This window comes from Nonomuraea sp. NPDC048892 (assembly GCF_040649735.1).
In the GTDB taxonomy this organism is placed as follows: Bacteria; Actinomycetota; Actinomycetes; order Streptosporangiales; family Streptosporangiaceae; genus Nonomuraea; species Nonomuraea maheshkhaliensis.
In genome coordinates, this window is record NZ_JBEZFZ010000003.1 from 170110 (window position 1) to 227622 (window position 57513).

General features: G+C 71.8%; 44 protein-coding genes (2 of these 44 cut by a window edge). 16 read left to right on the plus strand and 28 right to left on the minus strand.

Features of this window, described 5'->3' with window-relative positions:
• Positions 1-3203, plus strand: the 3' portion of a protein-coding gene (locus AB0C28_RS10530) for a chromosome partitioning protein ParA (protein WP_358073675.1). Its footprint begins 115 nt before the window's first position; only the last 3203 of its 3318 coding nucleotides appear in the window; the start codon falls outside the window, past its left edge; it ends in the stop codon at positions 3201-3203.
• 139 nt (positions 3204-3342) lie between these two features.
• Here the strand turns inward: AB0C28_RS10530 and AB0C28_RS10535 are convergent, their stop codons facing one another.
• Complete coding sequence (locus AB0C28_RS10535; RefSeq protein ID WP_357844828.1) at positions 3343-4698, minus strand: citrate synthase; 1356 nt, start codon at positions 4696-4698, stop codon at positions 3343-3345.
• A gap of 68 nt (positions 4699-4766) precedes the next feature.
• Between AB0C28_RS10535 and AB0C28_RS10540 the strand changes: the two genes are divergently transcribed.
• Positions 4767-5978 (plus strand): hypothetical protein, encoded by a 1212-nt coding sequence (locus AB0C28_RS10540; RefSeq protein WP_357844825.1) that lies wholly within the window; start codon positions 4767-4769, stop codon positions 5976-5978.
• A 110-nt stretch (positions 5979-6088) separates the two neighbouring features.
• Here AB0C28_RS10540 and AB0C28_RS10545 read toward each other — a convergent pair whose 3' ends face one another.
• Positions 6089-7378 carry an MFS transporter gene (locus AB0C28_RS10545; protein ID WP_358073676.1) on the minus strand — a complete coding sequence of 430 codons (1290 nt, stop codon included), beginning with the start codon at positions 7376-7378 and terminating at the stop codon, positions 6089-6091.
• Between the two features lie 105 nt (positions 7379-7483).
• Here AB0C28_RS10545 and AB0C28_RS10550 point away from each other — a divergent pair, with 105 nt between their 5' ends.
• Positions 7484-8116: an HAD family hydrolase gene (locus AB0C28_RS10550; protein ID WP_357844819.1), complete on the plus strand. Its 633-nt coding sequence runs from the start codon at positions 7484-7486 to the stop codon at positions 8114-8116.
• Between the two features lie 137 nt (positions 8117-8253).
• Here the strand turns inward: AB0C28_RS10550 and AB0C28_RS10555 are convergent, their stop codons facing one another.
• From AB0C28_RS10555 to AB0C28_RS10565, 3 genes are all read right to left on the minus strand, one after another.
• The gene (locus tag AB0C28_RS10555; protein WP_357844816.1) at positions 8254-9141 is read right to left on the minus strand and encodes an NAD(P)-dependent oxidoreductase; all 888 of its coding nucleotides are present in this window, start codon (positions 9139-9141) and stop codon (positions 8254-8256) included.
• Positions 9142-9321: 180 nt separating this feature from the next.
• Positions 9322-13539, minus strand: a complete 4218-nt coding sequence (locus tag AB0C28_RS10560; RefSeq protein ID WP_358073677.1) for an AAA family ATPase — start codon at positions 13537-13539, stop codon at positions 9322-9324.
• On the minus strand, positions 13540-14649 hold the full coding sequence (locus AB0C28_RS10565) for an exonuclease SbcCD subunit D (RefSeq protein WP_358073678.1): 1110 nt from the start codon (positions 14647-14649) through the stop codon (positions 13540-13542).
• Between the two features lie 105 nt (positions 14650-14754).
• Between AB0C28_RS10565 and AB0C28_RS10570 the strand changes: the two genes are divergently transcribed.
• The gene (locus tag AB0C28_RS10570; protein WP_358073679.1) at positions 14755-16248 is read left to right on the plus strand and encodes a prolyl oligopeptidase family serine peptidase; all 1494 of its coding nucleotides are present in this window, start codon (positions 14755-14757) and stop codon (positions 16246-16248) included.
• On the opposite strand, the gene AB0C28_RS10575 is transcribed toward AB0C28_RS10570, so the two are convergent.
• On the minus strand, positions 16221-17180 hold the full coding sequence (locus tag AB0C28_RS10575; protein WP_357844804.1) for an alpha/beta hydrolase: 960 nt from the start codon (positions 17178-17180) through the stop codon (positions 16221-16223). The genes AB0C28_RS10570 and AB0C28_RS10575 overlap by 28 nt on opposite strands.
• Before the next feature lies 1 nt (position 17181).
• On the minus strand, positions 17182-18162 hold the full coding sequence (locus AB0C28_RS10580; RefSeq protein ID WP_358073680.1) for an enoyl-CoA hydratase-related protein: 981 nt from the start codon (positions 18160-18162) through the stop codon (positions 17182-17184).
• A 191-nt stretch (positions 18163-18353) separates the two neighbouring features.
• On the opposite strand from AB0C28_RS10580, the gene AB0C28_RS10585 reads away from it, so the two are divergent.
• Positions 18354-19808: an LCP family protein gene (locus AB0C28_RS10585; protein ID WP_358073681.1), complete on the plus strand. Its 1455-nt coding sequence runs from the start codon at positions 18354-18356 to the stop codon at positions 19806-19808.
• Here the strand turns inward: AB0C28_RS10585 and AB0C28_RS10590 are convergent.
• Genes AB0C28_RS10590 through AB0C28_RS10600 form a run of 3 tightly spaced genes read right to left on the minus strand, consistent with a single transcriptional unit; the run spans position 19771 to position 22141 of the window.
• The gene (locus tag AB0C28_RS10590; protein ID WP_358073682.1) at positions 19771-20595 is read right to left on the minus strand and encodes an amino acid ABC transporter permease; all 825 of its coding nucleotides are present in this window, start codon (positions 20593-20595) and stop codon (positions 19771-19773) included. The two genes, AB0C28_RS10585 and AB0C28_RS10590, sit on opposite strands and share 38 nt — an antisense overlap.
• The gene (locus tag AB0C28_RS10595; RefSeq protein WP_357844794.1) at positions 20592-21236 is read right to left on the minus strand and encodes an amino acid ABC transporter permease; all 645 of its coding nucleotides are present in this window, start codon (positions 21234-21236) and stop codon (positions 20592-20594) included. The genes AB0C28_RS10590 and AB0C28_RS10595 overlap by 4 nt, the downstream gene beginning before the upstream one ends.
• On the minus strand, positions 21236-22141 hold the full coding sequence (locus AB0C28_RS10600; RefSeq protein WP_358073683.1) for a glutamate ABC transporter substrate-binding protein: 906 nt from the start codon (positions 22139-22141) through the stop codon (positions 21236-21238). The genes AB0C28_RS10595 and AB0C28_RS10600 overlap by 1 nt, the downstream gene beginning before the upstream one ends.
• A gap of 107 nt (positions 22142-22248) precedes the next feature.
• On the opposite strand from AB0C28_RS10600, the gene AB0C28_RS10605 reads away from it, so the two are divergent.
• Together AB0C28_RS10605 and AB0C28_RS10610 are read left to right on the plus strand one after the other, a co-directional pair.
• Entirely contained in the window at positions 22249-23388 is a 1140-nt protein-coding gene (locus tag AB0C28_RS10605; RefSeq protein WP_358073684.1) for an ROK family protein, read from the plus strand.
• A gap of 58 nt (positions 23389-23446) precedes the next feature.
• A complete protein-coding gene (locus AB0C28_RS10610; RefSeq protein ID WP_358073685.1) occupies positions 23447-24019 on the plus strand; it encodes an ankyrin repeat domain-containing protein in 573 nt (190 codons plus the stop codon).
• A gap of 93 nt (positions 24020-24112) precedes the next feature.
• On the opposite strand, the gene AB0C28_RS10615 is transcribed toward AB0C28_RS10610, so the two are convergent.
• Positions 24113-25201 (minus strand): mandelate racemase/muconate lactonizing enzyme family protein, encoded by a 1089-nt coding sequence (locus AB0C28_RS10615; protein WP_358073686.1) that lies wholly within the window; start codon positions 25199-25201, stop codon positions 24113-24115.
• Positions 25198-25887: a GntR family transcriptional regulator gene (locus tag AB0C28_RS10620; protein WP_357844779.1), complete on the minus strand. Its 690-nt coding sequence runs from the start codon at positions 25885-25887 to the stop codon at positions 25198-25200. The genes AB0C28_RS10615 and AB0C28_RS10620 overlap by 4 nt, the downstream gene beginning before the upstream one ends.
• Before the next feature lie 89 nt (positions 25888-25976).
• Between AB0C28_RS10620 and AB0C28_RS10625 the strand changes: the two genes are divergently transcribed.
• Positions 25977-27287 (plus strand): MFS transporter, encoded by a 1311-nt coding sequence (locus tag AB0C28_RS10625; RefSeq protein WP_357844776.1) that lies wholly within the window; start codon positions 25977-25979, stop codon positions 27285-27287.
• 6 nt (positions 27288-27293) lie between these two features.
• On the opposite strand, the gene AB0C28_RS10630 is transcribed toward AB0C28_RS10625, so the two are convergent.
• The 4 genes from AB0C28_RS10630 to AB0C28_RS10645 form a co-directional block, all read right to left on the minus strand.
• Positions 27294-29285: a class I SAM-dependent methyltransferase gene (locus AB0C28_RS10630; protein ID WP_358073687.1), complete on the minus strand. Its 1992-nt coding sequence runs from the start codon at positions 29283-29285 to the stop codon at positions 27294-27296.
• Between the two features lie 62 nt (positions 29286-29347).
• Complete coding sequence (locus AB0C28_RS10635) at positions 29348-30352, minus strand: enolase C-terminal domain-like protein (protein WP_358073688.1); 1005 nt, start codon at positions 30350-30352, stop codon at positions 29348-29350.
• Positions 30353-30365: 13 nt separating this feature from the next.
• Positions 30366-31745 carry an MFS transporter gene (locus AB0C28_RS10640; protein ID WP_358073689.1) on the minus strand — a complete coding sequence of 460 codons (1380 nt, stop codon included), beginning with the start codon at positions 31743-31745 and terminating at the stop codon, positions 30366-30368.
• A gap of 90 nt (positions 31746-31835) precedes the next feature.
• Positions 31836-32585 carry a TetR/AcrR family transcriptional regulator C-terminal domain-containing protein gene (locus AB0C28_RS10645; protein ID WP_358073690.1) on the minus strand — a complete coding sequence of 250 codons (750 nt, stop codon included), beginning with the start codon at positions 32583-32585 and terminating at the stop codon, positions 31836-31838.
• 111 nt (positions 32586-32696) lie between these two features.
• On the opposite strand from AB0C28_RS10645, the gene AB0C28_RS10650 reads away from it, so the two are divergent.
• Positions 32697-34145 carry a DHA2 family efflux MFS transporter permease subunit gene (locus tag AB0C28_RS10650; RefSeq protein WP_358073691.1) on the plus strand — a complete coding sequence of 483 codons (1449 nt, stop codon included), beginning with the start codon at positions 32697-32699 and terminating at the stop codon, positions 34143-34145.
• 57 nt (positions 34146-34202) lie between these two features.
• Here the strand turns inward: AB0C28_RS10650 and AB0C28_RS10655 are convergent, their stop codons facing one another.
• From AB0C28_RS10655 to AB0C28_RS10675, 5 genes are all read right to left on the minus strand, one after another.
• Positions 34203-35369: a VWA domain-containing protein gene (locus AB0C28_RS10655; RefSeq protein WP_357845290.1), complete on the minus strand. Its 1167-nt coding sequence runs from the start codon at positions 35367-35369 to the stop codon at positions 34203-34205.
• An 80-nt stretch (positions 35370-35449) separates the two neighbouring features.
• Positions 35450-37783 carry a DUF5682 family protein gene (locus AB0C28_RS10660; RefSeq protein ID WP_358073692.1) on the minus strand — a complete coding sequence of 778 codons (2334 nt, stop codon included), beginning with the start codon at positions 37781-37783 and terminating at the stop codon, positions 35450-35452.
• Positions 37780-38844 (minus strand): AAA family ATPase, encoded by a 1065-nt coding sequence (locus AB0C28_RS10665; RefSeq protein ID WP_358073693.1) that lies wholly within the window; start codon positions 38842-38844, stop codon positions 37780-37782. The genes AB0C28_RS10660 and AB0C28_RS10665 overlap by 4 nt, the downstream gene beginning before the upstream one ends.
• Entirely contained in the window at positions 38841-40196 is a 1356-nt protein-coding gene (locus AB0C28_RS10670) for a DUF5691 domain-containing protein (RefSeq protein WP_357844753.1), read from the minus strand. The genes AB0C28_RS10665 and AB0C28_RS10670 overlap by 4 nt, the downstream gene beginning before the upstream one ends.
• Positions 40193-41695 (minus strand): SWIM zinc finger family protein, encoded by a 1503-nt coding sequence (locus AB0C28_RS10675; RefSeq protein WP_358074411.1) that lies wholly within the window; start codon positions 41693-41695, stop codon positions 40193-40195. Before AB0C28_RS10675 ends, AB0C28_RS10670 begins: the two co-directional genes overlap by 4 nt.
• A 240-nt stretch (positions 41696-41935) precedes the next feature.
• Between AB0C28_RS10675 and AB0C28_RS10680 the strand changes: the two genes are divergently transcribed.
• The 3 genes from AB0C28_RS10680 to AB0C28_RS10690 are packed head-to-tail and all read left to right on the plus strand — an operon-like array spanning position 41936 to position 44979.
• Positions 41936-42481, plus strand: a complete 546-nt coding sequence (locus AB0C28_RS10680) for a cupin domain-containing protein (protein ID WP_357844750.1) — start codon at positions 41936-41938, stop codon at positions 42479-42481.
• 56 nt (positions 42482-42537) lie between these two features.
• Positions 42538-43407 (plus strand): UTP--glucose-1-phosphate uridylyltransferase, encoded by an 870-nt coding sequence (locus AB0C28_RS10685; protein ID WP_357844747.1) that lies wholly within the window; start codon positions 42538-42540, stop codon positions 43405-43407.
• Positions 43408-43440: 33 nt separating this feature from the next.
• Positions 43441-44979 carry an aldehyde dehydrogenase family protein gene (locus AB0C28_RS10690; RefSeq protein WP_357844744.1) on the plus strand — a complete coding sequence of 513 codons (1539 nt, stop codon included), beginning with the start codon at positions 43441-43443 and terminating at the stop codon, positions 44977-44979.
• Positions 44980-45026: 47 nt separating this feature from the next.
• Here the strand turns inward: AB0C28_RS10690 and glnII are convergent, their stop codons facing one another.
• Both glnII and AB0C28_RS10700 read right to left on the minus strand, forming a co-directional pair.
• Positions 45027-46046 (minus strand): glutamine synthetase, encoded by a 1020-nt coding sequence (gene glnII, locus AB0C28_RS10695; protein WP_357844741.1) that lies wholly within the window; start codon positions 46044-46046, stop codon positions 45027-45029.
• A gap of 88 nt (positions 46047-46134) precedes the next feature.
• Positions 46135-46626, minus strand: a complete 492-nt coding sequence (locus AB0C28_RS10700) for a hypothetical protein (protein WP_358073694.1) — start codon at positions 46624-46626, stop codon at positions 46135-46137.
• A 214-nt stretch (positions 46627-46840) separates the two neighbouring features.
• Here AB0C28_RS10700 and AB0C28_RS10705 point away from each other — a divergent pair, with 214 nt between their 5' ends.
• A complete protein-coding gene (locus AB0C28_RS10705) occupies positions 46841-48013 on the plus strand; it encodes a TerC family protein (RefSeq protein WP_358073695.1) in 1173 nt (390 codons plus the stop codon).
• Positions 48014-48147: 134 nt separating this feature from the next.
• Here the strand turns inward: AB0C28_RS10705 and AB0C28_RS10710 are convergent, their stop codons facing one another.
• Both AB0C28_RS10710 and AB0C28_RS10715 read right to left on the minus strand, forming a co-directional pair.
• A complete protein-coding gene (locus tag AB0C28_RS10710) occupies positions 48148-51270 on the minus strand; it encodes an AAA family ATPase (protein WP_358073696.1) in 3123 nt (1040 codons plus the stop codon).
• A 76-nt stretch (positions 51271-51346) separates the two neighbouring features.
• Complete coding sequence (locus tag AB0C28_RS10715; RefSeq protein ID WP_357844730.1) at positions 51347-51994, minus strand: hypothetical protein; 648 nt, start codon at positions 51992-51994, stop codon at positions 51347-51349.
• Positions 51995-52272: 278 nt separating this feature from the next.
• On the opposite strand from AB0C28_RS10715, the gene AB0C28_RS10720 reads away from it, so the two are divergent.
• Positions 52273-52608, plus strand: coding sequence for a carboxymuconolactone decarboxylase family protein (locus tag AB0C28_RS10720; RefSeq protein WP_357844727.1), 336 nt, complete (start codon positions 52273-52275; stop codon positions 52606-52608).
• Here the strand turns inward: AB0C28_RS10720 and AB0C28_RS10725 are convergent.
• Positions 52568-53752: a PQQ-dependent sugar dehydrogenase gene (locus AB0C28_RS10725; RefSeq protein WP_357844724.1), complete on the minus strand. Its 1185-nt coding sequence runs from the start codon at positions 53750-53752 to the stop codon at positions 52568-52570. The two genes, AB0C28_RS10720 and AB0C28_RS10725, sit on opposite strands and share 41 nt — an antisense overlap.
• 46 nt (positions 53753-53798) lie before the next feature.
• Here AB0C28_RS10725 and AB0C28_RS10730 point away from each other — a divergent pair, with 46 nt between their 5' ends.
• Entirely contained in the window at positions 53799-54548 is a 750-nt protein-coding gene (locus AB0C28_RS10730; protein ID WP_357844722.1) for an SDR family oxidoreductase, read from the plus strand.
• 114 nt (positions 54549-54662) lie between these two features.
• Here AB0C28_RS10730 and ugpC read toward each other — a convergent pair whose 3' ends face one another.
• The gene (ugpC, locus tag AB0C28_RS10735) at positions 54663-55877 is read right to left on the minus strand and encodes a sn-glycerol-3-phosphate ABC transporter ATP-binding protein UgpC (RefSeq protein ID WP_357844719.1); all 1215 of its coding nucleotides are present in this window, start codon (positions 55875-55877) and stop codon (positions 54663-54665) included.
• Positions 55878-56056: 179 nt separating this feature from the next.
• On the opposite strand from ugpC, the gene AB0C28_RS10740 reads away from it, so the two are divergent.
• Positions 56057-57127: a LacI family DNA-binding transcriptional regulator gene (locus AB0C28_RS10740; protein WP_357844716.1), complete on the plus strand. Its 1071-nt coding sequence runs from the start codon at positions 56057-56059 to the stop codon at positions 57125-57127.
• Positions 57128-57226: 99 nt separating this feature from the next.
• Here the strand turns inward: AB0C28_RS10740 and AB0C28_RS10745 are convergent, their stop codons facing one another.
• Positions 57227-57513: the 3' end of a hypothetical protein gene (locus AB0C28_RS10745; protein WP_357844713.1), read on the minus strand. It continues 841 nt past the right edge of the window; 287 of the gene's 1128 nt are visible here — the last part of the coding sequence; its start codon lies off the right edge, out of view — the gene reads right to left on this strand; its stop codon occupies positions 57227-57229.

Below are 57513 nucleotides of genomic sequence, written 5' to 3' on the forward strand. Positions count from 1 at the left end.
CGGGGCCGAAGGACTCCAACGGGGCGGGCAAGTCGTCGTTCATCGCCTCGATCACGGCGCTGCTGGGTGACGAGCAGTGGCGCTTCGCCTCCGGCGCCAAGGCGGTGTCGGAGCTGCTCTTCAACGCCGAGCTGGCCAGCGGCGCCGGGGCCCGGCAGTGGGCCAGCGCCGACCACGGATACATCGTGGGCGTCTTCGGGCCGCCCGGCATGGAGGGCTTCGGTGACGCGCCCCAGGAGGACGCCTCTCCCCCGAGCTCGGCTTCTTCCGCGGCCGGCAGCGGCTCGGATGCTTCCTCGGACGCGGGCGGCTCGGGCGACGGAGAGCTGTTCGAGGAGGCCGATTCGGGTGACGGAGAGCTGTTCGAGGTGCCCGACACCTCCGGCGGGGCCTTGACCGTCTGGCTGAAGGTCAACCAGGAGGCGCCGCACCTGGAGATCCGCTGGCGGGAGGGGGTGCACCTGGCGGCGTCGCCGTCCGAGGCCGAGCGGGTGGCGCGGGCCGACGAGATCTGGGCGTCACTGCCGAAGTCGGCCGGGCGGCGCGACGTCGTGGCCCGCGACCTGACCAAGGTGCTCTACGGCGACCGGGTCAGGTGCGTGTCGTTCCTGTCCACGTCCGTACGCAGCAAGGTCGCCACCAACCTGCTCTCCCAGCCGCTCAACGAGATCTCGCCCGAGCGCGTCTTCGAGGCCATCGCCGCCCTCACCGGCCTGGACGCCGAGCTGGAGCAGGAGCGTGAGGCCCGCCGCGACGAGCACGCCAAGCGGGTGCGGGCGGCGCAGGCGGCCGAGCGGCTGGCGGAGTTCGAGGCGGAGTCGAAGGCGCTGCTGTCCACGTTCGACCGCAGAGACCAGGCCAGGGTCCGGCTGGCAGACGCGCTGAGGTGCTGGCGCGGGCGGCAGGCACGCCGGCTGGCCGACGCGGCCGGCAAGGACGAGGCGCTGGCCGCCGACCTCGACCGGCACCGCGCGGCGGGTGAGGCGGCCGCCGAGTCGATCGCCATGGTCAAGGCCGAGATCGCCACCCTGCGCGAAGACACCCTCGACCGGCAGGTGTCGCAGGCCCGCAAGGAGCTGGCGGCGATGCAGGCGCGGGCGGCCAAGCTCGAAGCCGACCGCGCCGTGGCGGAGAACTCCGCCGACGAGCTGCGCGGGCTGATCCCGGCCCTGGAGGAGACGCGCCGCTTCGCCGACGGGCGTGATGTGCCGGCGGCCGAGCGGGAGCTGGGCGAGGTACGGCTGCGGCTCAACGAGGCGCTCAAGGCGCTCGGCGTGGCCGACCGTGAGGTGTCCTCGGCCCAGGCCGCGCTCGACGACGCCGAGGGCGGCCCGGCGGCGGCCCAGCTCAACGCGCTGGCGGCGGCCGGCATCGGCGCCACCGGCCTGCTCGACGCCCTCGACGTGGCCGAACAGGCCCGCGACGCCGCCCACACCCCGCAGGGAGCCGGCCTCACCGGTCGTGGCCTCGCCGGTAGCGGTGTGGGCGCCCTCGCAGATGGTGGCGCGGGCGCTGATGCCGGTGCCGGTACCGATGGCGATGCCGGCGGCGGTGCTGCTGGTGCCGATGGCGGGGCCGGTGAGGGGCAGGCGCTCGGGGAGGCGCTCAAGGCGCGTTACGGCAAATCGCAGGGGCAGGCCGGGACCGGAACTGGGACCACGACCATGACCGGGGCGCTGGGCGAGTTGCGTGGCTGGCCCAACGAGCACGCCGTGATCGTGGACGCCGCCCAGCTCGACGCCGCCGCTGCCGCCCTGGCCGCGCTGCCCGGGTCCGTGCTGGTCAGCGCGGCCGGGGTGAGCGTCGTCGGGGCGTTCGACGGGGTCGCGACCGGGCGCGAGGCCCGGATCAAGGCTGCCGAGCAGCGGCTCAACCGGGCCAGAGACGTACAGGAGAGCGCCGCCCAGGCCGTGCACGACGGGGAGGAGTCGGTCGCGCGGGCGCAGCGGCGGCTGGAGGGCGCCAGAGCCGGGGTGCGGCTGGCCGAGCTGGAGGCGAAGCTCGCCGAGCGGCGGGCCAGGCTGGGCGAGCTCAACGCGGCCATCGAGGAGCTGGCGCCGAAGGTGGCCGAGTTCGAACGGCAGGCGGGCTCGCTCGACTTCCGCGCCCGTACCAGGGACATGGAGATCGAGCGGCTGGAGGGCCGCAGGCAGCGGCACGAGGCCGAGCGGGCGCAGGCGCGCGGGCTGGAGGCGAAGGTCGGCGCGGAGCGGGAGGCGCTCAAGCTGGCGGCGCTGGCCGCCGACTGGGGAGGCACGATCGAGACCGCCCGCGAGTGGCTGGCGGCGCTGCCCGAGGAGGAGCGGCCGCGTGCCGCCGAGGAGTGGTGGCGGGTCGCCGAACGCCACCTCGACCAGGCGTTGCGCGACACGTTCCCCGAGGAGGAGGCGGAGATCCCTGAGGAGCTGCGGTTCCTGCTGAGCGAGCGGGAGGGCAGCACGGCACGCGAGCAGGCGACGTTCGCGGGCGTGTGCGGGGCGCTGGCGTCCTATCTGCGGGGGCAGGAGGAGTACGAACGCCACCAGCGCCGCCAGATCGAGGCGCAGGTCGGCTCCCGCCAGCGCGACCTGGCGGCGGCGGCCAGGGGCGCGGAGGAGGCGGCCCAGTCGACCGCCGTGCACCGGGCGGCACTGACGGCGGCGATCAAGGCGCGGCTCACGCGGGTGGCCGAGGAGTTCGACAAGCTCGACACCTCCTACGGCGGCTACGGGGCGACCTTGGAGTTCCCGGTCCCGCCGGCTCCGGCCGATCCCGAGCAGCGCTGGCAGTGGCGGGTGACGCCGAAGTGGCGGCGGGGCGAGGGGCAGGGGTTCGTCCCGTACAACCGGCGGGCCAACACGGCGCTCATGGACGAGAAGGCCGTCAAGTTGGTGTGCGCGGCGGCCATCGCCTCGTCCGGGGGCGGCCACCTGTGCCTCGTCCTCGACGAACTGGGCCGCAACCTGGGCAAGGAGCACCGGAGGGAGGCGGTGGCGCTGTTCAGGCGAATCGGCGAGACGTACGGGATCACGGTGATCGGGGCGCTGCAGGACGACATGGAGCCGTACGCGATCGATGCCTGCGGGCAGTACATCAAGTTGCGGCGCTCGTCGGACGCGATGCCGTACAACGAGCCCCCGGTGATCGTCGGCCACGACCACCACGCCGAACGCGTCCGGGCTCTCTCGTCATACGTGGACCGAAGCGCTCCCGCCCTGGCATAGCCACGCGTGTCGCCCCTGCCTCGGGTCACGAAGCGACCGAGGCAGGTCCCGTGCGCGGCGCTGCGGGAGCCCAGCGCTTCGGGACCGAGGCGCTTCAGGTGCCCGGCGCAGCACTGCAGGGGCGCGGTGCTGCGGGCGTTTACTTGGTTGGGGGGCCGGTGTAGGAGGCGCGGAGGCGGAGGAGGGAGCCGCGGGTGTATTCCTCCATTGCGTGGGCCAGCCAGCCTGCCGCCCTGGCTACCGCGAAGATCGCCTCGCCTGCGCCGCTCACCATGCCGGCTACCGCGGTGAGGACGGCGAGGGCGAAGTCGATGTTGCGGTCCGGGAGGCGGCGACGGCGCATCTCCGCCAGCAGGGCGTCACCGGCGGCGACGCGCCCATGATCGGGGGCAGCGGTTCTGACCAGGTCGAGCAGCAGAGCGCCGCGGGCGTCGCCGTTCTTGTAGACGCTGTGGCCGAAGCCGGGGATGCGTTCGCCGCGCCGTACCCGGTCGGTGACGGCGCGGGCGGCCAGGTGCGGTTCGGCGATCTCGGCCAGCAGGCGTTCGGCGCCGTACGACGCGCCCCCGTGCAGCGGGCCGCCCAGGACGCCGAGGCCGGTCAGCACCACGGCGTACGGGTCGGCCTTGGCGGAGGCGGCGACCCTGGCGGCGAGTGTGGAGGCGGCCAGTTCGTGGTCGGCTAGCAGGACCAGGGCGCCTTCGAGGGCGGTGAGCAGGGCGGGCGTGGCGGGTGACGGGCACAGGCGCGACCACAGGCGCTCGGCGATCGAGTCGCCGCTGGGCTCGCTGAGCTGGGGCAGCGCGTCCACCAGGCCGGCGATCATGCGGCGGCCGGTGGCGGCGACGGAGGCGGGGTCGAGCTGGTGGCGGAGGGAGTCGGACGCACCGAGGACCGTGGTGATCACCTGGAGCCGGTCGAGCGGCAGAAGGTCGGCGGGCAGCCCGCCCTGAGCGGCGACGGCCGCCTCCAGCGCCTCGGGCTCACACCGCCACGCCTCGGATGACGGCCCACCTGATGAGACGACCGGGATGCCCGGATCGTCGGTGGAAGTGCCCGAGCCACCGGTGGCGACGGCCGGGGCCGCCGGGGCCTTCGCGGTGGCTGAGATGTCCGGGACGGCGGTAGAAGCGTGCAGATCGTCCACGGGAGTCGCCCGGGTGGTGGGCCAGACGGTGCGGTCGCCGGTCCAGAGCCATTCCGCGACCGTCTCGAACGGGGCCGTTCCCGCCAGGCCGAGCACGTCGAGGCCACGGTAGTAGGGCCGGTCGACCCCGAGTGCCGTGATAGCCGACTCGATGACCAGCTCCGGCTGCTGGTTGCGCGGGCGGCCGCGGCGGGCCAGGCGTTCGACCTCCTCGGCGGAGAAGAGGCTGCGCCGCCCGTCCTCGCCGTGCCGCCGCTGCAGCACACCCCTGCTCACGTACGCGTACAGCGTCGCGGTTTTGACGCCCAGCCGTTCCGACGCCGTGGCCGCGTCGATCCACTCCGCCACCCGACAGCCTCCATAGTTGACGAAAGTCAATATTGATCCATCTTGAACCGGCATGTCAACGTGGGGGCATGCCTAACGTTCACTTCCTCGATGTGACCAACCGGGACGGCGTGCAGACCGCGCGCACCGGGCTGTCGAAGTTCGGCAAGACCATGGTCAACTTCTATCTGGCCAAGCTCGGGGTCGCGCAGTCCGAGATCGGGTTCCCGTTCCTCTTCCACGAGGCGCCTTACGTCAGGGCGCAGGTGGCGCTGGCCGAGGCGGGTGTGTTCGGGGAGCTGCGGTTGTCGGGGTGGTGCCGTGGCGTGCCGCAGGATGTGGAGCAGGCGGCGCCGCTCGGGCTGAAGCACTACAACCTGTCCATCTCGACGTCCGACTACATGATCCAGAACAAGTTCCGCGGCCGGCTGGGCCGGGAGGAGATCATCAGAGAGATGACCGCCGCCGTCCGCGTGGCCAAGGACGCGGGGGCGCTGACGGTCGGGGTGAACGCCGAGGACGGTTCGCGGACCGACGACGGGTTCCTGCTGGAGTTCGCGCTGGCGGCGAAGGAGGCAGGCGCCGACCGCGTACGCTACTGCGACACCATCGGCGGCGACTCACCCGGACGGATCCGTGAGCGCTTCGCCAGGCTGGCCTCGGGCGCGGCGATGCCGGTCGAGACGCACTGCCACAACGACCTGGGCATGGCGGTGGCCAACTCGGTGTCGGGCGCGCTCGGCGACCTCGACGCCGGGCAGGACGCGTGGATCAACACCTGCGTCAACGGCGTCGGCGAGCGCTCGGGCAACGCCGATCTGCTGTCCACCGTGCTGGCGTTCCGGCACGCGTTCGGCCTCGACGCGAAGATCGGCGACCCGCTGGATCTGTCGTGGGCGCGCCGGTTCGCGTTGTGGGCGAGCTACGCGCTGGGGCAGCCGCTGCCGTACAACCAGGTGGGGGTGGGGCGCAACGCGTTCGCGCACGAGTCGGGCATCCACGCCGACGGCGCGCTGAAGGATCACGGCAACTACGAGCTGTACGACGAGGCGTCGCTGGGCCCGTTCCCCGAAGACCGGCACGCGCGAGCGGGCCGGGTGGTGCTGACCGGCGAGTACGGCGGCAAGGCAGGCTTCCGGCACGTCATGGACGGGCTCGGCGCCGAGGTGGCCGATGAGGACCTGTCGTTCCGCCTGGTTCAGCTCTGTAATGCGATGACGGGGAGGCCGCTCACCGATGACGAGCTACGCCTGATCGCGGCCCACCCGCGCGAGTTGTCCCTGTTGTTCCCCGGTTACTGAGGCCCGGCGGCCGGCGCGAAGTGCCGCTGCCGTCACTCGGCCCTTGAGCCCTGTCAACGCGAAGTGCCGTGGCCGTTGAGCCCGGTCAGCGCGGGCTCGACGGCTGCCGGTCAGCGCAGGGTGCTGTCACCGGTTTCGGGCAGGGCGAGCAGGCAGAGCAGGCTCAGCACGGCCATCGCGGCGACGTACCCGCCGACCGCCATCGCCCCCAGCCCGCCCGCCTGCATGCCGGTGGCGACCAGCGGCGGCACCGCGCCGCCGAGCACGCCGCCAAGGCTGTAGGCGGTGGAGGCGCCGCTGTAGCGGTATTCGGTCCTGAACAATTCGGGCAGGTACGCGCCCATCGGCCCGAAGACCAGCCCCATGATCGCGAGCGCCCCGGCCAGCGCCAGCCCGACCAGGAACACCGAGCGCGTCTCCATCAGCGGGAACATCACCAGTCCCCACACCACGGCCGCGACCGTGCCCGTGATCAGCGTGCGGCGGCGGCCCACCCGGTCGGACACCACGGCCGAGACGACCGTGCCGGCCGCCATGAACACCACCCCGATCATGGTCAGCGCGAGCATCGTGGTTCTGGGGATCTGCAGCGTGCCGGTGCCGTAAGCGAGGCAGTAGGTGGTGGCGGTGTAGAAGAGCGTGTACGCGATCGTCATGGCGCCGGCGCCGAGCAGCACGCGCCGCCACTGGTGCCGCATGAGGCCGGCGAAGGGCACCTTGGCGATCCGGCGCTCGTCCATGGCCTGCTGGAAGACGGGCGTCTCGGAGATCTTCAGCCGTACGTACAGGCCGACGATCACCAGCAGCAGGCTCGCCACGAACGGCAGCCGCCAGCCCCAGCTGTCGAACTGCCCCTCGCTCAGCGTCTCCCCGAGGATGAGGAACAGCCCGTTCGCCACGATGAACCCGGCCGACGGGCCGAGCTGCGGGAACATCGCGTAGAGCCCGCGCTTGCCCGGCGGCGCGTGCTCGGTGGCCAGCAGCGCCGCGCCGCCCCACTCGCCGCCGAGGCCGATGCCCTGCGTGAAGCGCAGCAGCACCAGCAGCACGGGCGCGAGCACGCCGATCGAGGCGTAGCCGGGCAGCAGCCCGATCACCACCGTCGAGAATCCCATCACCAGCAGCGACACGACCAGCATGGACTTGCGGCCGATCCGGTCGCCCCAGTGGCCGAACACGGCCGAGCCGAGCGGCCGCGAGATGAACGCCACCGCGAACGTCGAGAACGCCGCGAGGTTGCCCGCCACCTGGTCCATCTCGGGGAAGAAGGCGGTGTTGAGCACCAGGGCCGCGGCGGTGCCGTAAATGTAGAAATCATAGAATTCGATCGCGGTGCCGATCAGGCTGGCGGTCGCGATCCTCGACCGGCTCGGCGCCGACGTCTGGGGGGATGTCGTCATCGTGTCTCACCATGCGGACTAGCGTCTTGTTCAGTGACACGCGAACGCTATCACCTGCGCAATGTTACGTTTCAAGCACTGCTGACTCGGGGAAAGGAACACAGTTTGGCTGTCGAGCTGGTCATCTTCGACTGCGACGGGACACTGGTGGACAGCGAGCCGATCTCCGTACGCGTGGGCACCGCCGCACTGCGGCGCCTGGGCTGGACGATCGACGAGAACGAGTACGCCGAACGCTTCGTCGGCTGCACCAACGAGTACTGGCTTGAGCAGATCGGCCGGACCCCTCCCGGCTGGCGCGAGCAGCTCAACGCCGACTACGTGGCCGCCGTCAAGGCCGAGCTGCGCACGATCGAGGGCATCGAGGAGGCGCTCGACCGGCTCACCATCCCCTGCTGCGTGGCCTCCAACGGCCGCCACGCCACCATTCGCCGCAGCCTCGAACTGACCGGCCTGGCCGCCCGGTTCGCCGGGAACGTGTTCAGCGTCGAGGACGTGACCAGGGGCAAACCGGCGCCCGACCTGTTCCTGCACGCCGCGGCCGTGATGGGGGCCGAGCCCGAGCGGTGCGTGGTGGTGGAGGACAGCCCGTTCGGGGTGGCGGCGGCGATGAGCGCGGGCATGCGCTGCCTGGCCTTCGCCGGCGGCATCACGCCGGTGTCCCGGCTGGAGGGGCTGGGGGCGACCCTCTTCCACGAACCCGCCAAGCTCCCTGACCTGATCGCCGCCCTCGATTGACGCCACGCTCGCACTCAGGGCCCTCGCCCTGTCCGTCCCCGGCCGCCGGTGATCGCGGCCGGGGACACGCCGCTCCGGCGAAGCCGCGACCGTAGGTAAGGGGACGGCCTGTCAGTACGGCCGTGCGGGACGGCCTGTCACATGTCCTTACGGGTGTGGCCGTTCTCGTCGAGGTAGTCGCGCCACGACCGCTTCGGGGTCCAGCCCAGCAGCCTGTGGGCCTTGGCGCAGGAGATGCCCGACGCGTCCGGACGGGCCAGCGCCCGCAGCTCGATCCGGTCACCGTGATACCGCAGCAGCGAGGCCGCGAAGTCGTGCCCGCCCGCGTTGTCCGGCGAGGCGATGTAGAACACCTCGTGCCCGGGCAATTCGGACTCGGCGGCCAGCACGATCGCGTCCGCGAGGTCGTACACGTCGATGTAGCTCCACAGGCCCGCCCCCACCACGGAGGCGTCGCGCACCTGCGGCCCGAGGTTGCGCTCGTAGTTGCCCTCGTGCTGCACCCAGCTCGGCCGCAGCGAGATGCACCTGATGTCCGACCGGCGCACCGCCGCGTCCATGAGCTGCTCGCCGAAGTGCTTGGCCAGCGCGTACGGGTCCTGCGGCCGGATCGGGTGCTCCTCGTCCACCGGCGCGTAGTCGGGCAGGAACGGCCGCTCGGGGAAGAAGAACCCGGGCACGGTCTCGCTGGAGATGTTCACGAACCGCGGCACGCCGAACCGCACCGCCGCCTCGATCATGTTGAACGTGGACATCAGGTTGTTCTGGAACACCACCTGCGCCGGGTTGGAGGTGGGATCCGGGATCGCCGCCGCGTGCACGACCGCCTCGGCCCCGTGCGTCACGGCGAACGCCTGCCCGGCGTCGGTCAGGTCGGCCTGCACGTAGCGGGGGGTGCCCGGGTCGTGGCGTTCCCAGACCGGGCGGGTGAGGTCGGTGGCGGTCACCTCGTGACCCGCCTCGGCCAGGGCCTTGACGGCCGCTCTGCCCACCTTGCCGTGGGCTCCCGTGACGACGACGCGCATGATGACCGCTCCCTTGCTCTCTCGGCCGGTCCAGCGTAGTGCGCGCCCGGCACGAAGGTCATCTCCCCCGAACGGCCTCGTGGCGCGCTCCGCTGGAGCCCCTACGCGACCAGCGCAGGCACCGCCCCGAGAGCAGAGCCCTCAGCGCCATCTCACCCGGCCGCGTCCGAGGTGCGAAGGTCAGCTCAGGCCCACCGCCCGCAGCGTGGAGCCCGTGCGGGCCTTGGTGACCTTGAGTTGGGCGGGGATCCGGGAGCGTAGCTCGGCCACGTGGCTGACGATGCCCACCGCCCGCCCGCCGTCACGCAGCCCGTCGAGGATGTCGAGGACGCTGTCGAGCGTGTCCTCGTCGAGCGTGCCGAACCCCTCGTCCACGAACAGGGTGCCCAGCTCCGCACCGCCCGCCTCGGCCGTGACGACGTCGGCCAGCCCCAGCGCCAGGGCCAGGGAGGTGATGAAGCTCTCGCCGCCGGACAAAGTGGCAGGATCGCGGTCGACGCCGGTCCAGCCGTCGGCCACGCGCAGCCCCAGCCCGCCGCCGGCGCGGGTGCGGGAGCCGGCCGTCTTCCGCAGGTCGTGCCGCAGCAGGTAGCGGCCGCCCGACATGTGGTCGAGCCGCTCGTTCGCGGCGTCCACGACCTGGCGCAGCCGTTCGCCGAGCACGTAGGAGGACAGGCTCATGCTCCACTGATTGTCGCCGGAGATGCCGCTGGCCAGGGCCGCCATCCGCTCGGCCAGCCGGTGCCGCTCGGCCGCCGGCCGCCAGTGCTCGATGCGTTCGGACAGCTCGGCGTGCAGTTCCTCCAGCCGTCGCGCCCTGGCCCGCGCCCGGTCGAGTGCGCTCGACAGCCTGGTGTACGCCGCCTCCAGCTCGTCGCGCTCGGCCTCGATCGCGGCCAGGTCCGGCGCGGGCTCGGCCGCCGCCGCCACCAGCTCGGGATCGGCCAGCACGCCACTCACGGCGGCATGCTCGTCGTCCAGCCGCCGCAGCAGCTCCGCCTTGCCCTCCCGCTCCGCCGGGCTCCGGTACGCGGCCTCCGCCTCCCCCACGTCCCCGAACCCCGCTTCGCGTGCCGCCTCCTCGGCCGCCCGCCGGGCCGCGTCACGCTCGGCGCGGGCCGCCACCGCCGCCTGCGTGGCCTCCAGCGCCTCGCGCAGCAGCTCGGCCTCGTCGTTGAGCCGGGACAGGCGGGCGGAGAGGGTGGCGTCGCCGCCGCGCGCCGCGTCCAGCCGCGCGCTCAACCGACCGGCGTCGCCGCTCAGCTCCTCGTGCCTGGTACGGCATGCGGCCAGCCGCGCGGCCACCCGGCGCCCGCGTTCCTCCTGCTCCAACCGCTCACGGTTGAGCTTCTCCGCCTCCTGCGCCAGCGCGGCCTCCTGAGCCGCCGACATCTCCAGCCTGCGCAACTCCCGCTCGGCGGCAGCAAGCACCGCGACCCCGTCGGCCGCGTTGTCACCTGACGCGACTGACGCACCGGCCTCGAACGGCGTGGCCCCGGCGTCGCCTTGGCCGCCCGCCGCAGCGGCTGCGGCCCTCGCGACCATGGTGCCGTCTGACACGTCCGTCGCAGCGACGGCGGGTCTTTCCGTCGCAGTGTCGTTCACGCCACCGGCCGAGATCCGCTCGGATCCGGTGTCGCCGCCGGATGCGGTCTCCTGGGGCCGGATGTGTGACGAACCAGCGTTGGGCCAGGCGTTCGGCGGACCAGCGTCCGACCGCGTGTGCAGCGGCCCAGCGTCCGCGCGGGTGTTCGGGGAAGCAGCGTTCGCGCCCGCCCCAGGTCCGATGTTCGCCGTGGTCTGGGCGAGTTGGGTCTGGACGCGGATCCGTTCGGCGGTCAGTTGTTTGCGGTGGGCGCGGTGGGCGGCGAGGGCTTCGGCGATCTCTCTGGCCTGGTCGCGGACGCGTTCGCGTTCGGTCTCGATGCGTTCGAGCGTGGCGGCCAGGGCGGGTTCGCGGTCGGCCACCGATCGCAGGCGGTCGAGCTCCTGCGTGGCCTGTTCCACCTGTTCGGCGGCCGTGTCGACGTCGAGGCCGGCGGTGGCCTCGACGGCGTCGGCGTGGCGGGACCCGATGGCGGCGAGGGTGCGCTCGGCCTCCTCCCGGTCGGCGAGAGCCGCCTCGTGGGCGGACTCGGCCTCGTGCTCGTCGTCGGCCGAAGGTGCGCTCTCGGCGGGCGAGGCCGGGTGGGGGTGGTGCTCAGAGCCGCAGACCGCGCACGGCCGTCCGTCGGCCAGGTCGCGCGCCAGCTCGGCCGCCATGCCGTCGATGCGGGCCTGCCGCAGGTCGAGCCACCGTTCGCGCAGGGCTTGAGCCTGGTCGACGAGCACCTGATGCCTGGCGGCGGCGGCCTCCAGCTCGCCCGCCAGGGCTTCGCGGCGGTGGATGGCCTCCAGTGCCGCCCTGGCCGCGTCGAGCGCCGCGTTCGCCGCCGGTACGGCCGCCGCCTGCGCCCGTACGTCCGCCAGGGCCGCGTTCGCGTCGGCGAGCCGTTCGGGCAGCTCGGCCTCCGCGGCGGCCACCTCGGCCTCGCGCTGCGCCAGCGTGTCGAGCTCCGCCGCCAGTCTGGACAGCTCGCGGTCGATCTCGATCAGATGGGCGGCGGCATCGCGTACGGCACGCGCGGCGGGCACTCTGGCGGCGTCGACCCGGGCCTCGGCGAGTCTGGCCTCCGCCCGTTCGATGAGCTCGGGGAGCCTGGCCAGCCGGGCTGCCACGTCCTCGTCGGCCCTGATCAGACCGGCCAGCTCTTCTTCCACGCGCAGCAGGTCGCGGCGGACCACCGACAGCCTGGCCTCTTCGGTGAGGAGCTCCTGGAGGCGGGCGATCTCGTCCTGCCGCCGCCGTTCCAGCGCCGCCAGCTCGGCCACGGACGGCGAACCCGCCGCCGCCTCAGCAACGTCCGAAGCGTCCGAGAGCGCCGAGGATTGGCCCTGCTGCGCGAGAGACTGGCCCCGGTGTGTGCCGGTATGCCCCTGGTAGGAGGGGATCTGATCTGCGGCGGTATGGCCCTGGTAGGTGGGGGTCTGGCTCTGGTGCGCGATGGCTCCGGCGGCGGCGAGCAGGGGGCGGGCTCGGGCGAGGGCGTCGGCGGCCATCGTGCGGGCCTTGGTGACGGCCTCGGCGCGCTGCCCGGCGACGGTGATGAGCGGGCGCACCCGATCCGCCCTGGCCGCGTCGTCGAGGATGGCCTGCAGATCGGCGCGCTCGTCGGCGCGCTCGTCGAGGGTACGGCGCAGTGTGAGGGCTTCGGCGTGGCGGCGCTGCCGGTCGGCGAGTGCCGCGGCCTGGTCGAACCGCGTCCGCGCCGCTCGCACCGCGTGCCCGGCGGTGGCGAGCTCGCCATCGGCCCGCCTTACGACGGCCCGCGCGGCATCGAGCAGTGCCCCGGCCCAGCGCAGCGGATCGTCTTCCGGCGCCGGCACCTCTTCCCCGACCGGCTCCCCCTCGGCCTCTCCGGTCGGCTCCCCCTCGGTCGCGTCTCGTTCGGTTTTGTCCCCCTTGGGCGTGTCTGGCTCGGCTCTGTCTCTCCCGGTCGTGTCCTTGGCGGCGGCATCGGACAGCGATGGGGAGGTGGGCCAGTCGAAGAGCGGGGTCTCGGACGCCACTTCACCGGGCGCGGGATCGGCCGACGCCGGGCCGGCGGACGTCGTCGCGCCCTCGGCCGCCACCGTGTCCACGGGCGCCGGCGCGGCAAGGGTGCGTGCGGCGAGCAGGGCGGGCAAATCGGCGCCGGCCACTTCCTCCACCCGCTTGACCGCGAAATCCACCTGCTGCCGCAGTTCCTGCGCCTCCCGCCAGGCCAGCTTGCGGTGGTCGGCCAGCCACGACTCGGCCGCCGTGAAGACCTTGACCGTGAACAGCCGTTCGAGCAGCTTCGACCGCTCGTCCCCGTCCGCCCGCAGGAACTTGGCGAAGTCGCCCTGCGGCAGCATCGCCACCTGGCAGAACTGCCCGGCGTTCATGCCCAGCAGCCCGCTCACCAGGTCGCCGGCCTCGTCGAGACGCGTGGTCAGGCCGTGCCAGTCGGCGCCCTGCCACTCCGACAGGACGACCTTGGACTTCTCCTCGGTGAACCCCGTGCCCCGCAGCTTGGGCCGCTGCCAGGCCGGGGAGCGCTGGATGCGCAGTAACCGGCCGCGGAGCGTCACCTCCAGCGTGACCGACGGCCCCACGGTGGGCGGGGCATGGTCGCAGCGCAGGCTGCGGGCGCTGTTGCGCTGCCCGGGGACCTGGCCGTAGAGGGCGAAGCACAGCGCGTCGAGGATCGTGGTCTTGCCCGCGCCGGTGGGGCCGTGGACGAGGAAGAGGCCCGCCTCGGCCAGGGCGTCGAAGTCGACCGTCTCCGTGCCGGGGAACGACCCGAACGCCGTCAGCGTGAGCCTGTGCGGCCGCATCTACGCCATCGTCTCCTTCACCCTCGACGCCTCGATGGCCTGTCTTAGCAGCTCTTCCTCCTCGGGTGCGGCAGGCTCGCCGCGCACCTCCCTGACGAAGTCGAGAGCGACCTCCGCCTCCGGCCGCCCGTTGAGGCGCACGGGCTGGGCGGCGGGCGCGCCGCCGGCCGGGTCGAAGGACAGGGCGAGGGTGTGGGGGAAGCGGGCGCGCAGCCGGTCCATCGCCGATTTCGGGCGTACGGGGTCGGTCAGGACGATCTGCAGCCAGTGATCCTCGTAGGCGGCGTAACGCGGAGCGCTCAGCAGGTCGTCGAGCTCGCCGCGCAGCCGCCCGACCGGCCGGGGCACGGGGGCGGGCACGAACGCGGTCTCCTCCCCCAGCGTGACCAGCCACGACCCCTTGACGTGGCCCACCTCGGAGAAGGAGTAGGCCAGCGGCGAGCCGGAGTAGCGGACGGTCTCCGACATGCGCTGGCGGCCGTGCAGATGGCCGAGCGCCACGTAGTCGACGCCGTCGAACGCGCTCAGCGGCACGTGGGCCACGCCGCCCACGCTGATGTCGCGTTCGCTGTCGCTGGCCTGTCCGCCGGTCACGAAGCAGTGGGACAGCACCACCGAGGCGCGGTGGCGTGGGGCGTCGGCCCTGATGCGCGTCATCGCGTGCGCGATGGCGGCGGTGTGGCTGCGGTCGGGCAGCTCCCAGTCGGCCCTGACCAGCTCGGGCTCCAGGTAGGGGATGCCGTAGAAGGCGACGTCGTCGACCAGCACCGGCTCCCACGACTGGCCTGGCCAGGTGCGCACGTGGACACCCGCGGACTCGAACAGCGCCGAGCCGAACCGCAGCCGCAGCGCCGAGTCGTGGTTGCCGCTGATCAGCACCACCCGCGCGCCGGCCGCGCGCAGCCGGCCGAGCGCCTCGTCGAGCAGGGCCACGGCGTCGACCGGGGGCAGCGCCCTGTCGTAGACGTCGCCGGCGATCGCCACCACGTCGACCCGCTCGGCCCGCACCGTCTCCACCAGGTGGTCGACGAACGCGGCCTGCCCGGAGAGCAGGCTCTCGCGGTGGAAGGAGCGCCCGAGGTGCCAGTCGGAGGTGTGCAGGATCCGCATGTCGCAGGAAGCTAACAGTTCTCACCGACAAATGCGGTCTCTCCTGTCCCACACGCCAGGAGTAGTCTGAAAGATCAGCGGAAACCGACGCAGTTGGGGAGGCCGATGCGCACTGGCCGTGGCACTTTAAGCATGGCCGCCGGCCTGGTGCTGGTGGCTCTCGCTTCGGTCGGATACGTGCTGCCGCCCGCGTTCGACCCGCCACCGCTCAAGACGGACGCGGCCTTCCGGTCCATCCCGGCGCAGCCGGCCCACGAGCTGAAGCCCGTCGTGGCCGCCGATCCTATCCGCCGGGAGGCGATCTCGCTGCCGGCGGAGGGCCAGCGTCTCGACGGCACGTTGCGGGTGCCGCTCACTCCTGGCCGGCATCCGGCGATGGTGTTCGTCTCGGGGTCGGGCAACGGCTCGCGGGAGGAGTTCACGCCGCAGGCGGAGTTCCTGGCCAAGGCGGGCGTGGTGACGATCGCGTTCGACAAGCGCACGATCGGCTACAACTTCCGCGACCGCGACTTCGGGCTGCTCGCCGACGACGCGCTGCGGATGGTCGAGTTCCTGCGCACGCGGCCCGAGGTCGATCCGGCCCGCGTGGGCATCTGGGGCGTGTCGGAGGGCGGCTGGGTGGTGCCGATCGCGGCGGCCAAGAGCACCGCGGTGGGCTTCATGGTGCTGGTGTCCTCGCCCAACGTCTCGCCGCTGCGCCAGGTCGCCTGGGCACTGAACGAGCAGCTGCTGCGGCTGCGCGCCCCCATCGGCGCCCGCGACCTGCTGACCAGGGCGATGGGCGGGGTCGGCTTCGACTTCCTGCGCTACGACGCGGTGCCCGCGCTGAGCCAGGTCAAGCAGCCGGTCCTGGCCTTCTACGGCACCACCGACCCGTCGATCCCCTTCGTCGAGTCCACCCAGGCGCTCATCAAGGCGCTCCACATGGCCGGCAACGACGACTACACGATCCGCTTCATGGCCAAGGGCGACCACGCCATGCGGGTCAACGGCGGCGACTTCACCGCCGGCTACCTGGAGACGCTGGCCAACTGGATCAAGGGGTTGCCGGGCACGGCCAGGCCGGCGGTGCACATGGCGGGCGCGACGCCGGTCCAGCGGTTCGAGGCCAGCGACGTGCCGGCGGCCCCGTGGTACGCGGGCGGCACGATGCTCGGGCTGACGATCTGCCTGGCCGCCGTCGGCTACGTGGCGGGCCCGGTCGCGGCCATGCTCGTACGCCTGCGGCACCGCGACCAGACCCCCGTGGAGGCCAACGCCAGGCTGTGGCCGCCGATCAGGCGCCGGCTGAGCCGGATGGCGTGGACCGGGCTGGGCCTGCTGGCCTCGGTGGTGGCGTTCATCACGCTGCTGGTGCTGTTCTCGGTGAACCAGGCGGGCGCCTGGCCCGCCGTGCTGGCGGGCTGGCTGGTCGTCCGCCTGCTGGCGGTGCTGATGCTGATCCAGGAGGTCACGGCGGTGGCGGCGTTCGTGTCGGCGCTGCGTGAGGGGCTGCGGCCCGGCCGCTGGCAGCACGTGACGGTCGCGGGCGTGCTGGGCGGCACGGGGCTGCTGCTGGTGGCCGCCGCCTACTACGGGCTGTTCTCGTTCCCCTGGTGAGCCTGGAGCCCCTGGGTGGCTCCCTGGTGGATGTAGGTGTTCATCCAGCGGTCGAGCTCGGCGAAGACCTGCTTGCGGGCCGGCTCGGCCGACAACACCAGGTCGTGCACACCGTCGGGGATGCGTACGCAGGTCACGTGGGGGCCGATCGCGGTGGACCAGCGGGCGATCTGCCGGGGGTCGAGCACGACGTCGGCCGAGCGCGCCTCCGGCACGAAGTCGCGTACGCGCAGGCCGGTGGCGGAGGCGAGGACGAGGACGGGCACGTCCACGGACAGGCCCGCGTGCAGCCGCCGCTGCGCCCGCCGGATGGCGGCCAGCCACATGGCGTGCACCGAGAAGCCGCCCAGCGGCTTGAGCTCCAGGTCGTAGTCCCATTCGCCCTGCTCGCTGCGGTGCAGTGTGCGGCCGTAGACGTTGCTTGAGCCGAGCGGCAGAGCCCTGCGCGTGTACGACAGCGGCGTCTTGAGCAGGTCGGCGGCCAGCCGCAGCGGCGTGGAAACGTTGAGGTCGAAGAACGGGCTGTTGAGCGCGAGCCCCTGCACCAGGCCCCGGCCGCGGACCCTGTCGGCCCACAGGGGCGCGATCAGGCCGCCGGTGGAGTGGGCGTTGATCGTCAGCTCGTCGTGGTCGCGCCGGATGACGCGTACGGCCTCGTCGATCTCGGGGAAGTATTCCGTGACGCTCCTGACCAGGCCCCTGGTCTGGTGCGGCAGCAGCGATCGGCCGTATTTGCGCAGGTCGAGGGCGTAGAAGTCGATGCCGCGCTGGACGTAGTGCTCGGCCAGGTGGTCCTGGAAGAAGTAGTCGGTGAACCCATGAAGGTAGAGCACGGCCCGTCGGGAGGGGGTCTCGGCCCTCCTGGACACCAGCGTCGCCACGACCTCGCCCTCGAAGTCGTCGGGCATGGGCAGCACGGTGATCTCGTACATGCTAGACACGATAGGGATCGTCGGGCCATGAGGGGATACCGGGCGGCAGGTCCTTGCTCACCTTCATCGGGAAGTCGGCCTGTCTCTTCTCCAGGAACGCCGTCACGCCCTCCGCCGCGTCGGGCGCGCCGCCGAGCTCGGCCATGAGGCGCGAGTCGGCGGCGTGCGCCTCCCAGGGCGAGGCGGCCGACAGGCCCGACCACATCAGCCTGCGGACGGCGGCCACGGAGACGGCCGAGGTGTTCTCGGCGATCTCTCGGGCCAGCGCGTACGCCGCCGGCAGCAGCTCATCGGCCGGATAGACACGCGAGACCAGTCGCCCTTCGAGCGCCTCCGAGGCGGGGAAGACGCGCCCGGTCGCGGCCCACTCCATGGCCTGGGCGATGCCGACGATCCTGGGCAGGAACCAGCTTGAGGCGGCCTCGGTGACGATGCCCCGCCGCGCGAACACGAACCCGAACCGGGCCGTCTCCGAGGCGAGCCGCACGTCCATGGGCAGCGTCATCGTGACGCCGACGCCCACGGCGGGCCCGTTGATCGCGCCGATGACGGGCTTGAGCGAGCGGGCGATCCGCAGCGCGACGGTGCCACCGCCGTCGCGCGGCACGCCGTCGACGGTCTCGCTTTCCACGGTCTCGCGGTCCACCGTCTCACCGCGCGCGCTCTCACCCACCGCGCTCTCCACCGCGCCCTCACCGCCCGCGGCCTCACCCTTCGAGGCCCTGTCGCGGGTCCTGTCGCGGGTCCTGTCGCGTCGGGCGAACGTGCCTCCGCCGCCGCCCAGGTCGGCCCCGGCGCAGAACGCCCGCCCCGCCCCGGTGACCACCACCGCGCGGACGTCGTCGTCGGCGTCGGCCAGGTCGAAGGCTTCGATCAACTCTCCGCGCATCGTAAAGGTGAAGGCGTTCAGCCGCTCGGGACGCTTCAATGTGACGGTGGCGACCTGATCGGTCACTTCGTACGCGATCTCAGAGAAGGCCATGCCCCGAATCTTATTCGGTTACTGATGTTCACCCATCGATAGACAGATATTTCGTATCCGATCGGTAGGCTGCCGCCGCTACGGGAGCCTGAGGCGACCGCGACCGCGTGGTTCACCGCGGGTCGCGGACTTTGCGCCTATGGTGGAATTCGCGGGGAAACGGGGAAGGCGTGCGGCAGGCTGACGAACCGATGAGCGCCGGAGCGGTCCTCGGGTGGCTGGTGCTCTCGGCACTCGCCCCTGGGTCCGCCCATTTGCGCGCCGGCCGGCGCAGGACCGGCCTTGCCCTCATCTCCTGTTACGCCGCCCTGCTGCTGGCGCTGCTCGGCTTCGTCCTGTCCAACGACCTCGGCACCCTGGCCGGCTCGGCGACCCAGGACTCCTGGCTCACCGCCATCATGATCGGCGGGATCGTGCTGGGCCTGGCCTGGTTCGCGCTGATCGTCCACTCGTTCGTCGTGCTGCGGCCCGGCCGGCTGACGCAGTCGGGGCAGATCCTCACCGGCACGGTGGCGGGCCTGCTCGCCATCGTGGTGGTGGTGCCGTTCGGGTACGCCGCCCAGTCCGCCGGCACCTCGCGCCAGACCCTCGACCGGATCTTCACCGCCCCCGAGAACGAAGGCGAGCCGCCCCCTCCCGAACCGAAGCCCGAGGATCCCTGGGCCGGTCGGCAGCGCGTCAACATCCTGCTCCTCGGCGGCGACGCCGACGACAACAGGACCGGTGTGCGCACCGACAGCATGAACCTGGCCAGCGTGGACGTGAGGACCGGCAACACCGTGCTGTTCAGCCTGCCGCGCAACCTGGAGGACGTCCGCTTCCGCCCGGGCACGCCGATGGCCCGCCGCTTCCCCGGCGGCTTCGACCTGCCCAAGGACGCCAACGGCGGCAGCAGCGACCTGCTCAACAGCGTCTGGGAGTACGCCGACGCCCACCCCGAGATCTTCGGTGGCAAGCAGCACCAGGGCCCGAAGGTGCTGATGGACACCATCGGCTACACCCTCGGGGTCGAGGTCGACTGGTACGCCCTGGTCAACATGTGGGGCTTCGCACGCCTCATCGACGCCATCGGCGGCGTGCGGATCAGCGTCGAGCAGGACGTCGTCTTCGGCAAGTACAACGAGGGCCTGGTCAAGGCGGGCACCCGCAGGCTCAAGGGCGCCGACGCCATGTGGTACGCCCGCTCGCGCACCAACTCCGACGACTACACCCGCATGCGCCGCCAGCGGTGCGTGCTCGGCGCCCTGCTGAACCAGGCCGACCCGGCCACGGTGCTGACCAGGTTCAACCAGATCGCGCTGGCCACCAAGGAGCTGATCAGGACCGACATCCCACGGCCGATGCTGCAGCACCTGGTGCCGCTGGCGCTGAAGGTCAAGGACGCCGAGGTGTCGAGCGTGCAGTTCGTACCGCCGCTGATCAACACCGGCTACCCCGACTGGGACAAGATCCGCGACATCGCGGAGAAGGCGCTGCGCGCGTCGGGCCGCCCGAAGGCGCCCGTGGCGGCGTCCGCCTCCCCCGCGTCCACGCCCACGTCCACGCCGACTGCCACCAGGAGCCCCAAGAAGCCGCAGGCCAAGGACGGCCAGGACCCGGCGCAGGGCCTCACGGAAGGCTGCGGCGGCTCATCCGCGAAGGGCTGACACGCTGGCGGGCCTCCAGCATGCGGGCCAGCTTCGACAGCGACGCGTTGACCACCAGGTAGATCAGCGCGACGACCAGGTACGTCTGGATGAGCAGCCCGTTGTAGGCGGCCAGGACCTTGCCGCTGTAGAGCAGTTCCCCGTAGCTGACCACGAAGCCGAGCGAGGTGTCCTTCAGCAGCCCCACCGACTGGCTGACGATCGACGGCAGCACCCGCCGGGCCGCCTGCGGCAGCACGACCAGGCGCATCGCCTGGAACCTGGTCAGACCGACGGCCAGTCCGGCCTCCGTCTGGCCGCGCTCGATCGACACGATGCCGGCCCGGAAGATCTCCGCGTACGCGGCCGCGTTCGACACCGTCAGCGGCACGGTCAGCTTCCAGAACAGCGGCAGGTCCAGCCCGTACCGGGGCAGCGCGAACAGCACCACGTACACCAGCAGCAGCGCCGGGATCACCCGGACCACCTCGACGTAGGCGGCGGCGGGAGCGCGCACCCACGAACGGTGCGACAACCGCCCCAGGGCCAGGACCAGGCCGAGGGCCATGGCCAGCGCCGCCGAGACGACCGCCGCCAGGAACGTCGACCACAGCCCGTCCAGCAGGTAGCGCCACATCGGCCACGTCGCGTACGGCTGCCAGCGCTCCGCGTCCAGTTGCCCGTTCGCCGCGAACTGCCGCACGGCCAGCGCCACGAGCGCCACCGCCGCGAGCGCGCCCGCCACGGTCGCCACCTTGATCCGCCGCCGGGCCCGCGGCCCCGGCTCGTCGAACAGCGCGGTGCTCATCGCAGGATCACCAGCCTGCGCTCCAGCCGGCCCGTGACGAACCCGGCTATCGACGCGATCAGGGCGTAGGCCACGCCCGCGCCCACGAAGATCGGAATGGGCTGCGCCTCCACCAGGTTCACCCGGTGCGCCGCCGCCGTCAGGTCCACCACCCCGACCGCCGCCGCCAGCGCGGTGTTCATCGCGGTCGCGATGAAGATGTTGCCGAGCGGCTGCACGACCGTCCGCAGCGCCTGGGGCAGGATCACGTGCCGCAGCGACTGGCCGAACGTCAGCCCGATCGCCCTGGCGGCCTCGCCCTGGCCCTTCGACACCGAGTTCACGCCCGAACGCAGGGCCTCGGCGATGTAGGCGGCCTCGTACACGGCGATGACGATGATCGCCGTCGCCAGCGGCGGCGCCTGCAGCCCGATCTCCGGCAGGCCGAAGAACGCCAGGACCAGCAGCACCAGCAGCGGCAGGTTCTGGAACGTCTCCACGTACGCCGTGCCGAGCGCGCGCAGCACCCCGACCGGGCTCACCCGCAGGGCGCACACCAGGATGCCCAGCACCGCCGCGCCGGCGAACGACGCGGCGGTGAGCTGGACCGTCACGATCAGCCCCTGCCACAGCTCGGGCAAGTGCTCGAAGAGGACCGGCATCAGGACCCCGGCACGGAGCCGATCTGCGGGGGCTGGGGAGCCTCACCGGTCACCACGGTGCCGATGGAGTTCTTCCAGATCCCCTGCCAGACGCCCGCGTCCTGGATCTTCTTCAGCCAGTCGTTGACGAACTTCTTGAACTGGTCGTCGCCGTGCTTGAGGCCGATCCCGTACGGGTCCTCGGTGAAGGGCTTGGTCACGATCTCGATCGACGGGTCCTTCTTCGCGTCCGCGATGAGGATCGTCTCGTCCTGCACGTACGCCACGCCCCGGTCCTGCTTGAGCGCCTGGATGCACTCGGGGTCGCTGCCGAACGTGAGGATCTCCGCCTGCGGCGCCAGCTTCTTGATCGCCGGGATGGCCGGGGTGTTCGCGCCCGCCAGGACCTTCTTGCCGTTCAGGTCCTCCGGCTTGGCGATGCCCGTCGTGCCCTTCTTCACCGCGATCGTCAGACCCGAGGTGTAGTACGGGCCCGCGAACGCCACCTGCTTCGCCCGCTCCTCGGTGATCGTGTACGTCTGGAAGACGACGTCCACGGTGCCGTTGGCCAGCAGCGCCTCCCGGGTCTCCGACGCCGAGTTGACGATCTTCACCTTGGGCTCGCCCAGGATGTAGGTGGCCAGCGCCTTGCCCATCTCCGCGTCGAACCCCTCGACCTCACCCGAGACGGGGTTCTGCTGCGAGAGCAGGGGCGCGTCCAGCGAGCCGCCCACGATGAGCTCGCCGCGCTGCTTGATCTTCTCCATGGTCGAACCGGGCAGGATCTCGGCAGCAGCCGCGACGGGCGCCTTGGCGACCGCATCGCTCTGCTGCGGCGACGCTCCTGGCACGGCGGGGCTGCTCGACTCACCGCAGGCCGCCAGGGCTAACAGTGAGACGACGGCGACGGCGACGAATCTCTTCATGAACAGCTCACTTCCTTCGATTTCGAAGATAAGCCGGACCGTAGTGGGATATTTCGTAGCAAGTCAATACGTTGTCGGCGTAAGTCTTGACATGGTAGGTATCTCACATGAACCAGCGGCTGCCCGTGCAAGGGCCACAGGGCGACCTGCTGCGCCTCGTCGCCACCGGCAGGGCCGAGTCACGCGCCGAGCTGGCCCGCTTATCCGGCTTGGCCGCCTCCAGCGTCTCACTCCGCGTCGAGGAACTCATCGACGCCGGCCTCCTCGCCGAAGAGGGCGCCGGCACCTCACGCGGCGGGCGCCGCCCCCGCCGCCTGCGCCTGTCCCCCGGCGCGGGCGTGCTGGCCGTGGCCGACCTCGGCGCGCACCACGTCCGGCTCGGCCTCCTCGACCTCAGCGGTGACCCCCTCGTCATCGAGGAACACCCCTGCGACATCACCGAAGGCCCACGCCGCACCCTCGACCGCATCGCCGACGCCTTCGACGCGCTCCTGACCGAGCACGTGCCCGCCGGCGTCCCCCTGCGCGGCGTCGGCACCGGCGTCCCCGGCCCCGTCGACCCCGCCACGCTGCGCGTCGTCACGCCGTCGCGCATGCCCGGCTGGAACGACTTCCCCGTCGCCGAGCACCTCGCCACCCGCTACGACCTGCCCGTCCTGGTCGAGAACGACGCCAACCTGATGGCCGCGGGCGAGGCCCGATGGTGGCCGGGCACCGAGAACCTCATGGTCGTCAAGGCCGGCACCGGCATCGGCTGCGGCGTCATCGCGGGCGGTCGGCTGCACCGGGGCCGGGGCGCGGCCGGCGACATCAGCCACGTGCGCGTCCGCTCCGACTCCTCGGTCATGTGCGCCTGCGGCCACCCCGACTGCCTGGAGGCGTACGCGAGCGGGGCCGCGCTGATGACCGCGCTCACCGAGGCCGGCATCGCGGTGACCCGCCCGGCCGACATCGTCACGCTGGTCAACGACGCCGTCCCCGAGGCCACCAGCCTGGTGCGCGGCGCGGGCCGGCGCATGGGCGAGGTCCTGACCGTGCTGGTCAACTTCTTCAACCCGGACGTGGTGGCGGTCGGGGGCAGCCTGTCGGCGGCCGAGCCGCTGCTGACCTCGATCAGGGCGGCGGTCTGGGAGCGTTGCCTGCCGCTGGCGACCAGGGATCTGGAGATCGCGCCGGCGCGGGCGGGGCGGGACGCCGCTCTTCAGGGGGCCGGAGCGCTGCTCCTGGAGGCCGCCCTTACAATGTAGATTTTTTATACCCATATTTCGGTAGATAGGGGGCGGCAGGCCGTACAGACTGGGGCTCATGACAGGAGAGGACCTGGTGGTGGCGGCGACGTGCGGCGAGAGCGAGGAGGTCGGGCGGCTGCTGGCCGCCGGCGTGTCCCCCGACGCGCCCGGCGACGACGGCGGCACCGCGCTCTACTGGGCCGCCGTGCAGGGGTATGCCGCCATCGTGCGGACGCTGCTGGCGGCCGGCGCCGACCCCGGCAAGGAGAGCGGGGCGGAGGACGAGGGCCTGCCGCTGTGCGCCGCCGCGTGCTGCGGGCACCTCGACGCGGTGACCGCGCTGCTCGACCGGGGCGCCGACGCCGCGCCCGCCGGCGGGCACAGCCCCCTCGACGCCGCCCGCGAGCTCGCCGGGCGCGACGCCGAGGCGGAGGTGCGCGCGCGAGCCGGCGCGTACGCCTCGCCGGGGGCGCGGATCGAGGTGCGGCGGGAGCGGTCGGAAGGGGGCGACGTACGGGTGGTGGCGGAGGTACGGGACGAGGCGGGCGAACTGCGCTCGGAACACTTCCTCGGCACCGGCCACGCCGAGATCGTCCACCTGCTGAAATCCCGCCTCCCCGGCCCGCCAGACGGCCATCCGGCTGGTTGAGCCGTCCGACGTCTCACGGGCGACGCGCCGATTTGAGCCGTCCGACACCTTAGAGGCGGCGCGCCGATCTTGGCGGACGGCTCGCGGGCCTGGTCACGCGACGCGGAGGTCGTCCAGGGCGTTCCTGTCCCAGGCGATGCCCAGGCCGGGCTCGTCGGGCGCGACGGCGTGCCCGTCCTCGATCGGCAGCTCCGTGCGAGTGACGGCGCGCAGCTGCGGGATGTGCTCCACGTACGTGCCCGCCGCCACCGCCGCCACCAGGCTGACGTGCAGCTCCATCAGGAAGTGCGGGCACACGGCCACGTTGAACGCCTCCGCCAGGTGGGCCACCTTGAGCCACGGCGTGATCCCGCCCACCCTGGCCACGTCCGCCTGCACCACCGAGGCCGCGCCGCGCGCCAGGTAGTCGCGGAACTGGCCGACCGAGTACAGCGACTCCCCCACCGCCACGGGGATCGAGGTGGACCTGGCCAGCTCCCGGTGCCCCTGCACGTCGTCGGCCGGCAGCGGCTCCTCGAAGAAGGCCACGTCGTACGGCTCCAGCACGTGCGCCCGCCTCCTGGCCTCCGCGTACGTCATCGACTGGTTCGCGTCGACCATGATGTCCATCCCCGGCCCCACGGCGGCGCGGACGGCGGCCACCCGCTCGGCGTCCTCCTCGGCCCGGGGGCGGCCGATCTTGAGCTTGACGCCGCGCAGGCCCGACTCCTTGGCCGCGAGCGCGCCCCGTACCAGGTCATCGGTGGACAGGTGCAGCCAGCCGCCCTCGGTGTCGTACACGGGGACGGCCCGGCGGAAGCCGCCCGCGAGGCGCCACAGCGGCTCGCCCGCGCGCAGGCAGCGCAGGTCCCACAGAGCGGTGTCCACGGCGGCCAGGGCCAGGGAGGTGATCGCGCCGACCGTGGTGGCGCGGGTGACGGCGAACAGCTCACGCCAGGCCGCCTCCACGTCCCGCGCGTCGCGGCCCTCCAGCAGGGGCAGCAGGTGGTCGCGGAGCATGGACAGCACGGCCCGGCCGCCGGTGCCGATCGTGTAGGAGTAGCCGGTGCCGTCGAGGCCGTCGTCCGTGCGCAGGTCCACGACGATGGTCTCCTGCTTGACGAACGCCTGCACGGCGTCCGTCCTGACGGTCTCCACGGGCAGGTCGACCAGGGCGGCCGAGGCGCTGACGATCTTCGTCATGTCGATGGTCCCATCCGGAGGAAGCGGTCGCGGGCGGCGCCGAGGTGGTCGCGCATCGCCTGCTCGGCCGCCTGGGCGTCGCCCGCCGTGACGGTCTCGGCGATGCGGGCGTGCTCGGCCAGCGTGGGCTCGCCGCTGCGCCTGCCCTCGTACTCGATGCGGAACAGGTGCAGGTGGCAGTGGGTGCGCTGGAGCGACTCGCGCAGCGCGGGGCTGCCGGACAGTTCGGCCACCAGGTCGTGGAAGCGCGCGTCGTGGGCGGCGATGGCGTGGTAGTCCTCGTACCGCGTGCCCTGCGGCGCCTGCGGGACGCTGTCCAATTCGGCGCGCAGGCGGGCGGCGGTGCCGGGGTCGATCCGCTCGGCGGCCCTGGCGGCGGCCCATGGCTCCAGCAGCAGCCTGAGCTGGTAGAGGTCGGCGACCTGGGTGGGGTTGAGCACGGGCGCCACCGAATAGCCGCGCAGCGCCTCCTTGGTCAGCAGGCCCTCCGACTCCAGGGCCGAGAGCACCTCGCGCACCGGCGTCTGGGAGACGTCGAGAAGCCTGGCCACCGCGTAGATGTTGACCCGGGCGCCCGGTTCGAGCTCACCGTTCATGATCAGGCTCTTGACGCGCTCGTAGACGTCCTCGGTGAGGACGCTGCGGCGGGCGGCGCGTACCGGCCCCTTCAGCTCACTGCCTGTCATCTCTCTCCTGCGGCACTCACTTGACGTCAGTGGTGAACTCTAGGCAACATGTCCGAATTATCCAATAGGAAATTGTACTGAGGATTGCCATGGCCACAACCTCCCGGAGCACCGTCCACGGCCGGCTGCGCTGGTACATGATCAGTTACGTCTTCGCCGGGCTCGTCATCAACTATCTGGACCGGGCCAGCCTGGGCGTCGCGCTGCCGTTCATGGGTGAGACGTTCCACCTCAGCAAGACCGAGGAGGGCATGATCCTGGCGGCGTTCTTCTGGTCGTACGACTTCTTCCAGCTCGCCGCCGGCTGGTTCGTCGACCGGTACGGGCCGCGCAGGACGTTCACGTTCGCCGCCGTGTGGTGGTCGCTGTTCACCTCCCTGACGGCCCTCGCCGGCAGCTTCGCCTCGCTCTTCGGGGTGCGGCTGCTGCTCGGCGTCGGGGAGAGCCCGGCCGCCACGACGAGCGCCAAGGTCGTCGGCCGCTGGTTCCCCAAGCACGAACGGGCCCTGGCCACCGGGATCTGGGACTCCGGCTCCCGGGTGGGCGGCGTCATCGCGCTGCCCATCGTGACGACGCTGATCGCCTGGCTGGGCTGGCGGTGGACGTTCGCGATCATCGGCGTGGCAGGGCTGCTGTGGGCGTACGGGTGGTGGCGGGCCTACCGCGACCCGCAGGAGCACCCGAAGATCACTCAGGAGGAGCTGGACTACCTGCGCGAGGGCGGGGCACGGGGCTTCGAGGGCGACGAGGGTGAGGGCGACCAGATCCGATGGCGGGACCTGTTTCGCTATCGCACGATCTGGGCGATGATGCTGGGCTTCTTCTGCCTCAACATGGTCGTCTACTTCTTCCTCACCTTCTTCCCGACCTACCTGGTGGAGGAGCGGCACTTCAGCCTGCTCACGCTGGGCCTCTTCGGCGCGCTGCCCGGCCTGGTGGCGATCGGCGGCGAGTGGCTGGGCGGCTGGCTGGCCGACCGCCGCATCTCGGCCGGCGACTCGGTGACCAAGGTCAGGAAGACGTTCATCGCCGGTGGGTTCCTGGTCTCGACCGTGATCGGGATCGCCGTGTGGGTGCCCGAGGCGTGGATGGCGCTGGCGCTGCTGTCGGTGGCGTACGCGGGCTCGACGTTCGCCGCCGCCAACATCTGGTCGCTGCCGGCCGACGTGGCTCCCGCCGACCGGCACGTGGCCTCGATCGGCGGCATCCAGAACTTCGCCTCGAACTTCGCCGGCATCATCAGCCCCATCATGATCGGCGTCCTGGTGGACCGGACGTCGTCGTTCACCGTGCCGCTGATGGTGATCTCGGCCGTGGCGCTGCTGGGCGCGTTCACGTACGCGGTGATCCTGAAGCGGGTCGAACCCCTCGGTCTCCCCACCACGGAACCCGCCCGATAGCCGCTGTCAGGCGGGGCGGTGGAAGACGGCGCGCCAGCGGTGTCGTTCGCCGCCCCGCAGGTCCTCGATCTTGGCCGCCTTCAGCCCCTCCGCGGCGAAGGCCGTGATCTCGGACGGTGTCAGGGGCCAGGGCGGCGGGAACACCGGCGCGTCCTCGTCTCGTCCCATCGCGATGACCAGTAACGTGCCCCCCGGCCGGACGAACCCGGCCACCCCCGTGATGGCCCGCCCGTGCAGGGACTCCGGGAGGGACTGCACGGTCATGACCTCGACGACCAGGTCGAACGCGCGGTGCCACTCCTTCGGCGGATCCAGCAGGTCGGCGACCTGGTAGCGCACCTGGCTGCCGGGGAAGCGCTTGCGGGCGAGCTGGACCGCCGACTCGCTCACGTCGAACGCCTCCGTCTGAAATCCGAGCCCCGCCACGTATTCCGCGTCGTCACCCAACCCGGCCCCCACGACCAGCGCCCGCCCACGCGAACCCTCGGCCGGCCCAGGCGAGTCCTCGGCGCCCACGTCGGGTGCCGCTCTCTCCGGTGACCTGCCGACACCTCCGCCGGGCGCGGCGAACTGCTGGTCGCCCCACTCCGTCAGCAGGTGGTGGGGTGAGCGCGAGTCCCACGGGACGATGGCGTCGCCGGTCGCGGACTCGGCGTAGAGCCGCTCGAACCAGCCGGTCGCGTCACCGGCCGCCAGCGACTCACCGGCCAGCCGGATGGCGTCGGCCTCCGCGTCGTCTCCGGTCATCGGCCCTCCGAGCATGAGCCCCCACGGCTCGCCTGATTCGGTCTTCTTCGAAAGTCCTACCAGGTCAACCCGGTCCCCCGTCGGCCCGAGAAGCACGCGCTGAGCGAACACGTGTTCGTGCGTGTAGCCCCGGCGGCGCAGCGCCACGTCGAACAGGGGCATGAGGGCGCAGACGCCGGGCGTGGGGTGCGCGCACGGGCCCTCTCTGTGCCACCACTCCAGCTCGCCGGCGCGCCCCGCGACCACCAGCTCGACGACGTCCAGGTTCGTGGCGGGCCGGCCGAGGAGCTGGGTGGCGGCTTCGAGCACGGCCGCGCGCTGGATCACCATGGGGGCGGTCCATTCGTGCGCGGGAACCTCGCTCAGCCGGTACGGCCTGGCGAACAGCGACAGGCTCACCCCGCCTGCCACCTGGTAGGCCAGCACCTTGTTCAGCCGGAGTTCGACCGCGTCGGAGAGGGCGCGGGAGAGTTCTTCGGCTCGCGGCCGGACCCGGGTCATCAGCTCGTCCTCATGGATCTTCCACCGGAAGCTCTCATAAAGGTCGCTCGCCCACCCCTTGCCCGCGAAGCTCGTCGCGTACCGGGTCAGATGCCACCGGAACGCCTGCCGCGCGACCAGTTCGGCGCGCGTGGCGGCGAAGAGGGCCTTCCAGCCGACGAGGGCGGCGGTCTCGGCCGTGAGGGCGTGACGCACCGGCGCGCAGGCCGCGGCCAGCCACTCCCAGTCGCGATGGGCGCGCACCAGTGTGACCGCCCACTGCTCGTGCCAGGACCACCGCTGGGCACTGATCAGCTCGCGCAGGATGAACGTGCGCAGTTCCTCCGCTCTCATCCCCAGGAGCAGGTAAGTGGCGATCATCAGCTCCACCTGCCCGTCCCCCTTGACGCGGACCCACACGCCTCGATCGGCCGTCAGCCGCACCGTCGGCAGGCCGTCGAGCCCGGCCAGCCGCCCGGCCTCCTCGATCACGGCGCGTAATCGCGGCTGGTCGTCCAGGGGGAGCCGCGGGCAGCTCCACTCATACATACGCGGCACCCGGGCGGCCAGAAACGCCCACAGCGCGGCGGCCCACACCGCCACGATCATCAGGAGCCCGAAGCCGCCCAGGGCGGCGGCGGGCACGGTGAAGGCGGCTCCGACGGCGCAGATCACGACGATGCCGATGACGATCTTCAGCGGCTCCGGCACCAGCCAGGCCGGATGCCTGGTCAGGAGAATGCGTAAGATCCGTTCCCTGGTCAGCTCCACCGCATCCCCCTCGATATCCCGAAATTTCGGGACAACGGTAGGGGAAAGTGATCACGCCGACGTCACACCCGGAAGGACTCCTTGACCATCCGGTGCAACCGCGTCTCGTCGATGTCGTGCCCCAGCCCCGGCTGCGTCAACGGCACCGCGATCACCCCGGCGTTGGCACCCACGATCGGCGTGACGATCTGGTTCTGCCGGGGCGGCTGCGTGACGTCGCACGGCAGCGTGCACCCGGGCAGGCTGGCCACCGCCACCGTCGCCGCCCTGGCCAGGCCGGCCCCCTGGCCGCCCGTGCACTGGATGTCCCAGCCGGCCGCCGCCGCGCGGTCGTGCGCCCGGCGTACCTCCGACAGCGAGGGAAAGGCGGACGGCCGCAGCAGCAGGACGCGCGCCGCCCGCAGGGTCAGGTAGTCGTCCAGTTCGGCGGACGAGCCCGCCTCGACCGCGACCGAGGCGGTCACCTGGTCCTGGAGCGAGGCGTGGGAGTAGGTGTCGGCGACCGCGAACGGCCGTTCGATCACCTCAAGGCCGTAGGAGTCGAGCGCGAGCAGCTGGTCGAGGTCGGTGTAGGCGTTGCCGCAGTCGACGGCGAGCGTGAGCGCCGGGTACGCCTGCCGCACCGCGCGGATGGGCTCGACGTCCCAGCCGGGCCTGACGTCCACCGTGACGTGCCCGTATCCGGCGCAGACCTGCTGATTGACCCGGGACACCAGGCTCTCGACGGACGAGTCGGGGGTCAGCCGCACAGTCGCCACGAGCGAGGTGCGGGTGCCGCCGATCGCCTCGGCGAGGGGCACCCCGCGCATCCTGGTCCACAGGTCCCAGCAGGCCATGTCGACGGCCGGTTCGCCGGTCGGCACGGTGTCGGGATGCTCCCAGTCGATCCCGATCAGCTGTGCGGCCAGCGTCTCCTCCAGCTTGGCCCACGTCTTGGCCGGGGGCGAGGTGGCCTCGCCCCACCCGGTCATGCCGCCGTGGTCGGTGAGCTTGACGAGCAGGGTCTCCGACTTCCTGCCGTACGGCAGCAGCAGCCGGAAGACCTCGAGCTCCCGCACTCGCGGCATGAACCCCCCTTTTCTATGACGCGGTCTCCTCCATAGTGCCCGGTGCCGAGGAGTACACGAAACGCGGGGCCAGTACTACGGCCAGGACGGCAAGCGCGACGGCGAAGGCGAGACCGGCCGCGTAGTTCTGGGCGGCGGCGGTGAACAGGGCGCCGCTGATCGCGACGGCCATGACGGTGAACACCGACTCCCCCACACCCACGGCCGCGGAGTTGTCACCCTCCTCGCCCTTCTTGGACATCTCCAGCACCAGGACCGACACCGTCGGGTGCAGCGCGCCGATGCCGAGCCCGACCAGGGCCATCGCCACGTACGCGACCGCGAGCGGCACCTGCTCGACAAGCACGAGGCTCACCATGGCGATACCGGCCGCGATCATGGCGGCACCGCCGCGGATGGCCGTCAGGTTGCCGATCATGCCGCGGCCCTTGATCCACGAGCCGGTGGACCAGCCGAGCGCCCCGATGGTGAGCACCACGCCGGCGCCGGTGGCGCTCAGGCCGCGCTCGTTCATGAGCATGAGCGGGATGAGCACCTCGGCCGCCGTGTACGAGCCGAAGGCCAGGCCGCGCAGGACCGGCCCCGTCGGCAGACCGCGGGCGCCCCGGAGCGAGCCGGGCAGCAGCAGCTTCGGCAGCGCGATGACCAGCAGCACCACCCCGGCCGCCAGCAGGGGCAGGCCGGCCAGCTTGAGTGCGCTGCCGTACTGGATCAGTGCGGCGGCGACGGCGGTCAGCGTGGCGTAGCCGAGCTTGCGTCCGAGGCCGGAGGCGGGCGTGGCGTCGATGCCGGTGGCAAGCTTGCCCGCGGTGCCGCGCCAGAGCAGCAGCGCGGCGGGGATCACGATGACCGTGACGCCGAGGAAGATCAGCCGCCAGTCGGCGTTCTCCACCACGAAGCCGGCGATGGCGGGGCCGATCATCGAGGGCACCACCCACGCCGCCGAGAACAGGGCGAAGACCCGGGGATGCATCGCCGGCGGGTAGACCCGGGCAACCAGGACGTACAGGGCGACCTGGGTGAATCCCATCCCGATGCCCTGCACGAACCGGCCCGCCACGAACAACTCCATCGTCGGCGCGAGCCCGGCCAGCAGCAGCCCCGCCACGAACGCCGCCACCCCCGCCGCGATCGGCGGGAGCGGCCCCCGCACGTCACTCCATCGTCCGCCCAGCACCGTGGCGATCACGCTGGCGGCCAGCGTGGCGCTGAAGGCCAGGTTGTACAGGTGCATGCCGTCAAGATCGCGCGCCACCACGGGCATCGCCGTGGCCACCGCCATGGCCTCGAACGCCTGCAACATGACCAGGGCGACCAGCCCGACGCTCAGCGCCCGGTATTGAGGGGCCACCACGCTGGGGGCCGCCGCCGTCTTCTCCATCGTCGTCGTCATACCGGAACGCTATGGCCGGGCCCCGGTCCGCACATCGGGCCCGGGGCCTAGGCAATTCGGCCTAAGGCGCCGAACGCGCCCGTCCGGTCGTCAGGGGTCGCGGGGCATGCGGGCCTCGATGCCGTCGAGGATCAGGTCGAGACCGTAACGGAAGCGCTGCTCGCCGTCGTCGGCGATCAGGTCGTCCACGTGTTTGACCACGTACGGGAACCGCTCCGGCGGGATCGCCCGGTAGTAGCCGGCGATCTGGCCGACGAACGACCGGAAGTACGCCTCGGGATCGTCCATCCCGGCCGCCCGCATCCGCGCGTAGTGCAGGGATGCCTCGTAGGCGTCGCCGACGATGTAGAGGGACAGGCGGTCCATCGCCACCGACGCCTCCCGCGGCGCCATCCCGGCCTCGATCAGCAGCCCGAAGAGGAACTCGCCCGCGCGGATCGAGTTCTCGCCCGTCGGGATGGTCGCCAGGGCGGCCCTGGCCACGTCGGCGTGCGCGCCCAGCACGCGGTGCGCCTCCATGGCGTACGCCCGCAGCTGCTCCTTCCATCGGGCGGGGTCGCGCTCGGGCAGCCTGATCTCGCCGAGCACCCGGTCGTAGATCAGCTCAAGCAGCTCCTCCTTGCCGGCCACGTGCGCGTACAGCGAGGCGGGGCCGGTGTCGAGCTCCTGGGCCACCCGTCTCATGCTGAGCGCGTCGAAACCCTCGGCGTCGAGGATCCGCAGGCCGGTGTCGATGATCAAATCCTGGCTGAGCTGCCGTCTGGGCTGCGGGGGCTTGCGCGACCTGCGCCACGGGGGCGCCGGGACCTCGCCCTCGCCACGTTCCTTCCGATCCACCATGCGCTCACTGTACCCCGAACGCCGTACTTGACACGAACAGTGTTCGCCCTTAAAACGGTGTTCGTAACGAACGCCGTTCGTTAAGCACGAACACTGTTTAAGGAGTCCCTCATGACCGTCACCGCCGCAGCGGCGGCCGGCGTCCAGCCCTATCGCCTGCGCTGGGCCGCCCTGTTCGTCATCCTGGCCGCCGAGGTCATGGACCTGCTCGACGCCCTTGTGACCACGATCGCCGCCCCCACGATCCGCAAGGAGCTGGGCGGCTCCGAGAGCCTGGTGCAGTGGCTCGGCGCGGGCTACACCCTGGCCATGGCCGTGGGCCTGATCACCGGTGGCCGGCTCGGCGACCTTTACGGCAGGAAGCGCATGTTCGTGATCGGCGCCTGCGGCTTCACCGCCGCCTCGCTGCTGTGCGGCGTCGCCGGCAGCCCGGAGCTGCTGATCGCGGGACGCGTGGTGCAGGGCCTGTTCGGCGCCGTGATGATCCCGCAGGGGCTGGGGATGATCAAGGAGATGTTCCCGCCGGAGGAGCTGGGCAAGGCTTTCGGCATGTTCGGCCCGGTGATGACCATCTCCTCCGTCGGCGGCCCCGTGCTGGCCGGCTGGCTGGTGGACGCCGACCTCTTCGGCACCGGCTGGCGCATGATCTTCCTGATCAACCTGCCGATCGGCCTGGCCGCCATCGTGGCCGCGCTGCGCTGCCTGCCGGAACATCGCCTGTCCGGCGCCACCAGGCTCGACCTGCCCGGCGTCGCGCTCGTCTCGGCCGCCGCGTTCCTGCTCATCTTCCCGCTCATCCAGGGCCGCGAGTCGGGCTGGCCGGCCTGGACGTTCGTCTCGATGGCCGCCTCCGTCGTGGTCTTCGCCCTCTTCGGCCGGTACGAGTCCCGCCGCGCCAGGGCCGGCCGGGACCCGCTGATCACCCCCAGCCTGTTCCGCAAGCGCTCCTTCAGCAGCGGCCTCGTGGCCGGGCTGGCCTTCTTCTCCGGGATGATGGGCTTCGGCCTGGTCTTCAGCCTCTACACGCAGCTCGGCCTGGGCTTCACCCCGCTCCAGGCGGGCCTGGCCGCCCTTCCCCAGGCGCTCGGCGGCGTGGCCGGCTTCGGCCTGGCGATGTCCGGGCTGCAGGCGAGGCTCGGGCGCGGCCTGATGCAGATCGGCACCCTCGTGATGGCGGCGGGCGCGGCCGTGCTCGCCCTCACCATCCACCTCACCGGGGTCGACGTCTCCGGCTGGCAGCTCTCCCCTGGTCTGGCCCTGGTCGGGATCGGCATGGGGCTGACAATGGCGCCGTTCTTCGACATCGTGCTGGCCGGGGTCGAGCCGCACGAGACCGGCTCCGCCTCCGGGACGCTGACCGGCATCCAGCAGCTGGGCGGCGCGGTGGGCACCGCCGTGCTGGGGACGCTCTTCTTCGACCTGCTGGCCTCCGGGTGGGGGTTCGGCGCCTCCATGCAGGCCACGGTGTGGGTGGAGGTGGGGTTGCTGGCGCTGACGTTCGCGCTGACGTACCTGCTGCCCCGCCACGCCCGGCCGGAATCCGAGCCGCAGCACGCGTGACCGCCCGCGCCGGCTTCGTCCGGCCTGGGTCAGCCCAGGCCGGGCGGCGTCGGAGCGTCAGAGGGTGGTGTGGCGTTCGGCCCACTGGGTGATGTCGCGCCGCTCGATCGCGGCCGCCATCAGGTCGGGGAAGGCGTCGGGCGTGCAGGCGAACGCGGGCACGCCCATCGCGGCCAGCGCGGCGGCGTTCTCGTGGTCGTAGAACGGCGCCCCCTCGTCGGACAGCGCCAGCAGCACGATCACCTGGACGCCGGCCTGCGTCATCGCCGCCACCCTGCGCAGCATCTCCTCCCTGACGCCGCCCTCGTACAGGTCGCTGATCAGGATGAAGATCGAGTTAGCCGGGCGGGTGATGAGGCCCTGCCCGTAGGCGATGGCCCGGTTGATGTCGGTGCCACCGCCGAGTTGCGTACCGAAGAGCAGCTCCACCGGGTCGTGCAGCCGTTCGGTGAGATCCACCACCGCCGTGTCGAACACGACGAGGGACGTCTTCAGCGCCCGCATCGAGGCCAGCACCGCCCCGAACACGCTCGAATACACCACCGAGGCCGCCATCGACCCGCTCTGGTCGATGCACAGCACCACCTCGCGCTGCACCGACCGCTGCCTGCGGGCGTAGCCGACGAGGCGGGAGGGGACGACGGTGTTCTTCTCCGGCAGGTAGTTCTTGAGGTTCGCCCTGATCGTCCGGTCCCAGTCGATGTCGGCCACCCGCTTGGGGCGGTGGGTCCTGGCCGACCGGTCGAGCGCCCCGCTGACCGCCGCCCTGGTCTTCTGCGCGAGCCTGCGCTCCAGCTCGGTCACCACCTTGCGGACGAGGGTCCTGGCGGATTCGCGGGCCTGGTCGGGCATGACCTTGTTGAGCGCCAGCAGGGTGCCGACCAGGTGGACGTCCGGCTCCACTGCTTCGAGCATCTCGGGTTCGAGGAGGAGCCTGGTGAGGTTGAGCCGTTCGATCGCGTCCTTCTGCATGACCTGAACGACGGTGGAGGGGAAGTAGGTACGGATGTCGCCGAGCCAGCGGGCCACCCGGGGCGCCGACGCGCCGAGCCCGCCCTCCCTGCCTCCCGGTGTGCCGTCGTCCCGGCCGCCCCGGTCGTAGACGGCGGCCAGCGCCGCGTCCATCTGCGCGTCCACGCCGTCCAGCCCGCACCCGGTGCCGTCGGCCGCCCCACCCCCGAGCACCAGCCGCCACCGCCGCAAACGCTCGTCCGCCGCGTTCATCCGCCCGGCCGCCGGATCCACCCGCCCGTCGCCCGCGTTCATCCGCCCGTCCCCTGGATCCACCCGTCCATCCCCCGCGTTCATCCGTTCGTCCTTCCGATGATCGACAGGACGGTCGCGACGGCGGGCGCGGCGCGGTGCTCGTCCAGGTCCTGGTCCCGGTCGGCGTCGTCGCGGCCGGCCGAGCGGAGCCGTTCGCCGATGGATCTGCGTTCCGGCGCGGCGAATCCGCCGAACGTGCGGCGCAGCAGCGGCAGCACGTCGGTGAACTGGTCTCCGGACAGCCCCGTCAGCCAGTCGTCCACCAGGCCGAGCAGACGCGGGTCGTGCACCAGCAGCAGCCCTCCCCCGGACAGGAACCCCTCGACCCACGCCGCCGCCCGCGCCGGAGCCTGGCCCCGGGACATGGCCCTGGACATGCGGTCACCGGCGTCGCCGAGCTCGCCCGAGTCGAGCAGGATCCTGGTGAGACGCCCCTCGATCAGCCCGTGCAGGTCCTGCCGGTCGCTGATGCCCCGCAACGCGACCATCCACCGCCCGCGCGGCGACGCCACCGGCCCGGCCTCCTCCACCACGTCGGAGTGCGCGGCTCCCGGCGGCGCGTCCCCAGCCGGGACGTCGGTGAGGAGGGCGACGGCCGAGTGGACCGCGTCCACGTGCTTGAGCAGGTCGGCCGCCGCGTCGTCGTCCAGCCCCGTCACCGCCACCGGCAGCCCGACGCAGATGCGTTCCAGCATCGAGCGGACGATCACCGCCAGCCCGTCGGCCGAGGTGCCGCGTACGTCGCCGTACCGGTGGGCGCGCACCATCGCGGGCAGCGCCGCCATCAGGTGGGTGACGTCCGTGTCGAGCGCCGCCTTGGCCGACAGGGCCGCCAGCACGCCGGGCAGCGCCTGCGGCAGGTCCGCCAGCAGGCACTGTTCGACCAGCGACGTCAGGTCGGCCAGCGTCGCCGACGGCGCCCCGGCCAGGTCGCGGGCCCGCTGGGCGGCGGCGGTCGGCACGGTGGTGCCCAGGGCGGCGTGCTCGATGAGGGCGAGGTCGTGCTCGGGCCGCCACTGGAGCGTCCACGTCTCCCTGAACGTCCCCTTCCCGCGGGCCTGCCCCGGCGTGCCCCAGCCCACCCCGAGCAGCCGCAGCCCGTGCAGCAGGTGGCTGCGGTCGAGGTCGAGGGGCTTGCGCAGGTCGAGGTCGATCTCGCGGTCGAGCGCCTCCGGCTTGAGCTTCAGCCGCCGCTGCCGCTCGCGCAGGTCGCGCTGGAGCGGCACCATCGGGGTGCCGTCGGAGACGTGGCCGAGCCGGTCGCCGACGACCATGCGCCGCTGGATCAGCTCCACGGCCAGGTCGTCGCCCTCGCACAGCACCGCCCTGGCCGCCTCGGTGACCTCGCCGAGCCCGGCCAGCGGCCGGCCGCGCAGCGCGGCCAGGCTGCCGGCCAGCCGTACGGACTCGATGACGTGCGCGGACGAGACCGCCAGCCCTTCGTCACGCAGCACCGCCGCGGCCGCGGCCAGCCACCGCTCCACGGGCCGGTCGGGGGTTTCGAACAGGTGGTGGTACCAGCCCGGCGAGGTGATCCCCGCGCCGTAGCCGCTCCAGGAGGCGAGCCTGCCGTACGTCCACGGCACCCAGGTCAGCTCGGCCTTCACCTTCGGCAGGCCGCGCAGGACGGCGTTGTCCGCGGTCACGGACGGCAGCGGGCCGGTCAGCGCGGGCACGTGCCAGGCGCCGCAGATCACCGCGATCCGCCCGAAACCCTGCTTGATCGCCGCGCGGAGGGTCTTGCGCATGTACGCCTCGCGCCTGGCCTCCCGCTCGTCCGGCCGGTATCCCTCGCGTACGGCGGCCATGGCCTCGGCGATGACCTCGAACGGCGTGTCACCGCCCCGGTGCTCGACGACGTCCTCCCACCAGCGCTCGGGATCGTCGTACCCGGCCGCGGCGGCCAGCGCCCCGATGGGATCACCCCGCATCCCGGGCTGCGGCGCGTCGAGCCCCGCCCCACCGGGTCTCCGGCCGTCGGGCCCCGCCTTGCCGGGCTCCTGACTGCCCGGCTCGTGACCGCCGGGCTCCTGATCGCCGGGTTCGGCATCCGACGGTTCGCCGGCCAGGGAGTGGGCCGCGGGCAGGTCGCAGAAGCGTACGGGGACGCCGGCGGATGTGCCGTACCGGATCGCCTGCCACTCCGGCGAGAACTCCGCGAACGGCCAGAACGCCGCGCGGGCCGGCGCCCCCGGCACGTGGGCGAGCAGCGCGACCGGCGGCTCCAGGCCGGGCGCGTGCGTGACGAGGGCGTCGGCCTCGGGCGGGCCCTCGATGAGGATGGCGTCGGGGCGCAGGCGTTCGAGCTCGCGCCGCACGGCCCGCGCCGAGCCGGGCCCGTGGTGGCGTACGCCCAGGACGGAGACGCTCATGAAGTCTCGCGGCACGCGCGGTAGAAGTCGCGCCAGTCGGAGCGTTCGCGCACCACCGTCTCCAGGTATTCGCGCCACACCACCCGGTCCGACACCGGCTCCTGCACCACCGCGCCGACGATCCCCGCGGCCACGTCGGACGGCCGCAGCACTCCGTCGCCGAAGTGGGCCGCCAGCGCGATACCGCTGGTCAGGACCGAGATGGCCTCGGCCGTGGACAGGGTGCCGCTGGGCGACTTGAGCTTGGTGCGGCCGTCCTCGGTGACGCCGGCACGCAGCTCCCTGAACACCGTCACCACCCGCCGGATCTCGGCCAGCCCGGTCGTCGTCTCCGGCAGCTCCAGCGAGCGTCCGAGCTGGGCGACGCGGCGGGCGACGATGTCGACCTCCTCCTCGGCGGTGGCGGGGACCGGCAGGACGACGGTGTTGAAGCGGCGGCGCAGCGCGCTGGACAGCTCGTTGACGCCGCGGTCGCGGTCGTTGGCGGTGGCGATGACGTTGAAGCCGCGCTCGGCCTGCACTTCGCGGTTGAGCTCGGAGATCGGCAGCGTCTTCTCCGACAGGACGGTGATCAGGGCGTCCTGTACGTCGGACGGCATGCGGGTGAGCTCCTCGACCCGGGCGATGCGGCCCTCAGCCATGGCGCGCATCACCGGCGACGGGGTCAGCGCCTCCATGGAAGGGCCTTCGGCCAGGAGTCTGGCGTAGTTCCAGCCGTACCGGATGGCCTCCTCGGCGGTGCCGGCGGTGCCCTGCACGAGCAGCGTCGAGTCGCCGCTGACAGCGGCGGCCAGGTGTTCGGACAGCCACGTCTTCGCGGTGCCGGGCACGCCGAGCAGCAGCAGCGCGCGGTCGGTCGCGAGCGTGGCGACGGCCACCTCGACGATGCGCCGCGCGCCCACGTATTTGGGGGTGACGCGGTCGCCGTCGCCCAGGATGTACGTGGTGACGGCCCACGGCGACAGTTTCCAGCCGGGTGGCCTGGGACGGTCGTCGTCCTTGGCCAGGAAGGCCAGCTCCTCGGCGTACTGGTCTTCCGCGTGCGGGCGCAGAACGGTCATAGGGGGAGCTCCTTGTACATGTCAGCGCGGAACCGTAGCAGGGCGGCGACCCGCTGGATGGGCTCCGCGGGTGAGAAGTCCTCGGCCAGCTCGTACAGGGCCGGGTCGATGTGCTCGCCCGCCAGCTTGACCAGCTCGCCGAGGTTCCACGGCTGGGTGGCGGCCACTTTCACGATCTTGCGCAGCACGGCCGTGGCCAGGCCCTCGCCCCAGAGGGACGACACCCCGCCGAGCACCATGATCAGCTGGCTGTCGAGGTCGTGCTGGTGCACGAACCGGGCGGCCAGCTCCTGCTGCTCCTCCGGCGGCAGGGATTCGAGCAGGTCGGCGATCGGGTCCCAGCCGAACATCGCCCGCGCCCACTCGGGGTCGCGCTGCAGCACCGCGGCGCGTACCCAGGCCGCCTTCACCTCGGCGTCCCAGTCGGGGATCCGCATCGCGAGCAGCGCGGAAGGCGGCCGGTCCCACAGCGCCAGGGGGGCGCGGGCGATGATCTGCTGCAGCCACCAGGCGCGCTCGCCGATGCCCCGGGGCGGCTTCGCGCGCACGCCGTCGCGTTCCATCGCCTTGTCGCAGGCCGTGGGCGCCTCGACGGCGATGACCTCACCGCCGCTCTCGCGCCGGATCGTCACGCAGGCGCGCACCCGCTCGGCCATGCGCCGGGACATGCGCGAATCCGGCAGGCGGGTCAGCAGGTTGGCCGCGGCCTGGCGCACCTCTCTGCGCCGGTCGTCGAGCGCCTGCTCAAGGAACGGCTCGTCCTCCATGCTCAGCCCTTCGGCCAGCACCTCCACGAACCCGGCCCGGTCGTCGGGCGTCTCACGCTCCCACGAGCTCTCCAGCAGCCGCCTGGCCCCGGCCGGGTCGGCCGCCCTGAGCGCGCTCAGGTGGGCCCGCCGGTCGGCGGCCCCGCCCAGTTCCCACGTCTCGCCCGTGGGCTCCTCCAGCAGGTAGTCCCAGGCCGGGTTCTGCCCGGCCAGCCACCGGCCGCGCCGGCCCGCGAGCACGCCGAGGTGCACCCTGATCGAGCGGTCGCGCCGGCCGCGGTCGAGCAGCTCGGGCAGCGCGTACGCGGGCACCCTGCGCCCGGTCGCGGCGGCCGCGGCCAGCCACTCGGGCAGCAGTCGTTCGTGCTCGCCGCCCATGATGCGGACGAGCCGTTCGGCCGCGCGCCTGCCGACCGCCTCCCGCTCCTCCTCGGGCGCGCGCTCCAGCCGCCCCGTCTCGCCCGCGCGCCGCCCCGCCCGCCGCCGCGCCACTTCGGCGGCGGCGGCTTCGAGCAGGTCTCCGGGGTACGGCCGGCGGTCGGTGCCCACGAGCGCCGTGGACGTCAGCTCCTCCCAGCCCGTCATGCCAGGATCACCGCCCTTCCCTCGTCGTCCCAGGTGGTCAGGGGTCTCAGGCCTTGCGGTGTCCATTCGACGACCACGGTGACCGGCCGCCCGCCGGAGACGGCGATCAGCCGCCAGGGGTCGCGGGAACGGGGATGCCAGGGCAAGCCGCCGAGCTCGGTCCGGCCGGGAACGACTCCGGCCAGGACGAGCGGCCACGACTCGGTCCACGGATCCTCGGCCAGCGCCCGCGCCACCTCGTCCAGCCCCTCTTCCACCGACACCCCCGGCGGCACGACTGCCACCGGTGTGGGGAGGGAGGGGGTGGTGGCGGGTGCCGGGGTGTCCGGTGGCGGTGGGGGTGTGAGGAGGACGTGGCGGGTGGCGACCAGGGCTCGTAGGGGGGCGGCGCCCGGGTAGTAGGTCAGGTCGGCGTCGATGGTCGTCCCCGTCACCAGGGAGGCGTCGAGCGCCTGGCCCTGGGGGGCGAACGACAGGATGAGGGCGGGGCGGCCGGTGCGGCGGCCCCGCAGCCAGACGCGGCGTGCCGTCAGCCGGTCCTGCTGCTCGTCGCGTCGCCCCAGGACGTCCCAATGGTCGCGCACGGCGGGCCCGGCCAGCACCTCTTCCCTGGTGACGGGGAACCCGGTGCGGATCAGGACGGTCTCGGCGAGCGGGTCCGGCAGATCGGCCCGTCTGCGGTAGGCGACGGCGAGCAGGTTGATCAGGGCGTATTCCTCCAGCAGCCGCCCCGGCCAGCCCTCCTCGGCCCGCACCCGGGACAGACGGGAGACGATGCCCGCCATGCCGGGGGCCTGGGCGTCGATGAGACGCTTGGCCAGCCCCTCCCAGTCGTGCTCGGCGGCCCCCGCCAGCCCTTGACGCACCTGGTCGGCCAGCCACCGCTCCAGCTCCCCCAGCCCGGCGGCGACCCGCGCATGCCGCACACTCTCGGCCCGCCCAGCCCCACCACCTCCAGCCCTGACCGTGCCCGAAGCCGCCCCACCGGATCCAGGCCCCTCCGCGCCGAGCCGGGACGGGTCAGCGGTGACTGCACCCTCCGCGTCGAGCGGGATGCCGTCGGCGGAGCTGGGCGAGGCTCCCTCGGCGGCACCTCGCGCCGCCCCGGCGGTGGGGTCGGGGTGGGCTTCGGTGCGGGCGGCTTCGAGGCGGGCGGCGGACTTCGCGGCGCGGGTGGCCCTGCCGTCCATCCACTCCGTCACCCACTGCGGTGCCGCCTCCAGCTCCGGGACCCCGTCGGCGGACCAGAGGAGCAGCAGCCCGAGCGCGTGCTTGCACGGGAACTTCCGGCTCGGGCAACTGCACCGGTAGGCGGGCTCGGTGAGGTCGACGCACGCCAGATAGGGCTTGGACCCGCTGCCCCGGCACTCCCCGAACACGACCAGGCCCGTCGTGCCGTGGGACGACCATTCGCCTGGCGCCGACACCCCCTGCGCCGCCTTGCGGGACGGCGCGTCAGGGGCGAGGGCGAGGACCTGATCCCGGCTCCACCGCTGCATCACCTGCCGCAGACTAGCCAGCCCGACCGACATTTAGGAGCCCGTCCAGCAAGACGGCTCCCCCGCTCGCTCCTGGCTCGGCTGCAGCCCGGCCCTGGCCGTCCCGTGGCTCGACCTGCGCCCGTCCGGAACGTCCGCCGTTCCGGAACGTCCGGGCCCGGCGTCCTGGCCCGGAACGTCCAGGCCCGGAACGTCCAGGCCCGGAACATCCACCGTCCCGAACCTCCCTAGACTCGTCCCGTGGAGTTGCGGATCTATCCCGACGGCCCTGCCGTCCAGGTGGCCGACGAGGCCGAAGCCCTGACCAGCCCGCTCGACGGACAGCTCGTCCTCGACGGCGACCGGTTCCTGCGCAGGGACGTCACGGGCGCCCCCGTCGCGTTCGTGCCGCGCCCGCCCGTCGCCGAGGCGCTCGACCTGCTGCCCCATCCCGAGGGCGGCTGGTTCCGCGAGACGTGGCGCTCGCCGGTGACGTTCGAGCCCGAGGGGTATGAGGGGGCGCGGGCCAGTGCCACCGCCATCTACTTCCTGCTGCATCCGGGCGAGGAGTCGGTGCCGCACGTGGTCAGGTCGGCCGAGATCTGGCTGTGGCACCGCGGCGGCCCGCTCAGCCTGACGATCGGGGACGACGACGTCCTGCTCGGGCCCGACGTGGAGCACGGGCAGGTGCCGCAGGCGGTCGTGCCCGGCGGGGTGTGGCAGTCGGCGCGGCCGGCAGGCGCGGAGGCGGTGCTGGTGAGCTGCCTGGTCTCCCCCGGCTTCGACTTCGCCGACTTCACCGCCTGACGCCGTCCCGGCGCCCCGGCAGCACCAGCCCAGCAGCACCACCCAAGGAGTGACGTATGGTCCGTAAAGCCGTGATCCCGGTGGCCGGTCTGGGCACCCGCCTGCTGCCCCTGACGAAGGCGCTGCCGAAGGAGATGCTGCCGATCGGCGACAAGCCCGTCATCGAGCACACCATCCGCGAGCTCGTCGACTCCGGCATCGACGAGATCACCATCGTCACGTCGGCCCGCAAGGAGCTGGTGCAGCGGCACTTCGCCCCGGACGACGACCTGGAGCGGCAGCTGCGCGAGGCGGGCAAGGACGACCTGGCCGCCGCGGTGGCCGAGCTGTCGTCGCTGGCGCACATCACGTACCTGTACCAGACGGGCCCGTACGGCAACGGCACCCCTGTGCTGAACGCGGCCCGCGTCATCGGCGACGAGCCGTTCATGGTGCTGTGGGCCGACGACGTGTTCGTGGCGGAGGTGCCGCGCGCCCGGCAGCTCAAGGCGGCCTACGAGGCGACGGGGGCGCCGGTGCTGGCCCTGATGCCGATGGAGGCCGAGGACGCCTCCCGCTACGGCGTGCCGGTCGTCGAGGAGGATCTCGGCGGCGGCCGGCTGCGCGTCTCCGGCCTGGTGGAGAAGCCCCGCCCGGAGGAGGCCCCCTCCCGGTACGCGGCCATCGGCGGTTACGTCGTCACCCCCGGCGTCGTCGCCGAGCTGGAGGCGGCCACGCGCCGCTGGCACGAGAACCCCCAGGGCGAGATCTACCTGACCGACGCGCTGCACCGCCACGCCGCCGCGCATCCGGTGTACGGCCAGGTCATCGACGGCACCTGGTACGACACGGGCTCACCGCTCAACTATCTGCGCGCACAGTTCGCCGCCGCGCTGGCCGATCCGGTGCACGGGCCGGAGCTGCGCAAACTGGCCTTGGAGAGCTAGCGTCTACCGGAGAACTTACGGAGGAGGGCCCCGGTGAGCCGACAAATCGTTTCCATCGTGGGCGGCAAGGACGCCGCCGCAGCGACCACGTACGACTCGACCAACCCCGCCCGCACGAGCGAGGTCGTGGCACGGGTCGGGCTGGCCGACGCGGACACGTTCGCCGCCGCCTGCCGCACCGCCAAGGAGGCGCAGCGCGAGTGGGCCAAGGTGCCCGCGCCGGTGCGCGGCAGGGTGATCGCCTCGATCGGGCGGCTGGTGGAGGCCAATGCCGAGGCGCTGGCGCGGCTGGTGACCGAGGAGATCGGCAAGCCGTACGCGGAGGCTCTCGGCGAGGTCAGGGAGATCGTCGACACGTGTGACTTCTTCCTGGGCGAGGGCCGCAGGCTGTACGGGCAGACGGTGCCGTCCGAGATGCCGGACAAGAACCTGTTCACCTTCCGCAACCCGATCGGCGTCGCGGCGGTCATCACGGCGGGCAACTTCCCGGTGGCGGTCCCGTCGTGGTACCTGGTGCCGGCCCTGTTGTGCGGCAACGCCGTGGTCTGGAAGCCCGCCGAGTACGCCGCCGCCTCCGCGCACGCGATGTTCCGGCTGTTCACGGCGGCGGGCCTGCCCGACGGGGTGCTGAACATCGTCTTCGCCGACGGCGCCGACACCTTCCGCGGCCTTGAGCTGGCCCTTGAGCAGGGCAGCGTGCAGAAGGTGGGCTTCACCGGCTCCAGCGAGGTGGGCAGGAAGGTCGGCGAGCTGACCGGGCGGCACCTGCAGTCCGCCTGTCTGGAGCTGGGCGGCAAGAACCCCATGGTGATCATGCCGGACGCCGACCTCGACCTGGCCGTGGAGGGCGCGCTGTTCTCCGGGTTCGGCACCGCGGGCCAGCGCTGCACGAGTCTCGGCACGGTCATCGTGCACGAGAGCGTGCACGACGCGTTCGTCGAACGGTTCGCGCGGGCCGTACGCGAGGCCGAGATCGGCGACCCGGCGGGCGACGTGCTGGCGGGGCCGCTGCTCGACCAGAAGTTCGCCGACCGCTACGAGGAGTACCTGACCTGGATCCAGCCCCACCACCAGGTTGTCACGGGCCCGACGGGCCGCGTCACCGGCGGCAACCCGCGCGGCGGCTTCGACGGCGCCGGCGGCCTCTACTACCACCCGATCGTGGTGGACGGCGTGCGGCCGGGCGACCGGCTGTTCATGGAGGAGACATTCGGCCCGATCGTGGGCGTCACCACGTTCGCCACCCTGGACGAGGCGGTCGAGCTGGCCAACCTGCCCGGCTACGGGCTGTCGAGCTCCATCTACACCACCGACCCGAAGCACGCCTTCCGCTTCCGCGAGGGCATCTCGGCCGGCATGGTCAGCGTCAACAACTCCACCTCGGGGGCCGAGGCGCACCTGCCGTTCGGCGGCAACGGCAAGTCGGGCAACGGCAGCCGCCAGTCGGGCATGTGGGTGCTCGACCAGTTCACCCGCTGGCAGGCGATGAACTGGGACCATTCTGGACGCCTGCAGAAGGCGCAGATGGACGTGGCCGAGATCGTCCCCGATCTGGGCTTCCGCCTGGCATGAGAAACGGGGCCCCGGAATCCGGGGCCCCGTCACTCGCAAGCGGTCGGTCAGACCTGGCCGGCCTTCTCCAGGGCCGAGCAGCAGGTGTTCACCAGCAGGCGGGTGACCACGTACGGGTCGATGTTGGCGTTGGGACGGCGGTCCTCGATGTAGCCCTTCTTGTCCACCTCGACCTGCCACGGGATGCGCACCGAGGCGCCGCGGTTGGAGACGCCGTAGGAGTACTTGTTCCACGGGGCGGTCTCGTGGTGACCGGTGAGGCGGGACTCGATGTCGGCGCCGTACTGGGTGACGTGCTCCATCGGCTTGTCGCCCTCGCCGAGCGCCTCGCAGGCGGTGATGATGGCCTCGTAGCCCTCACGCATGGCCTTGGTGGAGAAGTTGGTGTGCGCGCCGGCGCCGTTCCAGTCGCCGCGGGCGGGCTTGGCGTCGAGGGTGGCCTCCACGCCGTGCTCCTCGGCGGTCCGGTAGAGCAGGTAGCGGGCGACCCACAGGTGGTCGGCGACCTCGATCGGGTCGGCCGGGCCGACCTGGAACTCCCACTGACCCGGCATGACCTCGGCGTTGATGCCGGAGATCTTCAGGCCGGCGGCGAGGCAGCGGTCGAGGTGGAGCTCGACGATCTCACGGCCGAACACGGCCTCGGCGCCCACGCCGCAGTAGTAGTGGCCCTGCGGGGCGGGGAAGCCGCCCTCGGGGAAGCCGAGCGGGCGGCTGCCCTTGAAGAAGGTGTATTCCTGCTCGATGCCGAACCAGGACTCCTGCGCCGCGAACTGCTCGGCGACCGGGCGCAGCAGCGCACGCGTGTTGCTGACGTGCGGCTCGCCGTCGATCTCCTCGACCTCGCACAGGACGAGCTTGTTGTCGCCGCCGCGGATCGGGTCGGGGCAGGTGAACACCGGGCGGAGCACGCGGTCCGACGAGTGGCCCTCGGCCTGGTTGGTGCTGGAGCCGTCGAAGCCCCAGACCGGGGGCTCGGCTCCGTCGGCCAGGATCTTCGTCTTCGAGCGCAGCAGAGCCGTGGGCTCGGTGCCGTCGATCCAGATGTACTCAGCCTTGTAGCTCACAACGGTCCTTTCGGGGTTTCTCTCAGCCACGCCGAGTCTTACGGATGGCCGTTTCCCGCTTTTTGCCCGAATGTGAACGGCGTGTTAATCAGGAACCGCTCCGCACAGTGCCGTCACCCTCGACGGTGAGCACCGCCTGCGGGCCCGCCTTGCCGCAGTCGGGGCCGTTGGGGAACACGCCCCGCGGCGTGACCTCGATCGTACGCTCCAGCACCGGCTCGGTTCCGGCACCCCGCAGCGTCAGGCGCACCCGCACCGGCCGTTCCGGCAGCCCCTGGACCTCGCCGAACCCGTTCTCGTCCCCCGTGGGCACGGCCGGCGCCGCGCAGGTGTCGCCCGAGCAGGTCTCCTGGCCGGGCCGCGAGGACGGATGGAGCGGGGTCCGTGCCTGCCGGCAGGAGCCGTCCCAGCACACGTCCATTTCCACGGACTCGGCTCTGGCCGCGAGCGGCGCGCGTACGTGCACCGATAACCCGACGCGGGCGCCGATGAGCGTACAGGGCCTGGCGTCCGAGCAGCCTGCGGTGAGCAGGAAGGCGCAGGCGAGGAGGAGGGAGGCGGGGGAGGCTGGTCGCGGCACACCCCTAAGACGCGGGGCGGTCGCGTCCGGTTCGACGGTCGCGCCGGCGGTTGGTTCGACGGACCGTCACCTCCCTCGAAAGGACCGGCGGCCGCGTGGAGCGGGGCGGGGGCGGCGGGACGGGCATGACAGCGGGTGATCCGGGTAACACCTGCCACGACAACCCCGTAAATGTCGCCTTTCCCCACGGCGGCCGGCACCTCTGGAGCCTCATGTGGACGTTTCCGCCGGTGTGTGGTGGCTGACGATCCTGGGGATCGTCGGACTGCTGCTGTTCGACTTCGTCTTCCACGTCCGCAAGGCTCACGTCCCCACGCTGCGCGAGTCCTCGATCTGGTCGGCCCTGTACGTGGGCGTCGCGCTGCTGTTCGGCGCCGGCGTCTGGCTCTTCGGCGGCGCCGATCCCGGTGCCGAGTACTTCGCCGGCTACGTGACGGAGAAGGCGCTGTCGGTCGACAACCTGTTCGTCTTCCTCGTCATCATGGGCAGCTTCAAGGTGCCCCGCGCCGACCAGCAGAAGGCGCTGCTGTTCGGCATCGTCTTCTCGCTCCTCGCCCGCACCGGCTTCATCCTGCTGGGCGCGGCGCTGATCAACACGTTCGCCTGGGTGTTCTACCTGTTCGGCCTGATCCTGCTGATCACGGCGGGCAACCTGCTCAAGCCGGACGGCCACGAGGGCCGCTCCCCCGACAACCTCATGGTCCGGGTCGCGCGCCGGCTCCTGCACACGAGTGACACCTACGACGGCGACCGGCTCTTCACCGTGCAGGACGGCAAGCGGGTCATGACGCCGATGCTGCTGGTCATGATCGCCATCGGCGGGACCGACGTGCTGTTCGCCCTCGACTCGATCCCGGCCATCTTCGGTCTCACCCAGAACGTCTACCTCGTCTTCACCGCGACCGCGTTCTCCCTGCTGGGGCTGCGCCAGCTGTACTTCCTCATCGACGAGCTGCTCGACCGGCTGATCTACCTGGCGTACGGGCTGGCCGCGATCCTGGCCTTCATCGGGGTCAAGCTGATCCTGCACGCGCTGCACGAGAACAACGTGCCGTTCGTCAACGAGGGCCGGCCGGTGCCGGTCGTGGAGATCAGCACGGGGCTGTCCCTGTTGGTGATCATCGGCGTGCTGCTGGTCACGGTGGTGGCCTCGCTGGCCAGTCCGAAGGGGCGCGCGCAGAACACGGTGTCGGGGGTGCGCCGGTACGCGGAGGCGTACCTGGACGTCGAGCACGACCCGGTGGTGCGCGAGGAGCTCTTCGACCGGCTCCTCGCGAAGGAGGAGCAGTTCAGGCAGCTCCCGGAACGGTTCCGCAGGGAGATCCGCGACGAGGACCGGCTGCTGGCCCTGCTGCGCCGCGCCCACGAGGAACACGACCGGGCCTGACCTCGGGCGGCCGGCCACCCGAGGTCAGGCCCCGTGCACGGCCGCCCGCCCGATACGCCCGCTGAACGGCCGGCCACCCGATGTACGGGTGACCGGCCGATGTGCGGCCGACCGGCCGGTTTGTGCCGGGGCGGTCAGCCGCCGCGCCGGTCGGTGCCGTTGCCGTCGTAGCCGAGCAGCCGCATGGCCGTGTCCGGGTCCATCGCCGCGGCCAGCAGCTGGGCCCTGGCGTGGGCCTGGTCCCGTTCCTGCTCGGCCTTCACCTGCGCCGCGCGGACGCCCTTGATCGCCACGAACGCCAGCCCGGCGCCCACGATGACGGCGACGACCACGACGAACAGCAGAAGCAGCAGCCCTGGCGAGGCCACCGAGGGCGCCCCGGCCGAGCCGGCGGCGTTCCCGCCGCCGCCGAGGACGCCCGTCACGGCGAGCGCGGCGATGACGGAGATCACCACGAGGCCGAGCAGGCTGGCGACGACCAGCCAGATCCGGCCGATCCGGCGACGCCGCTGCGGCGACGGCGTGCCCGCCGCGGGCGTCCCCACGACGACCGGCACCGGCGCGGAGGCCCCTGCCGAGACCCCTGTGACAGGGCCGTTGGAGGGGGCGGCGCCCGGCGAGGAGGCGGCCCAGGGCACGAACTCAGGCCGGTCGGCCGGCTCGCGCTGCGAATCCTGACCGACCTGCACGGGCGGCCCCGTGGGCGGCGGCGCCTGGATCCCCGAGGAGCGCCCAGCAGCGGACCCGCCAGAGGACCCGGCGGAGGACCCGGCCGAAGATCCCGCAGGAGATCCGGCAGAGGGCCCAGCAGGAGATCCGCCGGGAGACCCGGTAAGAGGCCCGGCGGAGGGTCCCGGTGGGGGCAGCACCTGGATGCCGGTGGGCGGGGCCGCGAAGGGCGGTGCGGGCACCCCGGTCCCCTGCGCGGCATAGCCGACCGGCACCACCGCAGCCGCCTCCTGGTGCCCGGGCAGCGCGCGGTCGATGTGGCTGTGCTCTTTGTGCGCCCTGGCCGCGTCGTGGTGGTACTCCTCCAGCTCCTGGTAGAGCTCGTCGGAGGCGTAGATGGTGCCGTCGATGAGCGGCCCCGGCTCCCTGCGGATGATCGCGACCACGTCGTCGCCGTTGAGGGTCTTGTGCGTCTCCAGCGCGTGCGCCAGGCAGAGCACGTCCCTGCGGTGCTCCTCCAGCAGTTGCTCGGTCCGCTCCAGCAGCCGTACCAGGTTGAACTCGATGCGCTCGCCGAGCACGTCGGGCGCGAGGTCGGGCTGGCGCCTGGCCGGCTCTCTCTCGGTGATGCCGATGCCGCCGCCGGGCCCGCGCTTGCGCATGGCCTTGCCGCCCATGATCTCCAGCTCCTGGAGCGCGGGCAGCGAGGTGACGCCGGAGCCCATGCCCCAGTACGACTCCATCATCGCGGTCAGGTAGGTGGCCGAGTAGAGGTCGCCGGAGACGCCGGAGGAGTTGTCCTCGCCGAAGAACATGCGCTCGCCGGCCAGCGAGGCCAGGGAGACCATGATGTCGGCCTCGTGCTCGGACTTCCACCGGGTGAACTGGTCCTCGGGCTTGATCGAGGCGACCATGCCGAGGTAGTCGGCGCCCTTCTCGATGGTGGCGATGTCGATCTCGAGGTGGAAGCGGGTCACGTACGCGACGACGGCGTGGCAGGCCTCGTGCACGGCCACGGCGTGCCGTTCGCGTTCGATGTACTCGACGTCCTCGGGCGGCCCGAGCTGCTTGAGCCGCTTGGCGCGCAGCACGTCCGACCAGGTGATGACCTCGCGCCCGTCCCTGATGGCCGTGATGAGCGACTCGTTGACCAGGTCCTTGATGGTGGCGCCGGTCGCGTATGGGGTGATCGTGGCGAGTTTGTCGATCTGCTCGGGGCTGAGCTCGTGCCACACCTTGTCGAAATAGCCCTGGTACGTACGCATCCGCCCGGCCTTGGACGGGTAGCCGACCTTGTAGATGCGGTCGATGCGGCCGGGCCGCAGTAGCGCCTCGTCCAGCGCGTCGGGCCGGTTCGTGGCCATCATGACGAGGATGCGGTATTTGGGCGGAGGCTTGGGCCGCATGCCGAGCAGCCGGCGGACGAGGCGGTTGAAGAAGCCGCGCGGCTTCTTGAGCCCTGACAGCTCGGTGAGCAGCGCCTGGAGCGTGCCGGGGTCGCCGCCGCTGTTCATGCCGCCGCCCATGAAGAAGCGGTTGCGCCTGCCCGGATCCTCCTCGGCCCGATTGCCGCCGCCGAAGGCGAGCAGCTGGCGGGTGGCCTCGGACATGTAGTTCGCGCCGTGGCAGCCGTGGACGCCGGACAGGCCGGAGAAGCCGCCGCCCTGTCCCGGCGGGCCCTGCTGGGCCAGGCGGCCACGCTTGCCGAGGGAGTCGGCCTCGTCGAAGAAGACGATCACTCCACCGTACCGGAGGGCCAGTTTGCGCAGTTTCCTGAACAGCGACTTGACCTTGAGGATGCCGATGCCCATGAACATGTTCGTGAACGCGCCCGGGTCCACGAACACGTACGGCTTGCCGGTCTCTCCGGCCACGGCCTCGGCCATGAGGGTCTTGCCGGTTCCCGGCGGCCCCCAGAGCAGCAGGCCGCTGGGGACGTACCCGCCGCGCCGCTCGATCTCGTCCGGCCGCTCCAGGAAGACGATGTTCTCCCTGACGCGCTCGACCACGTGGTCCTGCCCCCACACGTCGTGGAAGCGGGTCTTGATGTCGTCGGGGAAGTACGTCTCGACGCCGCCCCTGGACAGGAACCAGAACAGGCCGACGAACTGGATGATGACGAAGAAGAACAGGAAGACGATCTGCAGGAAGAACGGCAGCGCCTGCCAGATCAGCGCCGGGGCCTGGAGCAGCGCGGCGAACGGGCTGATGTCCAGGACGGCCCCGAGCACCAGGGCGATCAGGGTGATGAAGAAGACGATCTTGAGTGCTCTGGCGAGGCGGAAGCGGGTCCAGTCGTCGAAGCGGCGGTGGGTCCAGCGTTCGAAGCCGCCGAAGACCTTCTGGCTCCAGAAGCGGTGGTAGGCCGACCAGTGCTCGCTGACGAGGAAGTGCACCTGTCTGATGGCCTCGGCGCCGAGCAGCCAGAAGATCCACTGGTATTCGATGGCGATCTTCTGCGCGGCGTCGGGGAAGGTCATGATGCCTTCGAAGTCGGCCATCACCTTCCACGTGAGGATCAGATAGGCCAGCACCAGGACGATGAGGAACTTGCTCCGGTCCCAGAACTGCATTTTCTTCCTGGTCACGGATTCGGGATCGGAAGGCCCGCTGCCGGGGGCGCGCAGCCCTTCATGATGAATGGTCGTGGTCAATGGTGCTCCCTCATCCGGGCAGCCGGAGCAGCTTGAACGAACTCGCGATCTTGTCGAACTCGGCGCCGCGCTTCTGGAAGCAGACCGACTGGCAGCCGATGAGCATGACGGAGACCGTGGCGCCCTTCTCGTCGAGGATCGCCGTGTGGTCGAAGGTCTGGACGTCGGCGCCGATCTGGTAGTTGAAGCGCACGTGAACGCCTCTTGCGCCGCCGTCGAGGGTGAGCACCTCGTCGCTGATGGGCTCGAAGCGGTTGAACATCGGCGGCTGGTTCGCCGTCGCGGCCTGCTGCTGGTAGAGCAGGCGCATCTGCTCGGTCACCGGCAGGATGAAGTCGCGCAGCCGGTTGAGGGAGATCGCGTCGCGCTGCTCCTCGGTGAGCTGGTGCACGGCGGCGTAGACGAACGGATCGGTCGAGCCGAGCAGGTGGTTGACCGACGGCCTGGCCGACTGGTCGAAGGCCGTGGACCAGACCCGCTGCGCCCGCAGCGCCGCGGCCTGCGAGCTCGGGTGGTCACCGGACAGGTAAAGTTCGATGGGATAGGCGTCGAGCTGCGTGAACGAGGCGGGCACCTTGAAGTACGTCGTTCCGGCCTTGTCACGGACGTAGGTGAATTCCGGCTGCCCGCACGCGGACAGCGTCAGGACCGCGACCATGAGCGCGATCAAACCCCGTGCTGTTTTCACCAGGGCTTACCTCCGCTTTACGGACCAACGGAGTTGTTGTGCCCGCTTTCAGCCGGTGATGAGCCCGGAAGGCGCTGGAAAGTCTTGACCAAATCTTGCCCGTTCATTGGCTTTACTTGTTACAGATCAAAAGCCCTCCGTACTGGGGCTGCGGCGCTCCGCTACAACGTTCATGCAACCCCCCATTGGTTCATCTCGGGAAGTAGCGAAAGATATGAGAATCCCTTCCGACACCCCCGGAGCGAACAATGACAGAGCCAGCGATGGAGACCATGGACTCCTTCGGCATGAACGCCGAGCGCCAGTTCGCCGACGTGTGGTCACGGACGATCCTGTCGGACAGGGAGCGCCGCCTGCTCCTGCTCGGGCTGCTCGTCGGGCAGGGGCATCACGACCTGATCGACGTGCATCTCGACGTGGCCCTGCGAGCGGGAGAGCTGAGCGAGGGCGAGTTGCGTGAGGTGGTGGTCGTCCTGACGCACTACGCGGGCTGGATCAGGGGCGCGAAGCTGAACGACCAGGTGGAGGAGCTGATCGAGCGCGTCAGGCGGGAACGATCCGGTAAATCGGGCCCTGCAGACTGAGCGCGTAGAGCTCCCCGTCGGGGCCCTCGCCGAACGACGACAGCTGCTCGACCTCGCCGACCTCGGCCGCCTCCCCCAGCTCGTCCATCGGCGCGGCCTTGATCCAGCCGGCGCAGAAGTCGCCGTACAGAAACTGCCCCTGCAGCCAGGGGATCTTCTGACCACGATAGACGTAGCCGGCGATGACCGAGCAGTTGCCGCCTTCGCCCAGCGGGTAGACGATCACCGGCTCGACCAGGTCGCGGGGGTTGGCCCGGCCGCGGAAGGGCCGGTTTCCCTCGCGCAGGTTCCAGCCGTAGTTCTCGCCGCCCTCGGAGCCGGCGGGCTGGTAGTCGACCTCCTCCAGCTCGTTCTGGCCGACGTCGCCGATCCACAGGTCGCCGGTGTCGCGGTCGAAGGTGAAGCGCCAGGGGTTGCGCAGGCCGTAGGCCCAGATCTCGGGCCGCGCGCCCTCCTTGCCGACGAACGGGTTGTCGCGCGGGATCGTGTACGGCCTGCCGCGCGGGTCGATGCGCAGGATCTTGCCGAGCAGCGTGCCGAGCTCCTGGCCGTTGCTCTGCGGGTCGCCCGCGCTGCCCCCGTCGCCGAAGGCGATGTAGAGCAGGCCGTCGGGGCCGAAGGCGAGCTGGCCGCCGTTGTGGTTGGCGTACGGCTGCTCCTGGGTGAGCACGTCGCGCCTGGCGGTGGCCCTGCTGCCGTCGTAGGCCCACTCGGTGATGTGGGTGTTGCCGCGCGCGTCGGTCCAGTCGAGGTAGACCCAGCGGCCGGTGGGGTGGAAGGCGACGCCGAGCAGCCCCTGCTCGTTGCCCGTGCTGACCTCGCGGGACAGGTCGATGACGGTCTCGCCGCCGGTGGTGCGCAGCCGGCCGGTCTGCTCGGCGACGTAGAGCCGGTCGTCGCCCGTGCGCACGGCGAAGGCCACCGGCTGGTCCAGGGTGGCGATCTTGTCGAAGCGCAGCTTGCCGCGCTCGGGCGGCGGTGTGGTCTCGGGGGGCGTCGTCTCGGGTGTCGGCGTCGGGACGGCCGAGGTCGTCGGCGCAGGGCTCGCCTGCGCGCCGGACGGTGCGGCGGACGACCCGGAAGGCGGCCCGGACGCACACGCGGTGAGAGCCATGAGCAGCAGCACGGCCACGACGAGGCGCACGTGTTCATCCTGCCATGCCGGAGAGCGGGGACGTTAAGGTTCAGGCATGCCTACCGCATTGATCACCGGCGCGACCGCCGGCATCGGCGCCGCCTTCGCGCGGCGCCTGGCCGCCGACGCCTATTCGCTCGTCCTCGTGGCCAGGGACGAGCTCCGCCTGGCCCAGGCCGCCGACCAGCTCAAGCTCAGGTACGGCGTGAACGTCGAGGTGCTGCCCGCCGACCTGGCCACCGACGAGGGCCTGGCCAAGGTCGAGTCGCGGCTGCGCGGCGGGGTCGACCTGCTGGTCAACAACGCCGGGTTCGGCAACGCGGGCCACTTTCCGCACGTGCCGGTCGCGGACGAGGTGCGCATGCTCAAGGTGCACTGCGAGGCCGTGCTGAGACTGACGCTGGCGGCGCTGCCCGGCATGAAGGAGCGTGGCAGGGGCGCGATCGTGAACGTGGCCTCCGTGGCGGCGTTCTTCACCCGCGGCACCTACAGCGCGTCGAAGGCGTGGGTGGTGAACTTCAGCGAGTCGGCCGCGAACGAGGTGGCCAATCCGCGCATCCGCATCATGGCGTTGTGTCCTGGTTTCGTGCGCACCGAGTTCCACCAGCGCGCCTCCATGGACTCGTCGAGCATCCCCGGCTTCCTGTGGCTGAAGGCCGACGACGTGGTCCGTGAGGCGATGCGCGATCTGGCCCTGGGCCGGCGGGTGTCGGTTCCCGACCTGCGGTACAAGGCCATCGTGGCGGTGGGGCGGCTGGTGCCGCGCCGGCTGCAGGCCATGGTGTCGCAGCGGATCGGCCGCTGAGCCGCCGTACGTACGCGAAAAAACGGGCCCCCGCCGCGGGAGGGGGTCGCGGTGGGGGCCCGAGCGACCGCGGGCGAGGCCCGCGGCCGGGAATCAGGTGTCAGCGGCGAGGACTCAGCGGTTGGCCTCGTGACCGATGGACAGACCCGAGGTCGGGTCGAAGAAGTGCAGGTTGTGCGTGTCGACGACCAGGTCGATGTTCTGACCGGGGCGCACGTGGCTGCGGGCGTTGACGCGGGCGGTCCACAGGGACTTGTCGCCCGTCAGCGGCAGCGCGGCCTCCTCGTCGTCACCGGTGTCGGCGGCGGCGACGGTGTCCTTGTGCTCGACCGGCGGGGCGTCGATGAGGAACAGCACGTTGATCTCGGAGCCCAGCTCCTCGGTGACCTCCGCCTTGACCGGCAGCGTGGCCCAGCCGTTGGCGTGGTTGCCGGCGGAGGCGGCGTCCTCGAAGTCGGACGGGCGGATGCCGAGGATGATCTTCTTGCCGACGTACTGGTCGAGACCCGGCTTGTCGGAGAAGGTCGACTCGGGGATCGTCAGCTTGATGTCGGCGAACGTCACGGCGGGGCCGCCGTCGCCGCGGACCAGCTCGGCGGTGACGAAGTTCATCGAGGGCGAGCCCATGAAGCCGGCGACGAACAGGTTGACCGGCTTGTCGAACAGGTTCTGCGGGGTGTCGACCTGCTGGAGCAGGCCGTCGCGCAGGACGCAGACGCGGTCGCCGAGGGTCATGGCCTCGACCTGGTCGTGCGTGACGTAGACGGTGGTGACACCGAGGCGCTCGTGCATCTGGTTGAGCGAGGCGCGCATGGAGACGCGGAGCTTGGCGTCCAGGTTGGACAGCGGCTCGTCCATGAGGAAGGCCTGCGGCTCACGGACGATGGCGCGGCCCATGGCGACACGCTGGCGCTGACCACCGGAGAGCGCGGCCGGCTTGCGCTTGAGGTAGGTCTCGAGGCCGAGCATCTTGGCGGCGTCGTTGACGCGCTTCTGGATCTCCGGCTTGGGCATCTTGCGCAGCTTGAGGCCGAAGGCGAGGTTCTCCTCGACCGTCATGTGGGGGTAGAGCGCGTAGTTCTGGAAGACCATCGCGATGTCGCGGTCCTTGGGCGGCAGGTGGTTGACCACCTTCTCGCCGATGGCGATCTCGCCGCCGCTGATGTCCTCCAGACCGGCGATCATCCGCAGCGCGGTCGACTTACCGCAACCGGAGGGACCGACCAGCACCATGAACTCGCCATCCTTGATCTCAAGGTTGAGCCCGTTCACGGCCTTTACGCCACCGGCGTAGATCTTGTCGACGTTCGTCAGAACGATGGATGCCATGACATTCCTTCGCGCTCCAGGGCGGTAGCCCGGATGTTGTTACCGTGTCCCCACCAACGTGGATACGTTTTCAAGCATCTCACCCGAAACGGACATCGGTGTCAAGGGTTACAGCGTGACCAGCCTTTGTCGGCCCTGGCGGCTTCCCGTTTTCGTGGAAGCATGATGGAATCGTTTCCATGGACAGGCGCGCGACGATCAAAGATGTGGCCGAGGCGGCCGGCGTGGGCGTCGCGACCGTGTCCCGCGTGCTGTCGGGCGGCTCTGCCAGCCCCCAGACGCGAGAGCGCGTCCTGGCCGTCGCCGCCCAGCTCGACTACCGGCCCAGCGCGCTCGGCCGCAACCTGCGCCAGCGCCGTACCGGAGGGATGGGCCTGCTCGTCCCCGACCTCACCGACACCTTCCACGCCCAGCTCGCCGAGGGCGTGCTGGCCTGCGCCCGCGCGGCCGGCGAGCCGGTCGTGCTCGGCTCCACGGGCGGCGACCCCGAGCAGGAGTCCGAGCTGATCGGGATGCTGCTGGAGCAGAGCGTCGATCGGCTCATCGCCGTGCCGTCGGGCGACGAGGACACCTGGGCGCCCGCGATCCGCGCGGGCATGACGGTGGTCTTCGCCGACCGCCTGCCCGCCCGCCCCTCGTCCGACGAGGACGACGACCCCGCTTCCAGGGCCGTCAACGACCTCATGCTGCTCGACGGCGTGTCCGCCGGCGCCCGGCCGCGCCCGCTCGACGTGCCGTCCGTGGTGGCCGACGACCGGGCGGGCATCCGTACGGCGGTCCGCTACCTGCGCGGCCTCGGCCACCGGCGCATCGCCTTCCTCGGCGGCCCAGGGCACGACCGGCGGGCGGCGGCGTTCGGGGCCGCCGTGGGCGCGCCCGTGGACGAGGAACTGGTCGTCTTCGCCACCGGCAGCCGCGACTCCGCCTACGCCGCCGCCTCCGGCCTGTTCCAGAGCCGCCCCGACCTGTCTGCGGTCGTCGCCGGGGGCAACGTCCTCGGGGAGGCGGCGGTGCTGGCCGCCAGGGAGCTCGACCTCCGGGTGCCGCGTGACGTGTCGCTCGTCATGTACGACGACGTGCCCTGGGCCGAGCTGTGCTCCCCTCCCCTGACGGTGATCGCCCAGCCGGGGCGCGACATGGGGTATCGGGCGGCCGAGCTGGTGCTGCGCTCGGGGGGGCGCAGGCCGCGCGGGGTGATGCTGCCCACGGAGCTCATCATCAGGGGCAGCTGCGGCCCGCACCGCCCATGAGCCGCCATCGCGCGGCCGTCACCCCCCGGTCGTCATAGCGCAGCCGTCATCCCGCAACCGTCAGCCCGCAGCCACCAGCCACCTTCCCGCAGCCGTCCGTCATCCCGCACCGGAGTAGCGGCGCGGCAGGATCATCACGGGGTTGTCGTCGAGGATCACCTCCGGCGGCCCGAACCGGGCCGCCACCTCCTTGATCTCCGGCTCGTCCAGCATCAGCAGCCGCCCCTCCTCGACGAAGACCTCCCCGTCCACCACCACGGTCGGCCGGTCCACCTGGCAGTCGCAGTGGGCGAAACCGGGCCCCGTGGTGACCGGCACCCCCTCGGTCAGGCCGTCGATGCCGCAGTAGAAGGCCCCCGCGTGCTTCTCGCGCTCGAACTGCGTAC

Coding starts and splice junctions, on each gene's coding strand:
- AB0C28_RS10540 (WP_357844825.1), top strand. CDS start 4,767: ATGCCTAACGTTCACTTCCTCGATGTGACCAACCGGGACGGCGTGCAG.
- AB0C28_RS10545 (WP_358073676.1), bottom strand. CDS start 7,378: ATGACGACATCCCCCCAGACGTCGGCGCCGAGCCGGTCGAGGATCGCG.
- AB0C28_RS10555 (WP_357844816.1), bottom strand. CDS start 9,141: ATGCGCGTCGTCGTCACGGGAGCCCACGGCAAGGTGGGCAGAGCGGCC.
- AB0C28_RS10560 (WP_358073677.1), bottom strand. CDS start 13,539: ATGCGGCCGCACAGGCTCACGCTGACGGCGTTCGGGTCGTTCCCCGGC.
- AB0C28_RS10565 (WP_358073678.1), bottom strand. CDS start 14,649: ATGCGGATCCTGCACACCTCCGACTGGCACCTCGGGCGCTCCTTCCAC.
- AB0C28_RS10570 (WP_358073679.1), top strand. CDS start 14,755: ATGCGCACTGGCCGTGGCACTTTAAGCATGGCCGCCGGCCTGGTGCTG.
- AB0C28_RS10575 (WP_357844804.1), bottom strand. CDS start 17,180: ATGTACGAGATCACCGTGCTGCCCATGCCCGACGACTTCGAGGGCGAG.
- AB0C28_RS10580 (WP_358073680.1), bottom strand. CDS start 18,162: ATGGCCTTCTCTGAGATCGCGTACGAAGTGACCGATCAGGTCGCCACC.
- AB0C28_RS10585 (WP_358073681.1), top strand. CDS start 18,354: ATGAGCGCCGGAGCGGTCCTCGGGTGGCTGGTGCTCTCGGCACTCGCC.
- AB0C28_RS10590 (WP_358073682.1), bottom strand. CDS start 20,595: ATGAGCACCGCGCTGTTCGACGAGCCGGGGCCGCGGGCCCGGCGGCGG.
- AB0C28_RS10595 (WP_357844794.1), bottom strand. CDS start 21,236: ATGCCGGTCCTCTTCGAGCACTTGCCCGAGCTGTGGCAGGGGCTGATC.
- AB0C28_RS10600 (WP_358073683.1), bottom strand. CDS start 22,141: ATGAAGAGATTCGTCGCCGTCGCCGTCGTCTCACTGTTAGCCCTGGCG.
- AB0C28_RS10605 (WP_358073684.1), top strand. CDS start 22,249: ATGAACCAGCGGCTGCCCGTGCAAGGGCCACAGGGCGACCTGCTGCGC.
- AB0C28_RS10610 (WP_358073685.1), top strand. CDS start 23,447: ATGACAGGAGAGGACCTGGTGGTGGCGGCGACGTGCGGCGAGAGCGAG.
- AB0C28_RS10615 (WP_358073686.1), bottom strand. CDS start 25,201: ATGACGAAGATCGTCAGCGCCTCGGCCGCCCTGGTCGACCTGCCCGTG.
- AB0C28_RS10620 (WP_357844779.1), bottom strand. CDS start 25,887: ATGACAGGCAGTGAGCTGAAGGGGCCGGTACGCGCCGCCCGCCGCAGC.
- AB0C28_RS10625 (WP_357844776.1), top strand. CDS start 25,977: ATGGCCACAACCTCCCGGAGCACCGTCCACGGCCGGCTGCGCTGGTAC.
- AB0C28_RS10635 (WP_358073688.1), bottom strand. CDS start 30,352: ATGCCGCGAGTGCGGGAGCTCGAGGTCTTCCGGCTGCTGCTGCCGTAC.
- AB0C28_RS10640 (WP_358073689.1), bottom strand. CDS start 31,745: ATGACGACGACGATGGAGAAGACGGCGGCGGCCCCCAGCGTGGTGGCC.
- AB0C28_RS10645 (WP_358073690.1), bottom strand. CDS start 32,585: ATGGTGGATCGGAAGGAACGTGGCGAGGGCGAGGTCCCGGCGCCCCCG.
- AB0C28_RS10650 (WP_358073691.1), top strand. CDS start 32,697: ATGACCGTCACCGCCGCAGCGGCGGCCGGCGTCCAGCCCTATCGCCTG.
- AB0C28_RS10655 (WP_357845290.1), bottom strand. CDS start 35,369: ATGAACGCGGCGGACGAGCGTTTGCGGCGGTGGCGGCTGGTGCTCGGG.
- AB0C28_RS10660 (WP_358073692.1), bottom strand. CDS start 37,783: ATGAGCGTCTCCGTCCTGGGCGTACGCCACCACGGGCCCGGCTCGGCG.
- AB0C28_RS10665 (WP_358073693.1), bottom strand. CDS start 38,844: ATGACCGTTCTGCGCCCGCACGCGGAAGACCAGTACGCCGAGGAGCTG.
- AB0C28_RS10670 (WP_357844753.1), bottom strand. CDS start 40,196: ATGACGGGCTGGGAGGAGCTGACGTCCACGGCGCTCGTGGGCACCGAC.
- AB0C28_RS10675 (WP_358074411.1), bottom strand. CDS start 41,695: ATGCAGCGGTGGAGCCGGGATCAGGTCCTCGCCCTCGCCCCTGACGCG.
- AB0C28_RS10685 (WP_357844747.1), top strand. CDS start 42,538: ATGGTCCGTAAAGCCGTGATCCCGGTGGCCGGTCTGGGCACCCGCCTG.
- AB0C28_RS10715 (WP_357844730.1), bottom strand. CDS start 51,994: ATGGTCGCGGTCCTGACGCTGTCCGCGTGCGGGCAGCCGGAATTCACC.
- AB0C28_RS10720 (WP_357844727.1), top strand. CDS start 52,273: ATGACAGAGCCAGCGATGGAGACCATGGACTCCTTCGGCATGAACGCC.
- AB0C28_RS10730 (WP_357844722.1), top strand. CDS start 53,799: ATGCCTACCGCATTGATCACCGGCGCGACCGCCGGCATCGGCGCCGCC.
- ugpC (WP_357844719.1), bottom strand. CDS start 55,877: ATGGCATCCATCGTTCTGACGAACGTCGACAAGATCTACGCCGGTGGC.
- AB0C28_RS10740 (WP_357844716.1), top strand. CDS start 56,057: ATGGACAGGCGCGCGACGATCAAAGATGTGGCCGAGGCGGCCGGCGTG.